General features: G+C 56.6%; 63 protein-coding genes, 1 tRNA gene and 1 riboswitch (1 of these 65 cut by a window edge). Of the genes, 26 read left to right on the top strand and 38 right to left on the bottom strand.

Going from position 1 to position 54,074, the window contains the following annotated elements:
* From CLV88_RS17550 to CLV88_RS17565, 4 genes are all read right to left on the bottom strand, one after another.
* Positions 1–94 carry the beginning of a class I SAM-dependent methyltransferase gene (locus tag CLV88_RS17550; RefSeq protein ID WP_106609713.1) on the bottom strand. The gene continues 506 nt to the left of window position 1, outside the view, so only the first 94 of its 600 coding nucleotides appear in the window; its start codon is at positions 92–94; its stop codon lies beyond the left edge, outside the window.
* Positions 95–110: 16 nt separating this feature from the next.
* On the bottom strand, positions 111–572 hold the full coding sequence (locus tag CLV88_RS17555) for a DUF3429 domain-containing protein (protein WP_106609714.1): 462 nt from the start codon (positions 570–572) through the stop codon (positions 111–113).
* Positions 569–1,522 (bottom strand): 4-hydroxy-3-methylbut-2-enyl diphosphate reductase, encoded by a 954-nt coding sequence (gene ispH / locus CLV88_RS17560; protein WP_106609715.1) that lies wholly within the window; start codon positions 1,520–1,522, stop codon positions 569–571. The genes CLV88_RS17555 and ispH overlap by 4 nt, the downstream gene beginning before the upstream one ends.
* A 107-nt stretch (positions 1,523–1,629) precedes the next feature.
* Positions 1,630–2,205 carry a LabA-like NYN domain-containing protein gene (locus CLV88_RS17565; RefSeq protein ID WP_106609716.1) on the bottom strand — a complete coding sequence of 192 codons (576 nt, stop codon included), beginning with the start codon at positions 2,203–2,205 and terminating at the stop codon, positions 1,630–1,632.
* Positions 2,206–2,361: 156 nt separating this feature from the next.
* On the opposite strand from CLV88_RS17565, the gene folK reads away from it, so the two are divergent.
* The 13 genes from folK to era all read left to right on the top strand — a co-directional run bounded on the left by folK (position 2,362) and on the right by era (position 12,448).
* Positions 2,362–2,922, top strand: a complete 561-nt coding sequence (gene folK / locus CLV88_RS17570; RefSeq protein WP_106609717.1) for a 2-amino-4-hydroxy-6-hydroxymethyldihydropteridine diphosphokinase — start codon at positions 2,362–2,364, stop codon at positions 2,920–2,922.
* 75 nt (positions 2,923–2,997) lie between these two features.
* Positions 2,998–3,351, top strand: a complete 354-nt coding sequence (gene rpoZ / locus CLV88_RS17575; protein ID WP_106609718.1) for a DNA-directed RNA polymerase subunit omega — start codon at positions 2,998–3,000, stop codon at positions 3,349–3,351.
* Between the two features lie 27 nt (positions 3,352–3,378).
* The gene (locus tag CLV88_RS17580; protein WP_106609719.1) at positions 3,379–5,514 is read left to right on the top strand and encodes a RelA/SpoT family protein; all 2,136 of its coding nucleotides are present in this window, start codon (positions 3,379–3,381) and stop codon (positions 5,512–5,514) included.
* Positions 5,515–5,535: 21 nt separating this feature from the next.
* A complete protein-coding gene (locus CLV88_RS17585; RefSeq protein WP_106609720.1) occupies positions 5,536–6,192 on the top strand; it encodes a DUF2062 domain-containing protein in 657 nt (218 codons plus the stop codon).
* A 76-nt stretch (positions 6,193–6,268) separates the two neighbouring features.
* Positions 6,269–7,015, top strand: coding sequence for a pyridoxine 5'-phosphate synthase (locus tag CLV88_RS17590; protein WP_106609721.1), 747 nt, complete (start codon positions 6,269–6,271; stop codon positions 7,013–7,015).
* A gap of 7 nt (positions 7,016–7,022) precedes the next feature.
* Complete coding sequence (locus CLV88_RS17595; protein WP_106609722.1) at positions 7,023–7,469, top strand: ABZJ_00895 family protein; 447 nt, start codon at positions 7,023–7,025, stop codon at positions 7,467–7,469.
* Positions 7,466–8,095 carry a LysE family translocator gene (locus CLV88_RS17600; RefSeq protein ID WP_423827743.1) on the top strand — a complete coding sequence of 210 codons (630 nt, stop codon included), beginning with the start codon at positions 7,466–7,468 and terminating at the stop codon, positions 8,093–8,095. Before CLV88_RS17595 ends, CLV88_RS17600 begins: the two co-directional genes overlap by 4 nt.
* A gap of 1 nt (position 8,096) precedes the next feature.
* The gene (locus tag CLV88_RS17605) at positions 8,097–8,558 is read left to right on the top strand and encodes a hypothetical protein (RefSeq protein ID WP_106609723.1); all 462 of its coding nucleotides are present in this window, start codon (positions 8,097–8,099) and stop codon (positions 8,556–8,558) included.
* Entirely contained in the window at positions 8,555–8,980 is a 426-nt protein-coding gene (gene acpS / locus CLV88_RS17610; RefSeq protein WP_106609724.1) for a holo-ACP synthase, read from the top strand. The genes CLV88_RS17605 and acpS overlap by 4 nt, the downstream gene beginning before the upstream one ends.
* A 55-nt stretch (positions 8,981–9,035) precedes the next feature.
* The gene (gene lepB, locus CLV88_RS17615; RefSeq protein WP_106609725.1) at positions 9,036–9,872 is read left to right on the top strand and encodes a signal peptidase I; all 837 of its coding nucleotides are present in this window, start codon (positions 9,036–9,038) and stop codon (positions 9,870–9,872) included.
* A complete protein-coding gene (gene rnc, locus CLV88_RS17620; protein ID WP_106609726.1) occupies positions 9,869–10,552 on the top strand; it encodes a ribonuclease III in 684 nt (227 codons plus the stop codon). Before lepB ends, rnc begins: the two co-directional genes overlap by 4 nt.
* 5 nt (positions 10,553–10,557) lie before the next feature.
* Positions 10,558–11,439 carry a DMT family transporter gene (locus CLV88_RS17625; protein ID WP_106609727.1) on the top strand — a complete coding sequence of 294 codons (882 nt, stop codon included), beginning with the start codon at positions 10,558–10,560 and terminating at the stop codon, positions 11,437–11,439.
* A gap of 100 nt (positions 11,440–11,539) precedes the next feature.
* Complete coding sequence (gene era, locus CLV88_RS17630) at positions 11,540–12,448, top strand: GTPase Era (RefSeq protein ID WP_106609728.1); 909 nt, start codon at positions 11,540–11,542, stop codon at positions 12,446–12,448.
* Here the strand turns inward: era and CLV88_RS17635 are convergent.
* On the bottom strand, positions 12,429–12,632 hold the full coding sequence (locus CLV88_RS17635) for a hypothetical protein (RefSeq protein WP_106609729.1): 204 nt from the start codon (positions 12,630–12,632) through the stop codon (positions 12,429–12,431). The genes era and CLV88_RS17635 overlap by 20 nt on opposite strands.
* Before the next feature lie 71 nt (positions 12,633–12,703).
* On the opposite strand from CLV88_RS17635, the gene CLV88_RS17640 reads away from it, so the two are divergent.
* Both CLV88_RS17640 and recO read left to right on the top strand, forming a co-directional pair.
* Positions 12,704–13,033, top strand: coding sequence for a DUF1491 family protein (locus CLV88_RS17640; RefSeq protein ID WP_106609730.1), 330 nt, complete (start codon positions 12,704–12,706; stop codon positions 13,031–13,033).
* A gap of 68 nt (positions 13,034–13,101) precedes the next feature.
* Positions 13,102–13,830 carry a DNA repair protein RecO gene (gene recO, locus CLV88_RS17645; protein ID WP_106609731.1) on the top strand — a complete coding sequence of 243 codons (729 nt, stop codon included), beginning with the start codon at positions 13,102–13,104 and terminating at the stop codon, positions 13,828–13,830.
* Here recO and CLV88_RS17650 read toward each other — a convergent pair.
* From CLV88_RS17650 to CLV88_RS17660, 3 genes are all read right to left on the bottom strand, one after another.
* A complete protein-coding gene (locus CLV88_RS17650) occupies positions 13,808–14,197 on the bottom strand; it encodes an META domain-containing protein (RefSeq protein ID WP_106609732.1) in 390 nt (129 codons plus the stop codon). The two genes, recO and CLV88_RS17650, sit on opposite strands and share 23 nt — an antisense overlap.
* 4 nt (positions 14,198–14,201) lie before the next feature.
* A complete protein-coding gene (locus CLV88_RS17655; protein WP_106609733.1) occupies positions 14,202–14,756 on the bottom strand; it encodes a TetR/AcrR family transcriptional regulator in 555 nt (184 codons plus the stop codon).
* A gap of 292 nt (positions 14,757–15,048) precedes the next feature.
* Positions 15,049–16,737 carry an acyl-CoA dehydrogenase family protein gene (locus CLV88_RS17660; RefSeq protein WP_106609734.1) on the bottom strand — a complete coding sequence of 563 codons (1,689 nt, stop codon included), beginning with the start codon at positions 16,735–16,737 and terminating at the stop codon, positions 15,049–15,051.
* Between the two features lie 156 nt (positions 16,738–16,893).
* On the opposite strand from CLV88_RS17660, the gene CLV88_RS17665 reads away from it, so the two are divergent.
* Both CLV88_RS17665 and CLV88_RS17670 read left to right on the top strand, forming a co-directional pair.
* Positions 16,894–17,661, top strand: a complete 768-nt coding sequence (locus CLV88_RS17665; RefSeq protein WP_106609735.1) for a sulfite exporter TauE/SafE family protein — start codon at positions 16,894–16,896, stop codon at positions 17,659–17,661.
* A gap of 45 nt (positions 17,662–17,706) precedes the next feature.
* Complete coding sequence (locus CLV88_RS17670; RefSeq protein ID WP_165798925.1) at positions 17,707–18,786, top strand: AI-2E family transporter; 1,080 nt, start codon at positions 17,707–17,709, stop codon at positions 18,784–18,786.
* Here CLV88_RS17670 and CLV88_RS17675 read toward each other — a convergent pair.
* The 9 genes from CLV88_RS17675 to CLV88_RS17715 form a co-directional block, all read right to left on the bottom strand.
* Complete coding sequence (locus CLV88_RS17675; RefSeq protein ID WP_106609737.1) at positions 18,783–19,292, bottom strand: DUF2478 domain-containing protein; 510 nt, start codon at positions 19,290–19,292, stop codon at positions 18,783–18,785. The two genes, CLV88_RS17670 and CLV88_RS17675, sit on opposite strands and share 4 nt — an antisense overlap.
* A gap of 31 nt (positions 19,293–19,323) precedes the next feature.
* Entirely contained in the window at positions 19,324–19,767 is a 444-nt protein-coding gene (locus CLV88_RS17680; RefSeq protein WP_106609738.1) for a potassium channel family protein, read from the bottom strand.
* 72 nt (positions 19,768–19,839) lie between these two features.
* Positions 19,840–21,072 carry a Tm-1-like ATP-binding domain-containing protein gene (locus CLV88_RS17685; RefSeq protein ID WP_106609739.1) on the bottom strand — a complete coding sequence of 411 codons (1,233 nt, stop codon included), beginning with the start codon at positions 21,070–21,072 and terminating at the stop codon, positions 19,840–19,842.
* A complete protein-coding gene (locus tag CLV88_RS17690) occupies positions 21,069–22,001 on the bottom strand; it encodes a phosphotransferase enzyme family protein (RefSeq protein ID WP_106609740.1) in 933 nt (310 codons plus the stop codon). Before CLV88_RS17690 ends, CLV88_RS17685 begins: the two co-directional genes overlap by 4 nt.
* Positions 22,001–23,284: an aspartate aminotransferase family protein gene (locus tag CLV88_RS17695; protein ID WP_106609741.1), complete on the bottom strand. Its 1,284-nt coding sequence runs from the start codon at positions 23,282–23,284 to the stop codon at positions 22,001–22,003. Before CLV88_RS17695 ends, CLV88_RS17690 begins: the two co-directional genes overlap by 1 nt.
* A complete protein-coding gene (locus tag CLV88_RS17700; RefSeq protein WP_133169990.1) occupies positions 23,284–24,750 on the bottom strand; it encodes an aldehyde dehydrogenase in 1,467 nt (488 codons plus the stop codon). The genes CLV88_RS17695 and CLV88_RS17700 overlap by 1 nt, the downstream gene beginning before the upstream one ends.
* Positions 24,633–26,252: a tripartite tricarboxylate transporter permease gene (locus CLV88_RS17705; RefSeq protein WP_106609742.1), complete on the bottom strand. Its 1,620-nt coding sequence runs from the start codon at positions 26,250–26,252 to the stop codon at positions 24,633–24,635. The genes CLV88_RS17700 and CLV88_RS17705 overlap by 118 nt, the downstream gene beginning before the upstream one ends.
* Positions 26,253–26,262: 10 nt before the next feature.
* A complete protein-coding gene (locus tag CLV88_RS17710; protein ID WP_106609743.1) occupies positions 26,263–26,793 on the bottom strand; it encodes a tripartite tricarboxylate transporter TctB family protein in 531 nt (176 codons plus the stop codon).
* A 67-nt stretch (positions 26,794–26,860) separates the two neighbouring features.
* Entirely contained in the window at positions 26,861–27,802 is a 942-nt protein-coding gene (locus tag CLV88_RS17715; RefSeq protein WP_106609744.1) for a tripartite tricarboxylate transporter substrate-binding protein, read from the bottom strand.
* 157 nt (positions 27,803–27,959) lie between these two features.
* On the opposite strand from CLV88_RS17715, the gene CLV88_RS17720 reads away from it, so the two are divergent.
* Both CLV88_RS17720 and CLV88_RS17725 read left to right on the top strand, forming a co-directional pair.
* Complete coding sequence (locus CLV88_RS17720; protein ID WP_106609745.1) at positions 27,960–28,748, top strand: IclR family transcriptional regulator; 789 nt, start codon at positions 27,960–27,962, stop codon at positions 28,746–28,748.
* Between the two features lie 30 nt (positions 28,749–28,778).
* Positions 28,779–30,134, top strand: a complete 1,356-nt coding sequence (locus CLV88_RS17725; protein WP_106609746.1) for an aspartate aminotransferase family protein — start codon at positions 28,779–28,781, stop codon at positions 30,132–30,134.
* 154 nt (positions 30,135–30,288) lie between these two features.
* On the opposite strand, the gene CLV88_RS17730 is transcribed toward CLV88_RS17725, so the two are convergent.
* The 4 genes from CLV88_RS17730 to CLV88_RS17745 form a co-directional block, all read right to left on the bottom strand.
* A complete protein-coding gene (locus CLV88_RS17730) occupies positions 30,289–31,125 on the bottom strand; it encodes a c-type cytochrome (protein ID WP_243403711.1) in 837 nt (278 codons plus the stop codon).
* Between the two features lie 146 nt (positions 31,126–31,271).
* Positions 31,272–31,586 carry a 2Fe-2S iron-sulfur cluster-binding protein gene (locus CLV88_RS17735; protein ID WP_106609747.1) on the bottom strand — a complete coding sequence of 105 codons (315 nt, stop codon included), beginning with the start codon at positions 31,584–31,586 and terminating at the stop codon, positions 31,272–31,274.
* A 77-nt stretch (positions 31,587–31,663) separates the two neighbouring features.
* A complete protein-coding gene (locus CLV88_RS17740) occupies positions 31,664–32,953 on the bottom strand; it encodes a type I glutamate--ammonia ligase (protein WP_106609748.1) in 1,290 nt (429 codons plus the stop codon).
* A 14-nt stretch (positions 32,954–32,967) separates the two neighbouring features.
* Complete coding sequence (locus CLV88_RS17745) at positions 32,968–34,230, bottom strand: cytochrome P450 (RefSeq protein WP_106609749.1); 1,263 nt, start codon at positions 34,228–34,230, stop codon at positions 32,968–32,970.
* Between the two features lie 93 nt (positions 34,231–34,323).
* On the opposite strand from CLV88_RS17745, the gene CLV88_RS17750 reads away from it, so the two are divergent.
* Positions 34,324–35,028 carry a type 1 glutamine amidotransferase gene (locus CLV88_RS17750; protein WP_106609750.1) on the top strand — a complete coding sequence of 235 codons (705 nt, stop codon included), beginning with the start codon at positions 34,324–34,326 and terminating at the stop codon, positions 35,026–35,028.
* A 109-nt stretch (positions 35,029–35,137) separates the two neighbouring features.
* Here CLV88_RS17750 and CLV88_RS17755 read toward each other — a convergent pair whose 3' ends face one another.
* The 7 genes from CLV88_RS17755 to CLV88_RS17785 form a co-directional block, all read right to left on the bottom strand.
* Complete coding sequence (locus CLV88_RS17755; RefSeq protein ID WP_106609751.1) at positions 35,138–35,788, bottom strand: GntR family transcriptional regulator; 651 nt, start codon at positions 35,786–35,788, stop codon at positions 35,138–35,140.
* Positions 35,789–35,820: 32 nt separating this feature from the next.
* Positions 35,821–36,600, bottom strand: coding sequence for an HpcH/HpaI aldolase family protein (locus CLV88_RS17760; RefSeq protein WP_106609752.1), 780 nt, complete (start codon positions 36,598–36,600; stop codon positions 35,821–35,823).
* 10 nt (positions 36,601–36,610) lie between these two features.
* Positions 36,611–37,408: a 2-oxo-hept-4-ene-1,7-dioate hydratase gene (gene hpaH / locus CLV88_RS17765; RefSeq protein ID WP_106609753.1), complete on the bottom strand. Its 798-nt coding sequence runs from the start codon at positions 37,406–37,408 to the stop codon at positions 36,611–36,613.
* Positions 37,405–38,256, bottom strand: coding sequence for a fumarylacetoacetate hydrolase family protein (locus CLV88_RS17770; RefSeq protein WP_106609777.1), 852 nt, complete (start codon positions 38,254–38,256; stop codon positions 37,405–37,407). Before CLV88_RS17770 ends, hpaH begins: the two co-directional genes overlap by 4 nt.
* Positions 38,257–38,301: 45 nt before the next feature.
* Positions 38,302–39,282 carry a 3,4-dihydroxyphenylacetate 2,3-dioxygenase gene (gene hpaD, locus CLV88_RS17775; protein ID WP_106609754.1) on the bottom strand — a complete coding sequence of 327 codons (981 nt, stop codon included), beginning with the start codon at positions 39,280–39,282 and terminating at the stop codon, positions 38,302–38,304.
* Positions 39,283–39,304: 22 nt separating this feature from the next.
* A complete protein-coding gene (locus CLV88_RS17780; RefSeq protein ID WP_106609778.1) occupies positions 39,305–39,682 on the bottom strand; it encodes a 5-carboxymethyl-2-hydroxymuconate Delta-isomerase in 378 nt (125 codons plus the stop codon).
* Positions 39,683–39,859: 177 nt separating this feature from the next.
* Positions 39,860–41,014: a lytic murein transglycosylase gene (locus tag CLV88_RS17785; RefSeq protein ID WP_106609779.1), complete on the bottom strand. Its 1,155-nt coding sequence runs from the start codon at positions 41,012–41,014 to the stop codon at positions 39,860–39,862.
* Between the two features lie 168 nt (positions 41,015–41,182).
* Between CLV88_RS17785 and CLV88_RS17790 the strand changes: the two genes are divergently transcribed.
* A complete protein-coding gene (locus tag CLV88_RS17790) occupies positions 41,183–41,527 on the top strand; it encodes a RidA family protein (RefSeq protein ID WP_106609755.1) in 345 nt (114 codons plus the stop codon).
* Between the two features lie 63 nt (positions 41,528–41,590).
* On the opposite strand, the gene CLV88_RS17795 is transcribed toward CLV88_RS17790, so the two are convergent.
* The 4 genes from CLV88_RS17795 to CLV88_RS17805 form a co-directional block, all read right to left on the bottom strand.
* Positions 41,591–43,540, bottom strand: a complete 1,950-nt coding sequence (locus CLV88_RS17795) for a Hint domain-containing protein (RefSeq protein WP_106609756.1) — start codon at positions 43,538–43,540, stop codon at positions 41,591–41,593.
* Between the two features lie 100 nt (positions 43,541–43,640).
* Positions 43,641–44,057, bottom strand: a complete 417-nt coding sequence (locus CLV88_RS22860; RefSeq protein WP_133169989.1) for a hypothetical protein — start codon at positions 44,055–44,057, stop codon at positions 43,641–43,643.
* A 135-nt stretch (positions 44,058–44,192) separates the two neighbouring features.
* Positions 44,193–44,798 (bottom strand): glutathione S-transferase, encoded by a 606-nt coding sequence (locus CLV88_RS17800; RefSeq protein WP_106609757.1) that lies wholly within the window; start codon positions 44,796–44,798, stop codon positions 44,193–44,195.
* A gap of 6 nt (positions 44,799–44,804) precedes the next feature.
* Positions 44,805–45,440 (bottom strand): FMN-binding negative transcriptional regulator, encoded by a 636-nt coding sequence (locus CLV88_RS17805; RefSeq protein WP_106609780.1) that lies wholly within the window; start codon positions 45,438–45,440, stop codon positions 44,805–44,807.
* Between the two features lie 62 nt (positions 45,441–45,502).
* A riboswitch (FMN riboswitch) is annotated at positions 45,503–45,653 on the top strand.
* Positions 45,654–45,734: 81 nt separating this feature from the next.
* On the opposite strand from CLV88_RS17805, the gene CLV88_RS17810 reads away from it, so the two are divergent.
* The gene (locus CLV88_RS17810; protein WP_106609758.1) at positions 45,735–46,187 is read left to right on the top strand and encodes a 6,7-dimethyl-8-ribityllumazine synthase; all 453 of its coding nucleotides are present in this window, start codon (positions 45,735–45,737) and stop codon (positions 46,185–46,187) included.
* A gap of 11 nt (positions 46,188–46,198) precedes the next feature.
* Here CLV88_RS17810 and CLV88_RS17815 read toward each other — a convergent pair whose 3' ends face one another.
* The 3 genes from CLV88_RS17815 to dapF form a co-directional block, all read right to left on the bottom strand.
* A complete protein-coding gene (locus CLV88_RS17815) occupies positions 46,199–46,873 on the bottom strand; it encodes a glutathione S-transferase (protein ID WP_106609759.1) in 675 nt (224 codons plus the stop codon).
* Between the two features lie 115 nt (positions 46,874–46,988).
* Positions 46,989–48,248, bottom strand: coding sequence for a tRNA (N(6)-L-threonylcarbamoyladenosine(37)-C(2))-methylthiotransferase MtaB (gene mtaB, locus CLV88_RS17820; protein ID WP_106609760.1), 1,260 nt, complete (start codon positions 48,246–48,248; stop codon positions 46,989–46,991).
* Positions 48,248–49,087, bottom strand: a complete 840-nt coding sequence (dapF, locus tag CLV88_RS17825; RefSeq protein ID WP_106609761.1) for a diaminopimelate epimerase — start codon at positions 49,085–49,087, stop codon at positions 48,248–48,250. Before dapF ends, mtaB begins: the two co-directional genes overlap by 1 nt.
* Before the next feature lie 98 nt (positions 49,088–49,185).
* Here dapF and CLV88_RS17830 point away from each other — a divergent pair.
* From CLV88_RS17830 to CLV88_RS23405, 4 genes are all read left to right on the top strand, one after another.
* Positions 49,186–49,261, top strand: a tRNA-Lys gene (locus CLV88_RS17830).
* Positions 49,262–49,395: 134 nt separating this feature from the next.
* Positions 49,396–50,175, top strand: coding sequence for a hypothetical protein (locus tag CLV88_RS17835; RefSeq protein WP_106609762.1), 780 nt, complete (start codon positions 49,396–49,398; stop codon positions 50,173–50,175).
* A 106-nt stretch (positions 50,176–50,281) separates the two neighbouring features.
* A complete protein-coding gene (locus tag CLV88_RS17840) occupies positions 50,282–51,640 on the top strand; it encodes a 7-cyano-7-deazaguanine synthase (RefSeq protein ID WP_243403712.1) in 1,359 nt (452 codons plus the stop codon).
* A gap of 26 nt (positions 51,641–51,666) precedes the next feature.
* On the top strand, positions 51,667–52,002 hold the full coding sequence (locus tag CLV88_RS23405; RefSeq protein WP_243403713.1) for a hypothetical protein: 336 nt from the start codon (positions 51,667–51,669) through the stop codon (positions 52,000–52,002).
* Here CLV88_RS23405 and CLV88_RS17845 read toward each other — a convergent pair whose 3' ends face one another.
* The 3 genes from CLV88_RS17845 to CLV88_RS17855 are packed head-to-tail and all read right to left on the bottom strand — an operon-like array spanning position 52,003 to position 53,751.
* Entirely contained in the window at positions 52,003–53,064 is a 1,062-nt protein-coding gene (locus CLV88_RS17845; RefSeq protein WP_106609763.1) for a tyrosine-type recombinase/integrase, read from the bottom strand. It lies immediately after the preceding gene.
* Positions 53,042–53,548 carry a helix-turn-helix domain-containing protein gene (locus CLV88_RS17850; RefSeq protein WP_106609764.1) on the bottom strand — a complete coding sequence of 169 codons (507 nt, stop codon included), beginning with the start codon at positions 53,546–53,548 and terminating at the stop codon, positions 53,042–53,044. Before CLV88_RS17850 ends, CLV88_RS17845 begins: the two co-directional genes overlap by 23 nt.
* Positions 53,548–53,751, bottom strand: a complete 204-nt coding sequence (locus CLV88_RS17855) for a helix-turn-helix transcriptional regulator (RefSeq protein ID WP_106609765.1) — start codon at positions 53,749–53,751, stop codon at positions 53,548–53,550. Before CLV88_RS17855 ends, CLV88_RS17850 begins: the two co-directional genes overlap by 1 nt.
* Positions 53,752–54,074 lie beyond the last annotated feature (323 nt).

The following is a 54,074-nucleotide window of genomic DNA, read 5'->3' on the forward strand; positions in this document are numbered from 1 at the left end:
CTGGGTCGTGAAACTTGTCCGCAGGCTTGGCAAACCCGTCCGCATATTGCCGTGCTGCCCCGGCATAAACATCCAGCGTCTCTTTGTCCGTCATGGCCTGTTCCTTTGGTCTAATACACGATGGTGATAGCTAGGCAGCTGACAACCACCGCTGTCAGGATCAGGCGCAGCCGCATCCACCAGCGCGGCGCCAATCCCCATTGTGAAAAAGCGTAATCCAACAGCAATAGCCCGGCGAAACCGAACATCAGGTTGGTTGCGGCGCTGACCGGGCCACCGCCGGTCATGAAAAAGGCCCAAAGGGCAGGGATCACCGACAGCGCGTACCCCATGGCGGCGCGTGTGCCTTTGGTCTTGGTGGCAAACCCCCAAAGCACACCAGACATAAACGATAGAATGACCGACCCGTAGAATAGCTGGATATATGGCCCCACAAAGCGTGGTCCTAAAGCACTCGCGCCCCAGTCGGCCAGGGCAGGATTCAATATGGTCACAGCGCCCCACACAAAGGGGACCAGCCCGGCCAGCCCCAAAACAAGCGGCGCGGTGGGGATGTGCCTTACGATGCTCATACCGGCACGTCCCTCAGGACGCGCGGCACTTTGAAATTAACCCGCTCCACGGCGGTTTCCACTACATCGACAGTCACATCGTACCGCGCGCGGAACGCGTCGATCACCTCATTCACCAGAACCTCAGGCGCGCTTGCGCCCGCTGTGATGCCGATGATGCGCACGCCGTCCAGCGCGCGCCAGTCAATGTCGCCGCTGCGTTGAACCAGCTGCGAATAGGCGCAGCCATTTTTGGCGCCCACTTCGACCAGACGACGTGAGTTTGACGAATTCGGCGCGCCGACAACCAGTATCGCGTCTACATCCGGCGCGATGGCCTTGACGGCCTCTTGCCGGTTGGTGGTGGCGTAACAGATGTCTTCTTTATGGGGGCCGACAATCTTGGGAAAGCGCGCGTTCAGCGCCGCGACAATGCCAATCGTGTCATCCACTGATAACGTTGTCTGTGTGACAAATGCCAGTTTTTCCGGATCGCGCACGTCGATGGTCGCCACGTCAGCCTCGGTTTCGACCAGCAAAACCTCTCCATCAGGCAGCTGACCCATAGTGCCCACGGTTTCCGGGTGGCCTTCGTGGCCGATCATAATGATCTGCAATCCGGCATCTGCGTGGCGTTCTGCTTCGATATGAACCTTGCTGACCAGCGGACAGGTGGCATCCACGTAAATCATCTCGCGTCGTTGGGCTTCGGCTGGCACAGCCTTGGGAACACCGTGTGCTGAGAAAATCACAGGTCGGTCTGTTGGACACTCGTCCAACTCTTCGACAAACACCGCGCCCTTTTCGCGCAGCCCGTCTACGACAAACTTATTGTGCACGATTTCGTGGCGGACATAAACGGGGGCGCCCCATTTTGCGAGTGCCATCTCAACGATCTTGATGGCGCGGTCGACGCCCGCGCAAAAACCGCGTGGCGCGGCAAGGTGGATTGTCAAAGGGGGCTTGGTCATGCGTGCCTCAAAATGGGTTTGAGGCATAGGTAAGCATTTGTGTGGTGCCGGTCCAGTGTTTGGCGCGTATCAACGAAAAACCGGGGCGCGAGGCCCCGGTATTCCTGTCATTCCTCAGAGTACTCGACCTCACGGTCGCGTTCTGGCATCGGGTCGCGCGGTGGGCGCCCGATCACTTCGCGCAAACCGTCGAGCTCGATAAAATTGTCCGCCTGACGGCGCAACTCGTCCGAGATCATCGGCGGCTGGCTACGTATAGTCGATACGACCGATACGCGAACACCTTGGCGCTGTAGGCTCTCAACGAGCGGCCGGAAATCCCCATCTCCGGAAAACAGCACAACATGGTCCACATGCGGCGCAAGCTCCATCGCGTCTACCGCCAGCTCAATATCCATGTTCCCCTTGACCTTGCGACGACCTTGGGAGTCTGTGTACTCCTTGGCCGGCTTGGTCACCATGGTAAAGCCGTTGTAGTGCAGCCAGTCCACCAAGGGGCGGATTGGCGAATACTCGTCATTCTCAAGCAAAGCAGTGTAATAAAACGCACGCAGCATCTTGCCACGGCGCATGAATTCTTGCCGAAGAAGTTTGTAATCGATATCGAAGCCCAACGATTTCGCTGCGGCGTACAGATTCGACCCGTCTATGAACAGCGCGAGCCGTTCGTCCTTATAAAACATCAATAATGTCCTTTCTGACTCTGCAGCGCCTTAGAGAAGTCCCGTGAGTAAATAAATTTGCAGGCGCGACAGACCGTATAGGGTAATGAAATTTGCCCTACCTTCAAGGCTACGATCCTGTGATCGCAGCAATACGTTACGAGAGGTTAACAAAAAGTGAACGAAACCTGCCTGTTAGCCCTTGGAGGCAACCTTACGTCACCGTTTGGTGAGCCGGTTGAAACAATATCCGAAGCGTTGAAACACCTGAACAAAGGCGCGATTAAGCTGCTCGCGGTGAGTCGTTTTTTTCAAACCCCGTGTTTCCCCGCCGGAGCCGGACCCGACTATGTAAACGCGGCTGTCGTGGTGCGCACAGCGCTGGATCCCCACGCGCTTTTGATGCGCCTGCACGAGATCGAGGCAGTGTTCGGGCGCGAGCGGGTTCAGCGATGGGGAATGCGCACCCTTGATATTGACCTGATCGCCTTTGGCCAACGCGTATTGCCGGATCAGGATACGCAAATTGCATGGCAGCAAATTGCCCCGGATGCACAAACAAGCGCGACGCCATCAGAGCTGATTCTCCCGCACCCTCGTTTGCAGGATCGGGCCTTTGTGTTGGGCCCGCTTTGTGACGTGTCGCCCACATGGGTTCACCCCCTGCTTGGGCGTACTCTGGCGGAAATCTATTCGCAATTGCCGCAATCTGAACGTGATGCGTTGGTTTCGCTGTGATTCAATGCTTGTCAAGGGGCGCAAACCTCCTTACATACACGACTTCTTATCCGATCCGTCAAAACTGGAGTGCCCATGGCCCGCGTTACCGTAGAAGATTGCGTCGACAAGGTTCAGAACCGTTTCGAGCTGGTCATGCTCGCCTCTCACCGTGCGCGTGAGATTTCGTCAGGTACACCGATCACGCTGGACCGCGACAACGACAAGAACCCCGTTGTTGCCTTGCGCGAGATTGCCGAAGAGACCCAGACCGCTGATGAACTGCGTGAGCGTCTGATCGAAAGCAATCAGACCCAGATCGAAGTTGACGAGCCTGAAGAGGACCGTATGGCCCTGTTGATGGGCGCCGAAAGCGACGCCCCGGCCGAGGACGATATGTCCGAAGAAAAACTTCTGCGCGCCCTTATGGAAGCGCAAGGCCAAGGCTGATCCAACTGCATTTCAGGTAGGCACTCAATGATTCCGGCAGACGATCTTGTCGACCTTGTAAGCGCCTATAACCCGAAATCTAACACTGCGCTTATACGCGCGGCCTATGAATATGGCCGCGCTATGCACGATGGTCAGACTCGCCGGTCTGGCGAACCGTATTTCTCGCATCCCATCGAAGTGGCAATGATCCTTGCCGGTCAGCATCTTGATGATGGTACCATCATCACGGCCTTGCTGCATGACACAATCGAAGACACCGACGCGTCTTATGACGAGGTGGCTGAAAAGTTTGGCAAAGATATTGCCGTAATGGTTGATGGTGTCACCAAGCTGACCAATCTTCAGCTCAGCTCGACCGAGACCAAACAGGCTGAAAATTTCCGCAAACTCTTCATGGCCATGTCCAAAGACCTGCGGGTCATTCTGGTCAAGCTTGCCGACCGTCTGCACAACATGCGCACGATCAGGGCGATGAAGTTTGAAAAGCAGCAACAAAAGGCGCGGGAGACGATGGATATCTATGCGCCTCTGGCAGGTCGCATGGGCATGCAGTGGATGCGCGACGAGCTCGAGGACCTTGCGTTCCGGGTATTGAACGCTGAAGGGCGCGCCTCGATCATCCGTCGTTTTATCACGTTGCAAAAAGAGACAGGTGACGTGGTTGAGCGTATCACCGCAGATATGAAGACCGAGCTGGCCAAACAGAACATCGACGCAATTGTCGTGGGGCGGGCCAAGAAACCCTATTCGATCTGGCGCAAAATGCAGACCAAGGAACAAGGGTTTTCCCGTCTCTCTGACATCTATGGGTTTCGGATCATCACGCAGAATGAAAACGACTGCTACGGGGCGCTTGGTGCAATTCACCAACGCTGGCGTGCAGTGCCCGGTCGTTTCAAAGATTACATCAGCCAGCCCAAATCCAACGGGTATCGTTCCATTCACACCACCGTCTCCGGTCGTGACGGACGCCGGGTCGAAGCGCAGATTCGCACACAACAGATGCATGACGTGGCCGAATCGGGTGTGGCGGCGCATTGGTCGTACAAGGATGGCGTGCGCGGCGAAAACCCGTTTGCCGTTGACCCTGTAAAGTGGATCAGTGGCCTGTCGGAACAATTCGGCGCAGAGGACGACCACGAGGATTTCCTCGAGGCCGTCAAGCTTGAAATGTACCCGGATCAGGTGTTCTGCTTTACGCCCAAAGGTGAGGTGGTCAAACTGCCCCGTGGCGGTACGCCGCTCGACTTCGCGTATGCAATCCATACACGGATTGGCCACGCTTGTGTCGGTGCGAAAATCGACCACGTGCGCGTTCCCCTATGGACGCGGGTCAAAAACGGCCAGTCGGTCGAAATCATCACCGCAGAAGGCCAGATGCCGCAGGCAACCTGGCTGGACATCGCGATCACCGGCAAGGCGCGCACCGCCATTCGCCGCGCCCTGCGCGAGATGGATCGCGAACGGTTTGTGCGTCTGGGCGCACAGCTCGCGCGGTCCGGCTTTGAAAACATGGGGAAAAAAGCCACTGACAAGGTTTTGGACCTCGCCGCCAAGAACCTGCGCCTGAAGGAAAAAGACGAGGTTCTCGCCCGCCTCGGTTCGGCTGAATTGTCGGTGCAGCAGGTGTTGCAATCTGTCTATCCCGACTTGGCGCCCACCCAAGCCGAAGAAGTGCCTTCGGATCGTGCTGTCATTGGTCTCACACCGGACCAAAGCTCGTTGCGCGCGCCGTGTTGCCAGCCCTTGCCAGGGGAACGCATCGTTGGGATCACCATGCGCGGCAAGGGTGTCGAGGTGCACGCGATTGATTGCGACACACTTGGCAGCTTCGAACACCAACCAGAACGTTGGCTCGACTTGCATTGGGACGCAGGAAAACACCAGCCGATCTATGCTGTTCAGTTGTGGCTGACGATTGGTAATGACTCTGGGGTACTGGGACGTATTTGCACATTGATTGGTGAGCAGGGGGCGAATATCTCAGACCTTGTATTCGTGGACCGCAAGCCGGATTTCTTTCGCCTGCTGATTAGCGTCGACCTGAGCGACGCATCGCATCTGCATCGCCTGATGCTGGCTTTGGAAGCAGAGACCGACGTGGCGGAAATCGAGCGTTACCGCAACCCAGATAAGGCCGGCCAATCGGTCGGGTCCTAAACCGCAAAGGAACCGCTGCCCGTGGTATTCAAGCGCCGCGATAAAAGGCCCTTTCTCCAGATCGTGGCAGAGATCTTTTATCCGCGCGGCGGCTGGAAGCGGGCGTTCTATTACGTCCGCCATCGCCTGCATCGGTTGCCCGGCAGTCCTGAGTTTATTGCACGTGGTATCTGGTGCGGTGTGTTCACCACGTTCACACCATTCTACGGGCTGCATTTCTTTATTGCGGCGTTCTTGGCACGCTTGCTTTCGGGTAACATCCTCGCTGCGTTGCTGGCGACGTTCTTTGGTAACCCGCTGACCTATCTGCCGATTGGTATCGCCTCTCTCAAAACCGGGCACTTCTTGCTTGGGACCGAATTTCACGAAGGCGCACATCAGTCGCTTGCCGCCAAATTCGCCAATGCCGCCGCAGATTTGTGGCACAATTTCTGGTCCCTCTTTGACGATCACGAACCGGATTGGCACGGGCTCAAGATTTTTTATGACGAGGTTTTTTATCCCTACATGATCGGTGGCATCCTACCCGGTATTCTTGCTGCAACTGTGATGTATTACCTGTCGGTTCCGGTGATCCGAGCCTATCAGAAGCGCCGCTCAGCGCGGGTTCAGAAAAAGATTGCTAAAGCTGTTGCAAAAGCCGCTCGTGCCGCCGCGCCAGAAAAAGGCAAACCCTGAGAGAATCCGGTTTTCTTGGCCCGGTGCCCGTCATAGTGTCACCCGTACGAGAAACGAATTGTCCAAAGGTGATCCAATGCTGCGTCTTGGTGTGAATATCGACCATGTTGCCACTGTCCGGAATGCGCGCGGTGGTTCCTATCCTGATCCTGTGCGCGCAGCCAAAATGGCTGAAGCTGCCGGGGCCGACGGCATTACGGCCCACCTGCGCGAGGATCGTCGCCATATTCTGGATGGCGACATCGATGCGCTGATGGAAAACCTCACTGTGCCGCTCAACTTCGAGATGGCCGCAACCGACGAGATGCAGGCCATCGCCCTGCGCCACAAACCCCATGCCGTCTGCATCGTGCCGGAAAAGCGCGAGGAGAAAACCACCGAAGGCGGGCTCGAAGTGGCGCGCGAGGAAAACAAACTGGCGCACTACATTGCGCCCCTGCGTGAAGTGGGCTGTCGTGTGTCGATCTTTATCGCGGCTGATCCGGCCCAGATCGAAGCCGCCAACCGCATTGGCGCGCAGGTCATAGAACTGCACACCGGCGCTTATTGTGATCTCCATGCCGAGGGACGGTTTGAAGAGCGTGACGCCGAACTCAAACGCCTGACCGAGATGGCCACTTTCGCCGACTCTCTCGGCCTCGAAGTGCACGCAGGTCACGGCCTGACCTTTGACACGGTTCAACCCGTTGCAGCATTGCCAGAAGTCATGGAACTCAACATCGGTCATTTCCTGATTTCCGAGGCGATTTTTACGGGCATTGAACCGGTGATCCACGAAATGCGCCGCCTGATGGATGTCGCGCGTGGCCCAACCGAGCAATAGGCCCGACATGACATTAAACCTGCGAAAATACGCCCAGCTTTATATTCTGCTTGCCGTGCTGGTGGTTGTGGCATCGTTTGGCCTGTCGCTGGTCAATATCGACATGCCAACCGGGCTGAGCACCATTTTGCCACCGATGGTGGCTGCCCAAATGCTTGGCGCGAAACACGGCGAGGCCACGGGGGCACCTTTGGCCAAGGGCGAAGCGTGGCGATTGGCGGTCCCAATGACGGTTTGTGCCGTTGTGGTTCAGATTGTGCTTGGCGTTGTGTGGGGGGGCGTCATGATGGCTTCGGGTGTTGATCTGATGGCGACCTTTGGGACCGTTGGCTTGCCCGGTCTGGCGATTGTATTTGGCCTGATGATTTTGATCATCTATCTGGTCAACCGCGCCTTCCTTGGACTGGGCGTTCGCAATGGCATGCGCGCGGCGCAGCGAAAGGCCGCCAAATGATGATCACACCCGAGTTCATGGCCATCTGGGTCGCTTGGTTGCTTGCGGGTGGCTCTCCGGGGCCGGCCACGATGGGTATTGCGGGCACGGCAATGTCTTCTGGACGCAAGCCTGCATTTGCTTTTGCGCTCGGCATCCTTGCCGGATCGGCCAGTTGGGGCATTGCCGCCGCGCTGGGTTTATCCGCGCTGATGCTGGCCAATGCATGGGTGTTCGAGCTACTCCGCTATTTGGGTGCTGCGTATCTCGGCTGGCTGGCGATCAAGGCACTGCGCCGCGCCGCTACGTCCGGCGGGGCCGCGCCTGGTACGCCGTTCTCGGGTGATTTCAGAACCCTTTTTGCTAAGGGCACCGCCATACACCTAACCAACCCTAAAGCGATCCTCAGCTGGGGCGCGATCTATGCGATTGTTGCCCCTGCGGATGCAACACCCGCGACGCTCTTTGCCTATTTCGCCATGCTCTACGCAGGTTCGATCATGATTTTTATCGGCTATGCGTTCCTGTTTTCCTCGGCCCGCGCAGTACGTGCTTATGCTCGCGCCAGCCGCTGGTTCGATCTGGCCTTTGCCGGGTTCTTCGGGCTGGCAAGCTTCAAAATTCTCACCGCTCGATTGGAGGCTTGAGATGAGATACGCGAGCTTTTTGGCGTGCGCTTTGGTGGCGATCGCAACGACAAAGCCCACTGAACTAGTCGCACAAGAGGCTTTTGACTGTGACTGGCCCGCGCGCGCCGAAGCGATTGTAGAACCATGGAGCGAGAACACGCGTACATTTGCGAATGGAGAAGTGCGCCTTGCGTTGCTCGATACAATAGAACCCGCGGCGGCGGCATTTCACATCCTCATTCTTTCTCCTCCCTATGATGAGGTTGGCGGTCGCCAATGCAAAACGCTGAGCCTCGCCGAAGGCATTGGCTTTGCCGGAGTGGATTTTGGCCAGCTTCAAGCGGGCTATGACCCTGCCGTTGGTTTGGTCTTTGACGTATCAGCCGGAGAATATGATACCGGGAGCGGAACAACAGGAATGCAGCATTTGCGCTTTACGTTAAATCAGGCCACGGGCGAAATACGAGCGTTCTGGCCATGATCCTCGGCATCGGCACAGACCTTGCGAATATTGACCGTGTTGCTGGAACGCTGGAACGGTTCGGAGATCGGTTTCGCAACCGTGTCTTTACCCAAACAGAGCTGGCCAAGGCTGCTCGCCGCCGGGACGAGGCAGGCACGCTTGCCAAACGCTGGGCTGCCAAGGAAGCCTGCTCCAAGGCGCTTGGTACGGGGCTTGCCATGGGGATCAGCTGGAAGGACATGGCCGTGTCCAACATGCGCACAGGCCAGCCGATCATGGCCGTCACCGGATGGGCGGAAAAACGCCTTGCCGAGATGACCCCACCGGACCACGAAGCGATCATTCACGTCACATTGACGGACGATCACCCATGGGCACAGGCCTTTGTCGTGATCGAGGCCCGCCCCATAACCGCGCCGTCGGGTTCTGCGCCGGGTTGACACCCCGCGCCTGTCCCCTCATGTAACCCGCAATCAGGCAACCGGAGAGAGCACAATGGCAGAAAAGGCCAAGAAAGACGGCGGCATCGTCGAGACGATCAAGACAGTCGTCTACGCATTGCTGATCGCAGGCGTATTCCGCACCTTGTTCTTTCAACCGTTCTGGATCCCCTCGGGGTCGATGAAGGACACGTTGCTGATTGGTGATTTCCTGTTCGTCAACAAGATGACCTACGGCTACTCCTATGCCTCATGTCCGTCGATCCGCATCCCGGCGTTGGGTGTGAATGTTGACGCCAAATCCATCTGTGGCTGGGCCGATGGCGACAACACACGTCTGTTCGGCGGCGAGCCAGAGCGTGGCGACGTTGTGGTGTTCCGCCACCCGGTGACCGGCTTTGATTTCATCAAACGTCTGATCGGTCTGCCCGGTGACAAGATTCAGGTGATCGGTGGCGTAGTGCAGATAAACGGCGAAGCGGTGAAACTCGAGGACGACGGCGTGTTCCAAGAAGTTTATGGCCCACAAGGGCCGCAGGGCAATCGCCCCCGCTGCGAAAACGGGCCGGTCGGAAATGGTGGTGCCTGTGTCAAGTCCCGCCAGATCGAGACCCTGCCCAACGGTGCCGCATATGGCATCCTCAACATTACCACGCAAGGGTCGGACAACACGGGTATCTACACGGTTCCAGAGGGCCACTACTTCTTCATGGGCGACAACCGCGACAACTCTACCGACAGCCGCGTGCCGCAGGCCGCACGTGGCGTAGGTTTCGTGCCATATGAAAACCTGATCGGCCGCGCGGATCGCATCATGTTCTCTTCAGCTGGTAAATCCATGTTCGCCTTCTGGACGTGGCGCAGCGATCGGTTTTTCAAAGGGGTCAATTGAAGCTCTCGGCAGAACTAAAGGCGCTAGAGGCGCGGTTGGGGCACAAATTCACCCGTCCCGAGCTGTTGCTGCGCGCGGTGACACACTCCTCCATGTCCTCAACCACGCGCGAAGATAATCAGCGATTGGAATTCCTTGGCGACCGGGTGCTTGGCCTTGTCATGTCCGAGGCGCTTTTGGCGCATGACCGGCACGCGTCCGAGGGTCAGCTGGCCCCGCGTTTCAACGCGCTGGTCCGCAAAGAGGCCTGCGCCGACGTGGCCCGCCAGATTGATCTGGGCGATGCTCTGAAATTGGGACGCTCAGAGATGATGTCAGGTGGGCGGCGCAAACAGGCGCTGCTGGGTGACGCGATGGAGGCGGTGATCGCCGCCGTTTACAAGGACGCCGGGTTTGAAGTCGCGCGCGACCTGATCCTGCGCCTCTGGGGCAGTCGGATCGACACGGTCGAGGCCGACGCCCGCGACCCCAAGACCAGCCTTCAGGAATGGGCACAGGGCAGAGGGCTCAACCCGCCAACTTATGAAATGGTGAAACGTTCCGGCCCGGATCACGCGCCCGTGTTCACCATCGCGGTACAGTTGGGCAACGGCGACAGCGCCGAGGCGACCGACAATTCCAAACGCAAAGCCGAACAGGCCGCTGCCAAAGCGCTTTTGGCACAGCTCGAGCGCTCGTAACCACTATGTCTGCGAACCTGCGGGGCAGTTTGGCGATGGTATTGGCCATGGCGACCTTTGCCATTGAGGACGCCCTGTTCAAATTCGCTTCGACTTCACTGCATGTCGGGCCCGCGCTCACCATTTTTGGCGTGTTGGGCATGGCCATCTTTGCCGGAATGTCGATGTTTGCCAAAGAACCAGTCTTTCATCCGGCGGTTTTGTCCCCGGCCATGATGCTGCGGTCCATTAGCGAACTTGCCGGGCGGCTCTTCTTCGCGCTGGCCCTCGCATTGACACCGCTTTCTACCACATCCGCCATTTTGCAATCAGCACCGTTGGTCGTAACACTTGGCGCGGTCCTATTCCTAGGTGCACGTGTCGGGCCGCGACGGTGGATTGCTATGGGTGTCGGTTTCCTTGGCGTCTTGCTGATCTTGCGCCCAACACCGTCCAGTTTTGAGGCGACATCGGTATTCGCTGTGCTGGCCACTCTGGGATTTGCCGGGCGCGATCTGGCCACTTCTGTCAGCCCAAAAACCATGTCAGGGCATCAGTTGGGCACGCTTGGCTTTCTGGTCCTGATTATTGCCGGGCTGATCCTGACCCCGCTTTATGGCTTGCCCGACCAGTTGCCAGACATGCCGGTGCTGGGGGCCATCGTGCTTGCGTCTTGTGTTGGCGTCATTGCCTATAACGCGCTGACGGTCGCCATGCGCACCGGTGACATCTCTGTGGTGACCCCGTTCCGCTATTCGCGTCTGCTGTTTGCGCTTGTCTTTGCGGTTCTGTGGTTTGGCGAACGCCCCGACTTGCTAACTTTGCTTGGTGCTGTGCTGATCGTGGCCAGCGGTCTTTATGCGCTGGTCCGCTCTGGTGGGCAGATCCCGTCCGCCTCAGGGCGCTAGCTTCATCAACCAGCCCACCAGAGATTGCCTGCTCACACCCACTAGCCCTTTGCCTTCAAATCCGCTAGAGACTGCGCTTCAACGTAGAAAGAGCCCATCCATGACCACACGCGCCGGATTCGTCGCCCTGATCGGAGAGCCCAACGCGGGCAAATCCACGCTCACCAACCAGATGGTGGGTGCCAAGGTGTCGATCGTCACTCACAAGGTCCAGACCACCCGCGCCCGCATTCGCGGCGTGGCACTTGAAGGCGACAGCCAGCTTGTCTTTGTCGACACGCCCGGTCTGTTCCGCCCGCGGCGCCGTTTGGATCGCGCAATGGTCGCTGCCGCGTGGGGTGGGGCGGCTGACGCCGATGTCATCGTCCTCATGGTCGAGGCGCATCGTGGCATCACAGAAGGGGTTGAGGTTATTCTCGATCGCCTGAAGGAGATTGGCGAGGGCCGCAAAATCGCGCTGGCCATCAACAAAATTGATCGGGTCAAATCCGAAGTCCTGCTGGCGCTGACCAAAAATCTCAATGACCGTTTCCCCTTCATGGACACGTTCATGATTTCCGCAGAAAAGGGCCACGGCTGTGACACGCTGCGCAAATGGCTGGCTCAGGAATTGCCCGAGGGGCCTTGGCTTTACCCCGAGGATCAGATTGCCGACCTGCCCATGCGTATGATCGCGGCTGAGATGACCCGCGAGAAACTGACACTGCGCCTGCATCAGGAGCTGCCTTACCAGCTGACCGTTGAAACCGAACATTGGGAAGAGCGCAAAGATGGCTCTGCCCGTGTGGACCAGATCATTTATGTCATGCGCGACGGCCACAAAGGCATCGTGCTGGGTAACAAGGGCGAGACGGTCAAGGCCGTGTCCAAGGCCGCGCGCGAGGAATTGACTGAATTCCTGGGCCGAAAAGTGCACCTGTTCCTTCAGGTCAAAGTGCGCCCCAACTGGCTCGAAGAATCCGAGCGTTACTCGGAAATGGGGCTGGATTTCAAAGACGGAAACGCATGAAGGCCAACAGGAACCATGTCACGGCGCCAATGCCGCACATTCCAATAGCCATGCGCAAAGGCAGGCGTGCCTCTGTCCCCATTAGGCCCCAGATGTCCACCGCGACAAAGGCCATCATGGACATGGCCAAAACGCGCGCGCCGCGTGGCATTTTGAATTCTTGGATCTGAATTTTCTTGTTCACTGCCGATACTCTTGTTCCGGCCGTGTGCGACCTTATGATTTGATCGCCATCATCGACGGGAAAGTATTACCATGAAGTTAACGGCTGAGTTCTGGGTGCAGGCTTACCTGACACGGCTGCGGCTTTATGCGATCCCTGCCTTTGTTGTCGCGCATGGCGACAACACCGCCGGGGCGGTGCTGATCAAGCTCAACACGTTGAACGGTCAGGCCAAGGTGTTCCAGCGTAGCTTTGATCTCATGACCGGCGAACGGCGCTGGATGGTTCTGGCCGAAGGCGCGGAGGTCGAGGTTGATGCCTCATTGGCTAAGCAACGCAGCTTTGACCCAGACGCTTGGGTGATTGAGGTCGAAGATCGCGAGGGTCGTCACCTGCTCGACGAACCCGGCCTCTCTGACTAAACTCCGGCCTCTAATTCCTCTGGTCTTTCTGCCCGTCCCACGCTTCACTGTGTTCAAAGGAGCCCTTTATGGACTGGCGCGACCAAGGCATCGTTCTCAGCACGCGAAAACACGGCGAAAACTCTGTGATCCTCAACGTGTTCACACCCGATCACGGCCGTCACGCGGGCATTGTGCGCGGTGGCACCTCGCGCAAGATGACGCCTATTCTGCAACCTGGCGGGCAAGTTGACCTCGCCTGGCGTGCCCGCTTAGAGGATCATATCGGCAGCTTCACGGTGGAACCGTTGCGCAGCCGCGCCGCCGTGCTTTCTGATCGCCTTGCCTTGGCCGGGCTAAATGCCGTCACCGCGCTCTTGTCGTTTTGCCTGCCCGAGCGTGAACCCCATCCGAAATTCTATGCCCGCACCGAGCCGCTTTTGGACCTGTTGGGGCAAAACGATCTCTGGCCGCTTGCTTACCTGCGTTGGGAAACTGCGCTGCTCGAAGAGATGGGCTTTGGCCTTGATCTCTCGGAATGTGCCGTGACTGGCACAACCGAAGGCCTCGTATACGTTTCTCCGAAATCCGGTCGTGCGGTGTCGGCCAAAGGCGCGGGGGAATGGGCGGATCGTCTCCTACCGCTTCCGCCCTGTCTGCGCGGCGAGGGCAATTCACCCGACGTGGAAATTGCGCAAGCTTTCCACACCACCGGCTTCTTTCTTGCTGAAAAACTGGCCCCTGAACTGGGGCACAAACCACTGCCCGAGGCGCGGGGCCGGTTTGTCGATCTGTTCACCCGTCGTCTGCCGCGCTGAACACCATCTCGCGCCCGTCGTCCGTGCTCAGGATCAATCGATCGCCGGACACTTCCACAAGGCTCATGGCCTGCAAATCCGCAAACACGGTTGCCTCATCTGGGGTGCACGCCATCTCGGTTGTACTGAACGCTTCCAGAACAAACCACGGATAAGGCGCAGTTTGTTGCGCAGCAAAGGCATTGCACGGTCCGGTTCCCTGAACGGTGCCGCCAGGTTGCAGTTGTAAGGTCAACCGTACGTTCGTCGGTACTCCGTCAACCTGTTGCAGCGTCCAGTCATAATCCGCTCCGCCGTACTGGGTTACGGTTTCATCGCGCAGGCACGCGGCCAGCGGTAAAAGTGCAATAAACAGGATCAGGCGCATGGCCTTAATCGTACAGAGCCAAAATCAGATCGACCAGTGTTCCTAACGCGGCGTCGTTCACTTCTCCGTCACGCCGTGACAGGTCCGCCATCCCAAGGTTGGCCGCATAAAGAATACGCGCCAGTTCCGGGTTTGACAGGCCGTTCTCGGATAACGTGGATTGCAGATGTGACAACCGCGCCTGATCGACACGTTCGACCGCTGCGGCCACGTCGGCGTTATCATGCGCCCATGCTCGAATGGAAGGCTCCAAAACTGCGCCGCTGACCGAATCGGTGACCTGCCCAGAGGTAATCTGGCTCAGGTGCCGCAGCTTCTGAGCTGGGGGTAGATCATGGGCCGAACCGGCTTCCAGATCGTTGATCGCGCGGTGCTCCCACTGGTCCATCATGGCGGCATGAAAGGCGTGCACGTCTTTGAAATGCCAGTAGAAAGACCCCTTGGTTGTCTTAAGCCGACGCGCCAATGGCTCGGCCTTAAGCGCGGTTGGACCCTGAGAGATCAGAGCTTCAAAACCGGCGGCAACCCAAAGGTCAGGGGAGAGGCGTGTACTGGACATGGCCTAAGTGGTAGGCTGTCGCTCTTCATTATGCAAGCGCAGCATTGTCGCGCCGCAGTGCGGCGTAAACCATCGCACCGTTGCGCATCCCTTGGCGTCAATAGCCCGCTGCGTTAATCCCACCGGTTTCTGATATCCACACCGACACAATACCGACGTAATACCGACGTGTTGCCGATGTACCAATTTTGGCGAAACACGGCCCATTTACCCTTGGGTCAAAGGGAAAAGAAAACCCCGCCTGCGTCACTTTGGAAACGAGCGGGGCCAGCATTTAGGAACTGTTAGTATCTTACCCCAACAGGCGCCGTGCAATCACCTGCGCCTGAATTTCGGCAGCACCTTCAAAGATGTTCAGGATACGCGCGTCACACAGGATGCGGCTGATCTGGTACTCTAGGGCAAAGCCATTGCCGCCATGGATCTGCAACGCATTATCTGCGCTGGCCCATGCCACACGCGCGCCCAATAGCTTGGCCATGCCTGCTTCAAGATCACACCGATGCCCGTGATCCTTCTCCCAAGCGCTGAAATAGGTGAGCTGACGAGCGACAATAATCTCCACCGCCATCATTGCCAGTTTGCCGGCCACGCGCGGGAATTCGATCAGCGATTTGCCAAACTGTTTGCGGTCTTCGCCATACTGCAACCCAACTTCCAGCGCATTCTGTGCCACACCAATTGCACGCGCAGCGGTCTGGATGCGGGCCGCCTCGAATGTCTTCATCAGCTGCTTAAAGCCTTGCCCCTCTTCGCCGCCCAACAGGTTTTCACCCTTGACCTTGAAGCCGTCAAAGCCCAGCTCGTATTCTTTCATGCCGCGATAGCCCAGCACCTCGATTTCGCCACCGGTCATACCGTCGGTTGGAAAGGGATCTTCGTCGGTACCCGGTGTCTTTTCCGCAAGGAACATCGACAGACCGCGATGATCCGTGCTGTTTGGATCGGTGCGCGCCAGCAATGTCATCACATGGGTGCGGGCGGCATGTGTGATCCATGTCTTGTTGCCGGTAACTTCCCAGTCACCCTCATCCGTCTTGACCGCGCGTGTGCGCAGGCTGCCAAGGTCGGAACCGGTGTTTGGCTCGGTAAACACAGCCGTTGGCAGGATTTCAGCCGATGCAAGTTTTGGAAGCCACTTCTGCTTCTGTTCTTCGGTGCCGCCAGCCTCGATTAGCTCTGCAGCGATCTCTGGCCTTGTACCCAAGGATCCAACCCCAATATAACCGCGCGACAGCTCTTCGGTTACAACCACCATTGATGCTTTGGACAGGCCCATGCCGCCGTATTCTTCTGGGACAGTTAGGCCAAACACCCCCATTTCGCCCAGTTCCTCAATGATCTCCATCGGGATCAGCTGGTCATTAAGGTGCCATTCATGAGCATTTGGCGCGATCCTTTCGTCAGCATATCGACGGAACTGTTCACGGATCATCTCCAGTTCTTCGTCCAGACCACTGGCGCCGAATGTGGCGTGCCCGGAATTGTTGCGCATCAACTCAACCAGCCGCATACGCGCGGCTTGCGTGTTGCCCTTGTCGCATAGCGTCATGACCTCGGGAGCCATCAGCGTGCGCATGTCGTCCTGACCCAAACCCATATCCTGCAGGCGTACGATTTCATTCTGGCTCATCGAGATGCCGCCATAGACCTGCCAGAGGTATTCACCAAAAGCGATCTGATGCAGTAGCTGTTCCATTTCGCCAAATGCGCCGTCTGCCTGCAACCGTTCTGCCCATGCCTGCATCTGACGTAATGACTGTGCATAAGTGGCCAACCAAGCCAGGCCATGCGCGGCAGTCTGATGAAATTCGATTAGTTTTGCAGAAACTTTACCATTTTCGGTTACCAATTCACGGACCCGCGCGGTGGCTGTGTCCAGAACGGTGTCGACCGGGGCCAAAGCCGCGCCGGTCAGTGTCAGAAGATCGGGGAGAATCACTGATTCTGTCATTGTCAGGTCCTGTCCATCATGGGCCATTACACTATGTCCTCAATTGCTGCACTGCATTGCTGCACCGTGACATAATTCTTTTGCACATGCAGCGCAACAAAAATACGAATGCTGCGCTGTTTTTAACTTTTTATTGCGCACCGATTTTTTTGTAGGTTTCCGCGTTCCAGCCTATAGAAAGGTATGAACGAAATGATTGCAAATTTTGGACCGCTTTTGTTGCTGGCCTCGGTAGGCATTGGCATTTTTGCTGGTGTTATCAAAGGTATCGTTGGTTTCGGCATGCCAATGCTTCTGATCTCTGGGTTGAGCATGTTTCTCTCGCCTGAATGGGCGCTTGCTGGGCTAATTTTCCCGACTTTGGCCACCAATGGTATGCAAGCCCTTCGTCAGGGGCATCGTGCTGCGGTGCAATCCGTGATCCGTTTTCGTGTTTTCCTTTTGGTTGGCGGGGTTGCTTTGGTGATTAGTGCGCAATTCGTGCGTTTTCTGGAGCCGGATACGTTTCTATTGCTGGTTGGCATCCCGATCACTGCGTTTGCAGGTATGCAACTCTTTGGAGTCACATTTCACCTGTCCAAACCCTCGCAAAGGATCGAAGCGCTGGTGGGGGCCACAGCCGGAACCATTGGTGGTATCTCTGGCGTCTGGGGGCCTCCTACGGTGGCGTACCTGACGGCATTAGGGACAGAAAAGGCGGAGCAGGTCAGAGTACAAGGTGTGATCTATGGTCTCGGCGCAGCGTTGCTATGTTTCGCACATATTGGGTCGGGCGTCCTTAGATGGGAAACATTGCCTTTCTCCATTTTCCTTATCTTACCCGCTATGGCGGGTACGTGGTTGGGTGCCCGTATTCACGACCGTATTGACCAAGCGACGTTTCGCAAAGCGACACTATTCGTATTGACCATTGTGGGCCTCAATCTGATCAGACGCGGCTTGATGGGATGACGCACCGCGCCTAGGGTGATGCTGCAACGCAGGAAAGGACCAAGCATGGAGACGCCGCTACGGATATCCGCCGTCAGCCTTGCGGTCATTGCGACCATTGCTGTTGGCTGGTTCTTAAATGTGGCACAGCCCATTCTAATTCCGATTGTCCTAGGCGCGCTGGTCGCCTTTCTGATGCACGGAATTTCGCGCGAGCTGGAACGTATACCGTTTTATTCACGCATTATTCCCGGCTGGTTGCGCATGACCATGACCACCGTTGTGATGTTCGTTATCCTCATGGTTGGCGTCGGCTTTTTTGCGCGAAATCTGGAGCCCGTCGTGCGCGCTGTTCCGGAATATGCAGACTCCCTTTCGCTGATCGTCTCTACCCAGGCGGCGCGGTTTGACTACGAACTCGAATTGACGTGGCAATCGTTGGACCGTGTTGTGTTCGACAATATAAACCTGCAATCAGTGATCCGTTATGCACTGAATTCTGTCAGTTATTCAGCAGGTTACATGGCCCTTGTCTTTCTGTACGCCATCCTGTTTCTGATTGAGCGGGAGAGCATTTCTGGAAAAATTGCTGCGATTGTTCCAGACGAAAACGCTCGCAAAACAGTTTGGCACACGATCGACCTGATCACCGAACAAATTGGAACCTACTTCACGACCAAAACACTGATCAATGCTGTTTTGGGGGCGGTGTGTTGGGTGATCTTCCTCGTGTTCGGGATCGAATTTGCCGCCTTTTTTGCGGTGCTTACGGCGGTGTTCAACTACATTCCCTATGTCGGCAGCTGGATCGCGATGGCGCTGCCGATGTTGTTTGCTATCGGAAAATTCGGCCTAGGGGTCGAGGCGGTGTTACTCTTTGCCGCGCTATGCGTTGCACAGTTTGGCGTTGGTTACTTTTGGGAGCCGCGTCTGATGGGGCGCTCGATGAATCTCAGCCCGGTCATTGTCATGGTATCGCTGGCGGCGTGGGCGGCGATCTGGGGGCCAATTGGCGCCATCTTGTCGGTGATCCTGACGTCAGGGATCATGACGATCCTGTCCTTTTTCGCCACGACCCGCCCCATCGCAATATTGCTCGCAAACACTGGCGAGGTTCCCAGTATTGCATCTAGGAACGCGGATTAAGCCGCGTTCACGGCGTCATACCAACTTATCAACGCATCAATATCGGCGTCTACACACGCCGCTTCGCCGTCTGCGAATTCTTCAAACATCTTCGCATTTAGTGGATTGGTGCCCGCTATCACAGTTGCGCCAGAGGCAGCAGCTTCGGCCAGTAAGTCGCGAAACCCGCGCCCTTCGGCTTCTTGTTTGCCAAATTTGTTGAGCAGAAACACGTCAAACGGATTGGCAAGGCTGCGTTCGACCTCGGCCACTGCCGTTGCCATTGCATCCGGGTCCAGCCGACATCCGCGCGCCTCTTTCCCGAGAAACTGTGAAATGCGGATCATCGGCCCGTCAGGCAAAACCTGAACATCCATGTCGCATTTTTGGTCGGTCTCGCAGCCCGAATTGATCTGAACGATCCCCCGCGTCTTCAATCCGCGCGCTTGCAGTCGTTGGGCCAGCTCTGCCAAAAGCAAATCCAGCTCGCCGCGGCCATGGGCCATTGTGTAGGCAATTTTTAACATGAGAAGACCTTAGCGTGCTGGGACATCTGGTTCAATCACGTGGGCCCATCAAAGACCGAGGCAACAGGCGGCCGATGAGAGAGACCAGAAAGGCGGTGCTGATCCCAAAGCACAGTATCCCGGTCACCCCGCCAAAGGCCCCAAAAACGCGGAATTCGATGGGTAGCACGATATCGCCATATCCAACGGTCGTGTAAGTCACTAGCGCGAAATAAAGTGAATCGAACCAGAAAACAAAGGCGTCCATGTAAATCATGATGCCAGCCCAGAACCAAACCTGAATGGTGTGCGACAATACGATCATGGCAAAGGCCACCAACACCATCACAGCCACCTGAACCGAACGGCGGTGCAGGTGCAATGGTTGCGCAATCCGCTCTAACAACCCAATCGCAACTGTCAGCATGCCCACATGGATAACTGCGCAAACACCCAGCACGATGGAGCCCCAGAAAAGCTGGTCGATCTGTCCCAATGTCTGCTCCTGCTTCTTACCGCCTCAGGTTATCGCCCACGCACATGGGGCCGCAAGACGTGAACAGCAATGCTAGGCTTTTACGACGCCATTCTCCAGCCACCCATCAAAGATCGACAAGACGGTTTCGCAAAACTGGGCGTCGTTGATGTGACAGTCAAGTGGGACATAGTCCACATTATCCGGCATTGCGTCTTCTATCGCGCTAACAAAGGCGGCAAGCCCCGCGGCATCATGCAAATCGGCGCCGGGTCGGTCCCATTCGTTGCAGCCACCTTTGGGCATGATGAACGTGGTCGGACCCTTTGCGCCAGACAGCTTTTCGGCGTGGGCCAAGGCCACGTCCCGCCGTTCGGATGCGCTCAGAACGACAGCCTTTAACAGCCGGTTGTGATCATGTGCTGGTTTATCTCCCATTTGCTCCGGGACAGGTTTCCACCCGACCAGATCAACCAGATCATAGCACGCCGGGGCAACGATCTGTGGTGTCGCCGTGGCCCCGGCGTTGGTCAACCGGTCTGCGCCCGCTGACAGGCCGCCAAAAATGTGATTGCCCACCTCTTGGGTTGCAAAATCCATTGCACAGGCAAAAGACCCCTCTGCGGCGAGCGATTCAAACGCCCGCCCGCCCATTCCGGTGGCATGGAATACGGCCACTTCAAACCCGCGCTCTTCTAGCGCTGGTTTCAGTGTGATCATGTAGCGTAGGATCGTTTTTCCAAACGACGTCATTCCGATCAACGGCCTGTCACCTTTTGGTTTTTCCACAGCTCGCGCCGCGCCCAGAACCGCGCCTGCCGCTTGCGACAGAGACGACTTGCAGACCGAGTTCAATCCATAAAGCCCACCGGCCCACAGAATCATCTGAATATCTGCAGCAAGCCGCTCTGGCGGCAACAGCTGCGAGAAACTGACCGTGGAAACCACGTATTTCGGTACACCCAGTGGCAGCGCCTGACATACGTCCAGCGCCAAATCCGTGCCCATCGTGCCACCAAGCACAACGACGCCGTCAATTTTGCCCTCACGGTACAGGCGCAACGCCAGCATTGACGCACCGTGCGCCATAATCTGCATCGCGGTGTTTTCGTCGCCGCTGTCGATGGCTGCCTCTATCGAACTGCCGCCTTCCTCTGCCACGACGTGCTTGGAATAGTCCGTCGGCGCGGTCGGATCGCCCAGCACACTGACATCCATAGACAAAACCTGCCCGCCTTGGCCGCGAATACAGTTTGACATATAGTTCAGTTCATCATCCTTGGTGTCGTAAGTACCAACCACGAGTATCGTCTTATCTTGGCTCATGAGGGGCTCCGCTTGAGATAGGAATTGGCTTGGCGCAAGGCGCGCGAAATCATGCGTTTTGACCTGGCTTCACCACCGGGTTCGCTGCGACGGGGGATGATCCATCCGACATAAGTGAGCGCGCGCAGCAAAAGGGCAAGGTCCAGCTCATCCGTGCTCACGACACGACGGTCTGCGTATCCGGTGATCAATGCGGAACGAAGGGCGTCAAAATCCGGTCGTTCGACATAGCGGATCAAGAAGGTTGCAAGCTCAAAAGCGCGATAGCCGATGGCGCTGTCGTCGAAATCCAAAAGGCCAATGCGGGTGCCGTTGACCAGCAGGTTTTCACTCACGAGATCCGCGTGGATCAATCCCGTGTCTCCGACAAAAAGCGTAGCGTTATCCCGTGCTTTTCTGGTGGCATCATCAAATAGAGATCTGTTAACCGAGGTCAATTCAGGATGATCCCAATATGGCCCCCAAAGTGGAGTGTCACCGATCAATGCTTCTAACGTCCAGTCTGGGCGTATGAACTCATCGGGCGGTTGCCAGCTATCCGTAACAGTATGCAACCGCGCCATTTCACGCCCAACGCGTTTGGCCATCGCCAAGGGGTCGCCTTCTATGGTGGTTTCCTGACCAATTGGCGCACCGTTCAGCCATTGCAAAACGCTGACATGCGTGTCGGCAAGGGGATTGAGTAAACACCCATTCCTGTCGGCAATCGGCCTGGGCACGTGCAGCCCTTGATCCGCCAGATGAGCGCACCAGTTTAGCTCTGATATGAGTTCATCGGCAGTGCGATAGCCCGGGCGATGCAGGCGGAGTGCATAAACCTGGCCGCAATATTCAACGCGGTAGACATGGTTTTCACGCTGGGCAACCAACTGCGCATGCGCGCTTTCCATGCCCCACATTGCCAAAGCCAAATGAACATTCTGCTCCATTATGGCTCCAGTGGTGTTTCAGTAAGCGCCTCGTCCAGCCGTTCCAGCATCATGTCCGCGTTTTCGCGCGAAAACGGCATAGGCGGGCGGATTTTCAGCGCGTTGTAATTGATGCCGAGAAAATTGAGCAGCACACCTTTTTGGCGCATCACGTTGGCGACGCGTTTGGTAAACGCGGTTGCGGGCGCCTTGGTATCTTTGTCCAAGACCATTTCCGCTCCAAAAAACAGGCCAGACCCACGGACGTCACCAATACAGTCATGACGCCTGGCAAGCTGGCGCAGGCCATCTCGGGCATAATCGCCAACCACGCGTGCGTTTTCCATCAAACCTTCGTCCTGCACGACATTCAGTGTTGTCAGCGCAGCCGCAGCAGAAACGGGGTTGCCGCCAAAGGTGTTGAAATAGCGAAAATTCGTGCGAAACGCCGTCATGATATCAAGACTTGTGACAACACCGCCTACCGGGTGGCCGTTTGCCATGGGTTTGCCCAAAGTGACAACATCGGGAACAAATCCGGCCTTTTGATGCCCCCAAAAGTCGGTACCAAGGCGCCCGAAACCGGGCTGTACCTCATCCGCAATGATAAGGCCGCCTGCCTTGCGAACTGCATCGATTGCGGGCTTCAGGAACCCAGTCTCAAGTGCGGGAAACCCTTCGTTGGCGAAATAGGGACAAATGATAAGCGCGGACAGCCCATGCCCCCGCTCGGCAAGGTCCGCGATAGATTTCTCAACCTCTGCTGCAAAGGCCAAAGCATGGGTCTCTCCTTCCGGCCGTCGATAGCTGTCCGGGGCGGGCACAAAGGCAACATTGTCCCATCGATTGGGGGGAGGGTTGGTACAGCTGAGCTGTGATACAGCCATGGTATTCCCGTGATAGGTGTGATCCGTGGCGATCACTCCGGTTTTGCCCGTGACCGCCTGGGCCATGCGCAGCGCAATATCATTGGCCTCAGACCCTGTGCAGGTCATGATCGCGGTGTTGAGCGGCTCAGCAAAAGTTGCCGTCAAAGCCTCGACATAGTGCAGGATACCTTCATGCAGATAGCGTGTGTGCGTATTGAGCGCTGCCGCTTGGCGTGAGATGGCCTCAACAACCTTGGGGTGGCAGTGACCCACATGCGGCACGTTGTTATAGCAGTCGAGGTATTGCCGCCCGTCCGCATCCCAAACCCAGACGCCATCGCCCCGGACCATATGTACCGGGTCTTCGTAGAACGTGCTGACGTTCGGGCCCAATAGCTGGGCCCGGCGCGCAATGAGGTTCTGCGTATCTGGCATCACAACTTTATCCAAGCGGTTTTGAGGTCGACGTATTTTTCAAAAGCATGCATGGACTTGTCGTGCCCGCTACCCGATTGTTTGACGCCGCCCAGTGGTACAGTGTTGTCCGCCCCGCCATAGGTGTTCACATGCACAACACCCGACCGAATGCCAGCCACCATGCGATGCGCGCGGCCCAGATTTTTGGTCCAAACGCCTGCGGCCAGCCCATAGTCGGTGCCATTGGCAATCGCCAGGGCCTCGGCCTCGGTTGAAAATCGTGTAACCCCTACAACTGGCCCGAACACTTCTTGCTGGGCGAGGCGATCTGTTGGTTTCACATCGGTGACAACAGTAGGCGCCATGTAGTAACCGCCAGTTTCTTCAAGGATGCGATTTCCCCCGGTAGTGATGGTGTTCCCCTCGGCGATCGCACTCTCGATAAACCCAAGATTTCCCTCCAACTGCCGCAAGGAATTCACCGCACCAATCTGGGTAGCGAGGTCCAATGGATCACCGACCTGCATCTGGCTGGCATAGTGGGCAACACGTGCTACAAATTCGTCATGAATGCTGTCTTCGACCAACAATCGAGAGCCCGCGACGCAAACCTGCCCCGAGTTTCGGAATATCCCGGCGGCAGAGACTTTGGCAGCTTCCTCTAAATCAGGCGCGTCGGCAAAAACGATGTTGGGGGATTTGCCACCCAGTTCCAAATACACCCGCTTCAGGTTCGAGCGAGCCGAATATTCGAGCAACCGTCGTCCAACATCCCCTGACCCCGTAAAGACCAAAACGTCGACATCCATCGACATAGCAAGCGCCTCGCCCGTGATCGCGCCTGCGCCCGTGACCACATTCAGTACACCGTCAGGTAATCCCGCTTCGGCGGCAAGCTCAGCCAGTTTCAACAGGCTGAGCGACGCGGTTTCTGCCGGTTTCAAGACAACCGAATTCCCTGCTGCCAAGGCAGGCGCCAGTTTCCATGCGCCGATCATCAACGGGAAATTCCACGGAACAATTGCGCCAACAACGCCGACAGGTTCCTTGTGGATCAGGCCCAGAATCCCTGGATCGGTAGGGGCAATCTCACCATAGACCTTGTCCAGCGCTTCGGCATAATACCGGAACGTGCCCGCCGCAGAGCCAGGCTCGGCCTTGAGCGCCATATTAAACTCGGTCCCGTTGTCGCGCACGCCGAGAACCGCCAGTTCAAATGCATTGGCTTCGATCAGGTCTGCCAGTTTTTGCAGAACTTTTTTGCGCATTGCGGGCGCTGCTCGGGACCAGCGACCATCATCAAATGCTGCCCGTGCGGCTGAAACAGCGCGGTCCACGTCGTTGCTTGTCGCATTCGCAATCGTGGTCAGCGTTTGTCCGTTGATCGGGGATTGTACTTCAAGTGGGTCTCCCGAACCTTCCTGCCACGTTCCCGCGACAAAAAGCGTTTGCGGCGGAACATGTGCATTCCGAAGTTCGTCGATGCGTGCTTGGTCGACCATTTGGCCTCCTTAAGGTCTTGGCGGTCCTTGAGGACACGAAAGAAATGAATAACGAGAACGCCCACGATCATAAGGAACAGGACCATGGCGATGGGGCGGTCAATGAAATCAAACGGGGTTTTTACCCGCGCCATCCCGGCGCGCAGTTTCACCTCCATGATGCCACCCAGAACCATTCCCAGAATGATCGGCACGGCGGGAATAGAAAGGCGTTTGAGCACAAAGCCAAAAATGCCAAACCCGGCGGCGATCATGCAGTCTGTGACGGAGTTGCGCAGTGAATAAACGCCGACAAAGCTTAGCACGAGAATGCAGGCCCCTAGGAAACGGTTTGGGATTTTTACAACCTTGATCAGATGGTTGGTGGCAAACAGCAAGAAGATGAGAACCATCACATTCAGGATCAGCAGCGCGATATAAAGCGCGACGACAAAGTCCATTTGGTTCTGGAACAGCTGCGGTCCGGGGACGACGTTATGCACATAAAACACTGATAACATCATCGCTGTGAGGGCTTCACCCGGTATCCCAAGTGCCAAAAGCGGGACCATTGCGGCGGCCGGTACGGCGTTGTTGGCGGTTTCGGCTGCGATCAGCCCTTCGGATGAGCCATGGCCAAAGTCTTGCGGGCGTTTGGATGTCTTCTGCGCATAGGTGTAGCTCAGGAACTGAGCGGTGAACTCGCCCACGCCAGGGATCATGCCCATTAATACACCAAAAGTGCCTGAGACACCCGCCACCCGCGGATGGCGCGCCAGCTCGCGCAGGCCCTGAAACAGCCCACCACGCAATTTGGTCATGCGGATTTTTTCGTCATCGCCCTGCAACAGAAAGAACGCCTGACTAAGAGCAAAAAGGCCCAATACAACAACGATCAGATTAACGCCCGACGATAGGAAGGACTGATCAAATGTGTAGCGTTTCGAGTATTTTACAGCCTCAAGGCCTACTGTGTTCAGGAAAATGCCGAAACATGCCATCGCCGCTGCAATCAGAGACTGACCCCTATGCGCGATCACCACGAGGATGATGCCAAGCAAAGCGGCAAGGAATATCTCGCGGCTGCCGAACAGCGGCGCGACCTTGGCCAACAAAGGCGCGAACAGGATCAGACAGATGACCGAAAATACGCCACCAAAGAACGACGCTGAGTAAGCCAAGGACAATGCGCGCCTCGCCTCGCCGCGCGCCGTCATGGGATAGCCATCATACGTCGTGAGCGCGTTGACCGCAGTGCCCGGCGTGTTGATCAAGATCGCCGGGATGGAGCCGCCATACATTGAGCTTCCATAAATACCGAGCAGTACGGTCAAACCGACAATTGGATCCATGGAAAAGGTTGCAGGCAACAGGATCGCAATCGCAACAGCCGGGCCGACACCGGGAATGGCCCCGATCAAAACGCCACCAACCGATCCGGCCAGCAACGCCAGCAAGACGTCCCATCGGGCCAGAATGTCGACCGAGGAAAGGATGAGTTCCATTTTCCGCCCTTTAGAAGTTCAGGATAAAGAAAGTGCGCAAGGACCCCGGTAGATACTCATAGAGCAATGCACCGGGTATTTTCACTTCGAGGAACGACTTGAACAGCAGCACCACGCCAAGGCCAAACATACTTGAGATCAGGACCATACGTTTGTCGCGATACCCCAATCGCCAGATCAGGATCGGCATGAAAATCATGGTGACAGGCAAATAGCCAATCACGGGTACCAGCAGCACGTAGAGCAGGAACCAGCCAACCCATTCGATCGCGACCAGCCAGATACGCCACTCAACATAATCCGCGCGTTCGAATTTGCGTCTGGGTAATTTCCAAAGATGTAATCCGCCGAAAACAACCATGCCTACTAACCCTACAGCGGGCCAAAACCGGGGTTGGGCAAAAAACTTGGTTTTCTTAACCCACTTGGTTTGCTCTCCGATTTGCGACAGCAACAAAAGAGCAACCACAAAGAAGACAATCGCAAAAACAAGCTGGCCGCGCATTGGGCCGGGAAAGCGTTTTTCTTCTGGTGAACTCATTGCCGAGACCCTTTGAATGCATTTGGGGCCGGGTGTACATTACATCCCGGCCCCGTTTTCGAGGGGGTTATTCGAGCAGAGTGCCGATATGCGCCACGGTTGCTTTGTCCTTAGCGATGATATCAGCTGACGCATCTGCGTCTGCCCAATACACCAGCGCACCCGTTTCTTTGGCGACGGCTTGAGCGCGATCGCTCATGACGGTTTTCTTGGCCACCTCTGCGATCTTGTCGCGTACGTCTTGCGGAGTGTCCTTGTGAACGAACAGCCCGTTCCACAAAGCGATGTCCAGCGATCCATCCAGCTCTCCGATGGTGGGCGCATCAGGCACAAGCGAGATGCGCTCGCCGGTGATCGATGTCAGAACCTTGACGTCGCTCAGGCATGGCAGGATCAACTGCAATGTGGTGTTGATCACATCCGCATCACCAGACGCCAACGTGTTGCAGTCCAGCGCATCAAAGGCGGCATCTGAACCCCATTCAAAACCAGCGTTTACAGCAAAAGCCTTGGTCACTTGGGTTGGTGTCAAAACGTCGCCGAAATGGCCCAAGGCCACGTCGTTAGACTTGGCATATTCCGCCAGCTCCGCCATCGACGAATAGGGCGCGTCTCCGCTGGTGGCGATGACAAATGGATAGGTCAGAAAGATGCCGACCGGTGCAAACACCTCATCGGCCAGTTCGTCGATCCCTATCTCGTGTCCGATAACTGGTACAGCAGGCACAAACGAACCAACCGTGTATCCATCCGCCGGTGCCGTGGCGACACCGATGGCACCGGGGAAGGGGCCGCCGCCACCGCCGGGTTTGTTGACAACAGCCGCAGGCACGCCGTACGCGGCCTGAAAGTCTTCTGCGATCATGCGGGTCAAGACATCTTCGAGGTCTCCCGGAGGCCATGGCACTACAAAGCTCACAGGTTTCTCTGGGTATTCTGCCAGCGCTGCGCCGCCGAGCGTTGCCATCGTCATTGCGAGGGCGCCGCCAAGAAGTTTCGAAGGTTTCATGTTGTTCTCCCAATCCAACAGTGGTTCATTATTCAAACCGAAGGTTCGAAAATAGATTGACAGGTTAAGTATTATTCTGTCAACACTTTTGAAAAGGGACGCGCATTGTTTTTGCGTGTTTGACGAAACCAGAGCCGGGGAGGATTAGTAGAACGTTATGGGGACTGTGACCAAGGCATTGTCTTTACTGAGCTTTTTCTCTCGTGAGCGTCAGGAGATCGGTTTGACCGAAATGACCCGGCTGACGGGTATGAACAAGGCGACAGTGTTTCGAATGCTCAGCGAATTGGCAGAAAATGGATTCGTTGAGCAGGTTGGATCTGTTCGCGCCTATCGATTGGGACCCGTTTTTTTACGTTTGGCGAGTCTGCGCGAGGCGGCTGTTCCCACACGCGAAGTGGCGCAAAACGTTCTGAACCGGTTGAGCGAGGCGACTGGCGAAACAGCGCATATGTCGACCCTTCAAGGTGATCAGCTGTGCACATTGACCTACAGCTACAGTGTGCATCACGGTACGCGCGTCACGATGGAAGATGCCGAAGTTATCAATTTCCATTCCACCAGTTCAGGGTTGGCCGTGTTGGCCTATAGCGATCCCAAGTTTACTGACCAGATCCTTTCAAAACCTTTGGAGCAGCGTACACCGATGTCCGAAACGGACCCTCGGGTAATTCGGGAACAACTGACCCAGGTACGGCAGACCGGGATTGCCGAGAACGTCAGCGGGTTTGAAAAAGACGTGCATTCACACGCTTGTCCAATCTTTGACGCCCAGCAAAATTGTTATGGGGCGATCGCTGTTGCGGCTCCTGTTGCGCGCATGGACAAGGTGTTGCGCGATCTGATCAGACAGGAAGTTCCCCGCGCCGCGCTGGAAATGACGCGGCTGCTCGGGGGCTTTGTTCCGGCTGAAATCAAACGAAAATTCGAGAAAACGCCAAGGTAAGTGCCTGCGGCCTGAGATTGAGGTGATCCGATGAAAGATAGTAACTTTCTAAAAGAAAAGAACGCACGTTCCGTATGGCATCCCATGGCCCATCCGGCGGATTGCTTAGCGAACCCACCGACCATTGTCACAGGGGCTCATGGTGTACGAATTCGGGACGTGGATGGGCACGAGGTCGTCGATGGCGTCGGCGGGCTGTGGAATGTGAATCTGGGCTTCTCCTGTCAGCCGGTGAAGCAGGCCATCGCAGACCAGTTGGAGCGCTTGCCTTATTACTCGATCTTTCGCGGCACCACCAACGACGCTGTGATCGAGCTTAGTGAATTGTTGCGAGAATTCTTTGAACCGGACGGGCTGAGCCGGGCGTTTTATACCTCTGGTGGCTCCGATTCAGTTGAGACAGCGCTGCGGCTGGCCCGGCAGTATCACAAGGTGCGTGGAGAGGGGACGCGGACCAAGTTTTTATCGCTCAAGAAAGGGTATCACGGCACTCACATGGGCGGTGCTTCGGTCAATGGCAACGCCAATTTCCGCACGCAATACGAACCGCTGCTGCCCGGTTGCCACCATATCCCGGCCCCCCTCACTTATCGCAACCCGTTCAATGAGACTGACCCAGAAAAGCTGGCCCAGCTGTGCTTGCAGGCGTTGGAAGATGAGATTGCGTTCCAGGGGGCCGGCACAATTGCGGCCTTTATCATGGAGCCGATTTTGGGTGCTGGCGGCGTGATTGTACCGCATGAAACCTTTATGCCGGGCGTGCGCGAGATCTGTACCCGAAACGGAATTTTGCTGATTGCGGACGAGGTGATAACGGCCTTTGGACGGTCCGGCTCGTGGAGTGGCTCGCGTCATTGGGGCGTGCAGCCGGACATGATGTCAACGGCCAAGGCAATTACCAACGGGTATTTTCCATTTGGCGCCGTGATGATCGCGGAACATGTGGCCGAAACATTTGAGAAGGACACAACCGGTAAAGCTAACATCGGTCACGGGTATACATATTCCGGGCATCCGGTTGGGGCGGCGGCGGCCATTGCCTGTCTCGAAGAGACCAAGCGTTTGAAAGTCAACGAGAATGCAGCGGCGCGAGGCGCGGAGCTGTTTGCTGGTTTGCAGACCCTGCAAGAGAAATACGATGCAATTGGCGACGTACGCGGCGGGCATGGGCTGATGTGTGCATTGGAGTTGGTCAGTGATCGGGGCACTAAGGCGGCCATCGACAAAGCCCGTATCAATCGGCTTCAGGAGGTGGCGTATCAAAGTGGCGCGATGGTGCGGGTGTCTGGTAACAACGTAATCCTGTCGCCGCCTTTGGTGCTGACGGCAAGCGATGTGGAGACGATCCTGTCCTCGATTGAGGCTGGATTTCAGGCGATCACTTGAGGGAGCGCGTTAACCAAGGTTAACCGCCCAAAAGGGGCAAAACCAACGTCAGTATCACGTCGGTATTCTGTCGGTATTGCATCGGTGCGGGTTTTGGCCCCCAAAATTCATTAACGCGGGGTGTTGCGCCCCGCGTTTCCATTTTGTTAGCAGATCACTCTGCATCCGGTAGTGGCGGGATGGTACGCAGATACGCGACAATGGCGGCAATATCGTCGGGTGTGGTGGACGCGTAGTGGGCATACCCCATCGGCGGCAACATACGCGAACCATCTGGGCGTGTGCCGGTTGTAATCATCTGGGTTAGATCGGCGTCTGAGTATTGCGCTAGACCGTCGGCGTGGGTGGTGATGTTGGGTGCAACAGAGACACCCCAAGGTCCGTGAAACTCGAACCCTCCCGCGCCAAGATGTGAGTCAAACATTGGACCCATAGGGCCAAAAGTGGTGTGGCATTCGGTGCAATGGGCCACCGGCCCGGCGAGGTAGGCGCCGTATTCGACGGTGACGCCGCGTGGTGGCGGAGTAACACTCTCGACCGGCGGACCATAGGCCGGTGGAAGCGGGATGTTGTATGTGGAGAACGGGGTGGCGTTATCGCTGGCCGGGACAGTGCGCAGGAACGCAACGATGGACATCAGATCATCATCCCCAATGCCGCGATACAAACCAATTGGCATAGGGGGCCCAATTACGGTGCCGTCCGGGCGGATCCCTTCGCGAATGGCGCGGGCAAGTTCAGCATCGGACCAGTCGGCTACGCGGCTGCCGGGGGTAATGTTGACGGCCCATGCTTCGAAATTTGGATTTTTCTCGACCATGAATCCGCCAAGTTCATTGGTCATGTCTGGCCCGTCAGGCCCCTGAGGCGTGTGGCAGTTCCCGCAGGCAGCTGGCCCTCTGACCAGGTACTCGCCGCGTTCGACAGAGACTTCTGCGGATGTGGTGGTGGCTGCGGCTGCGAGGGCAGCCGTGGCTAAAATGCGTTTCATAATCACTCCCTTCAAATGACGCTTGGTTGAGCGCCTTGAAGTAAGTGTAGCATAATTGCTGGGATTTACGGAGAGCCTCGGCGCGAGAGTAGGATGAGGGTCGCGCCAAGGCCGGATACTGGCGCAGAGGTCATGCCCCCGTTTCGTTAGGGCTGTGGTACGATCAGATGCAGCCCATCGAGCGCATCTGTCGCCTCGATCTGGCAGGACAGGCGAGAGGTGTCGCGCCTTTCGGCTTCGGCGACGTCGAGCATCGCGTCTTCAAAGTCGTCAACGGCGCCGGTTTTTTTGACCCACGCGTCTTCGACATAGATATGACAGGTCGCGCAAGACAAGCAGCCGCCACATTCGCCGATCACACCCGGTACGTTATTGTCGACAGCGGCCTGCATCAAGTTGGTTCCGTTGGCCACCTCGGCGGTGATTTGAGTGGTGTCGGGAAGGGTCCAGGTGACTTTCATATCGTGTCCTTTCTGGGGCCGAGGCGTTTGGGGGAACGTCGGATTCTGAGTATTTTGAGGGCAATGAAAGAGCTTGGTCAGACGAAATACACGTAGAAGTCGCGCAGAGCTTCACCTTCGAGGTCTTTAGTCTTTTTGACCTCTTTCTCTTTCATGAAAATATGATTGTCGACGAGCAGTCGCCCGATTGCGTCGCCAAGTGCCTGATCCGCCTTAAGGTCGGCCACTGCTCCTTTGAGGTCCATTGCGCAGCTTTCCTTGGCGTCGTTTTTTTCAAACCCATCGCCGGTTTCGATGGGCTGTAACGGGTAGTTGTTTTCAATGCCGAGGAGCGAGGCGTTCAGAACGGCGGCGACCGCGGTGTAGGGGTTGGCTGTGGCGTCGGCCATGCGGTGTTCCAGCCGGGACTTCGGCCCGCCTTCTGCGCTGATCCGGGTGGTAACATTGCGATGGTCCCCACCCCAGTTTTTCCAAAACCCCGAGAGAGAGCCAGGTTGCAGGCGCTGGTAGCTGTTGGCGGTGGGTGCAATCAGTCCGGCAAGACCCTTGTGGTGGTGCAGCAATCCGGCAAGGCATTGTTTAGAGAGGTCGTTGATCGTATCGGGCAGATTGCGCGGGCCGGACGAGAGCACATTGCCGCCAGAGACGTCGGTGAACGAGAAGTTGATATGCATACCCGAGCCGCCCGCGCCAGCAATGGGTTTGGGCATAAAGGTCAGGATGATACCGTGTTCCAGCGCGATTTCGCGCGCCATGAGACGAAACAGGACAATGTCGTCGACCGCCTGCACGGCGTTGTCGAAGGTCAGGGTGTATTCGAATTGAGGCGCATCAAATTCGGCGGTGATCATATCGAGGCGAAAGCCCAGCTCATCCGCCTTGGACCAGATCGCATCGTTAAAACGCAGTGGGTCGGTCAGAGGACCGGTGCCATAGACCACCGCGCCCGGCGTGTCGTATGGGCGCAGGTTGCCGTGTTCGTCAGCCTGAAGGGCAAAGGCTTCGAGTTCGATGCCAACCTTGGGCGTCAGGCCGCGCGCCTCCCATTTGGCGACGGCGCGTTTTAGGGTGCCTCGCGGGCATAGACCAAGCGGTTCGCCCGCGTCATCATACAGATCGCCCAGCACAATCTTGGTGTGCGGGTCCCAACTGTCGCGGATATCGTCGTGACGCCAGCGCAGTTCCATATCTGGCAGGCCCTCGTAGGTCATCGAACCGGGAGAGTTCAGCAGATCTTTGTCATAGTGGGTTCCGAAGACAGAGCGGCAAAAGCGGGTGTCGCTGTCGGCCAGTTTCGAGGCAGGCAGGTACTTGCCCCGCATGATCGAGAGGTGGTCGCAAAAAAGGGCGCGGAGGCGGTCTTGCATGGGGCTGGCCTTTCCTATTTCAGGGTCACACGGACGGGCAATTCCTTGATGCCGCCGACAAAGTTAGAGCGTAGGAACTTGTGATCCCCGTTAGGTTCTATGGTTTTGAGGCGTTTGCATAGTTCTTGAAACAACACGCGCACTTCGAGGCGCGCAAGCCACATGCCGAGGCAGACATGCGGGCCGGATTGGCCAAAGGACATGTGTTTGTTGGGACTGCGCATCAGGTTGACGCGGAATGGGTCATCAAACACCGCGTCGTCGCGATTGGCCGAGGACCACCAGAACAGAACCTTGTCGCCCTCTTTCATCTGTTTGCCGTGGGCCTCGAAATCCTGTGTCAGGGTGCGGCGAAAATAGAGGGCGGGGGTTGCCCATCGAATGATTTCGTCTGGTGCCAGTTCCCACAAGTCGCTGCCGCCCTGTTGCATTTGAGTGAGCAATTCCGGCTGGTGGCTCATGGCCTGAATGCCTGCGGCGATGGAATAACGGGTGGTATCATTGCCCGCGGCCACCAGAAGGCAAAAGAAATTGCGGAACTCCTCTTCGGTGATGGTGTTCCCATCCTTGTCCGGTTGCAGGATCAGGTGCAGCACACCATCTGTGTCACCCGTGGCGTTTTTGTGGGCCATGAGCTCTTTGGCATATTGATAGAGTTCCGCGCCTGCCGGTGAATTGAAAGGCATCATGCGGAACTCATCAGTGTTCATCTTGTCGAGCACATGGTCAGTGAAATCGGGATCTGTGTTGGCGATAAGGGCGTCGCCCTTTTCTACCAGCCAAGGCAAATCCGCATCCGGTGTGCCGAGGATACGACCGAGCATGAGCATAGGCAGTTGGCGGGCAATGGTCTTGGTGGCGTCAAATTCGGTCTGGCTCAGCGCCTGATCCAGAATGGTGTTGGAAAGGTCACGCAGATCGTTTTCGAAATTGGCGACAACCGGCTTGGAGAAAGCTTTGGCAACCTTGATTCGTGTCTTCATGTGATCAGGGGGATCGGTTTCCTGAAAAGTGCGACGGGCAAGGTATTCCTCGTAGGTCTGGTCTTCCATCCGAATACCGCGTGCCGATGAAAAGACTCCAAAATTGCGGTTCATTTCGGTGATGTCTTGATGGCGAGTAATCGACCAAAAGCCCTGACAATCGGCGTAGTCTGTCCAGCTGACGGGATCGTCGCGGCGCAGGCGGGCAAAGGTGTTATGCGGGGCGCCAGCGGCAAATGCATCGTGGCTGGTCAGATCGGCAAAGCCGTCATCTGTTGGGTTCCAAACGGTCATGCTTCCCTCCCCGGTGGCGCGATGCTTGTCTTGTTATGTATATATATGGATGTTATAAATACGCAAAGAAATTCTTGGGTGGAGCCATGTGAAATGCATCTTGCAATCCTGATGACCAACACGGACGAAAGCGAATTTGCGCAGGTGCGTCCCAAAGATGGTGAAAAATTCACTAGGTTGATCAACGAGGTAAGGCCCACATGGTCATGCACAACCTTTTCCGTAAAGGACGGTGTGTTCCCAAAAGATATTGCTCAGTTTGATGGCGTCCTGATTACCGGAAGCCCTGCTTCGGTGGGCGAAGGCGCCGAATGGATCGCGCGTTTGCTGGAGCTGATTCGGGAGATCGACGCACGGAAAATGCCGATGTTTGGGGCCTGCTTCGGGCATCAGGCGATTGCCGTTGCGCTGGGCGGCGCGATGGAACGCAATATGGACGGTTGGGTGCATGGTCACGTGTTTGTCGAGCAAGCCCCGTTGCCATGGGGCGATAACCACCCGCGGGTCGGGCTTTATGCCAGCCACATCGAACAGGTTACGGCGTTGCCGGACGGGGCGACTGCGGTTGCCAGCGGGCCCGGATGCCAAATCGCTGGGTATGTGAAAGGGCAGCACATCTATTCTACGCAGTACCACCCGGAAATGAGCGACGCGTTCATTGCAGATCTGGTGGAGCATACGGCGGATTACGTCGGTGCCGAAGTGACGCAGGTGGCGCAGGCCTCACTGGCGAACACAGCCGACCGGGCCATATTTGCCGAGCAGATTGTTCAGTTTTTCGAATGGGCGTCAGAATAGGGGGCCAGCCACCGTCGCCGATGGCGAACTCCCCCGGGGTATTGGGGAAAAATTGAGAAAAGAGGGTGTTGATTTCTTTGATCTTGAGGGTCGTGAAAACTTCAGTTGATTAGCTGAGCGCGGCGAGCAGATCCATTGCGGTGACTTGATCAAATTGCACGTGGCGCGCCATGGCGGTTTCCGCCGCCGCAGCATCACGGGCGATGATCAGGGTGGTGATCTCACGGTGTTCGCTGGCAGAGGCGGCAATGGCGCCGACATAATTGTATCGCGCGCGATAATAGGCCATCAGCTTGCGCGCATTAGTTTTGATCATCTCCAGCAAAAAGGGATTGCCAGCGGCCTCGGCTACGGTTTTGTGGAATGTGAGATTGAGCTGGTAATACCCATCCGGATGGCCGTCCCCCTTGGTTGCTGCATGGGCTTCGCAGGCGGCGGTGATTTTCTCGAGGCGGCTTTGCCCCTCGGTTGAGAGGCGGCGTGCGGCGAGGGCAGCGGCCTGACCTTCGAGCTTGGCGTGCACTTCGAGAATCGCGAGGAATTCTTCGAGTGTCGGTTTGAACAGCGTCACCCCTTTGCGGGGTTGACGTATCAGAAGGCCAGAGGCTTCGAGATGGATCAAGGCCTCGCGCACCGGAGTGCGCGACACGCCAAGGCGCTGGGCGAGCGTTTGCTCGTCGAGCCCGTCGCCGGGATTGAGTTCGCCAAGATCGATGTCGCCCAGAATGGCTTGCACAATATTTTGGGTCTGTCCTGCCATGGTGACTTGATCACCGAAAGGCGTGTGTTTGTCTAGGGTTTGATCATTGCCTTGGTTTTTGCTGAGACCGCGCGTGCTGTGTTTGCGAGCATCAGAGTGTCGACGCCTACCGCGACAAAGGTCACGTTCATGTCGATATAGGTTTGCGCGCCCTGCTCCGAGAGTGTCAGGATACCGGAGGCCTTGTCCGATGCGTTTATGCGGGTAATGGCATCCGCGATTGCGGCGACAACTTCGGGTGCATCAGCCTTGCCGGGAAAACCCATATCGGCAGAGAGATCCGCAGGGCCGATGAAAACGCCATCCACGCCCTCGACCGCAAGAATGTCATCCAGATTATCCAGGGCGGCGCGGCTTTCGGCCTGCACGAGCAGGCAGATTTCGTCATTGGCGTTTTGAACGTAACCGTCATACGAGCCAAACCCTGTTACGCGCGCGCCGGTGCCGCCCATGCCGCGAATGCCATGCGGCGCATAGCGGCACGCCCGCACCAGTTCGCGCGCCTGTTCGGCGGTATCCACCATCGGAACCAGAACGGTTTGCGCGCCAAGGTCGAGCGCCTGTTTGACGAGGCGTGTTTCACCAATGGGAAGCCGCACGATAGGGTGGCTGTCGCTGCCCGCAATGGCGACCAATTGGTCTCGGATCGAGCGCATGTCATTGGGGCCATGTTCGCCGTCGATCAAAAGCCAGTCGAAACCAGTCGTCGCCATCAATTCGGCGCCAGCACTTTCACCGAGGGCAAGCCAGCATCCGATTTGCTGGCGCTTGGCGGCGATGGCGGCTTTGAACGTATTCTTTGGAGCAGGCATGGCGTTTCCTTCAGAATTGGCAGGTGACAGACCCAAACGCACCGAAATCCGCATGGATCAGGGCGCCGGTCGGGCATTCAATGGGGCTGATGAAAGACCCGGACAGGATGACTTGTCCAGCCTCGATGTGTTGCCCGTAGGTGTGCATGCGGCGTGCGAGCCAGACAATACCTTCAACCGGATCGTTGAGTACGCCCGCGCCGAGGCCGGTCTCCTCAACCTCGCCATTGCGCGACACGATGGCGCCAACCCAGCGCAGATCGGTTGTTTTGGGGTCGTGACGTGCCATACCCAGCACGATGCCCGCATTGGCGGCGTTGTCGGACACGGTGTCGGTGATGATACGTGTCTGACCCGTCGCGGGATCGCTGCGCAAAATGCGTGTGTCGAGGATTTCGAGGCTGGGCGCGACGTAATCGGTGGCGGCGAGCACGTCTTGGCGCGTGGCGTCTTTGCCACCCAACGACGATTTCATCACAAAGGCAATCTCTGCCTCAATACGGGGTTGAATGAAGCGCCCGGTGGGGATGGTAGCACCATTCGCAAATGCCATATCATCAAACAGCACACCACTGTCGGGGATGTCGATCCCAAGCGCGCGCTGCATGGTTTTTGAGGTCAGTCCGATCTTCCAGCCCATCACGCGCCGGCCTTTAGACAGTTTTGCCGCCATGAGTTCAGACTGAATGGCATAGGCATCGTCCAACGTCATGTCGGGGTATTGCAGGGACAAAAGCCCCATTTGTTCACGCGCTTCCTCGGCACGGAGCAGGGCGTGTGCGGCTGTAGCGTGTTGGTCAGGCGTCATGCCTCGTCCTCGATGCCGTTGCGCAAGGTGCCAATGCCGTTCACCTCAACCTCAACCACATCGCCGGGTTGGAGATATTTGGGTGGGTCAAATCGCGCGCCCGCCCCGGTAGGGGTGCCGGTCACGATTATATCGCCGGGGCGCAGTGTCATGAATGTTGAAATATAGGCGATCTCTTCGCGGATCGGGAACATCATACGGCTGAGAGTGTCATCCTGACGAACCTCGCCATTCACGCGGGTAATGATGCGCGCGTCGTCTAGCTGTGAGGCATCGTGAAAGGGGACAAGCCAAGGTCCCATCGCGCCGGAATTGTCCCAGTTTTTGCCTTGGGTCACATTGAATTTGGCATGCCGCACCCAATCGCGAATGGTGCCTTCGTTACACAGCGTCAGCGCAGCGATGTGGTCATAGGCGTCTTCGGGTTTGATCCTGCGTCCGGCCTTGCCAATCACCACAACCACCTCGCCTTCGTAATCTAGCGTGTGGTTTTCCGGCGGGCGCACAAGGTTCCGTTCATGGCCAACAAAGCCCGAGATAAACCGGGGAAACAGCGACATGTGCTTAGGTTGCGCTGTGCCGTCCTTGTACTCGGCGTTACGATCGGGGAAATTGACGCCAACACATAGAATGCGGGCAGCATCCGGAAGCGGAGGTTGATAGGTGAAGTCAGTATGTGTGATCGCGCGCCCGGCGGCGGCCACGACCACCTGATCCAGCGCGCCCGCCTCTATCACGGCGCGCAAACACGGCAAGTCAGGGAAGTCACGTGACAGCGCCACAAACCCCTCGTCGACGATCGCGCCATAAAGCGCCTCTCCGTTTGCTACAACGCTTGCCAGTTTCATGTTGTCCCCTGTCTTCATCTCGCCAAAAATACTTGGAATTCGCCCCTACGGCGCAATGATCGGCTGCGCCTTTAGCGCGGACTCTTCAACACTTGCCCCTTCAAACGTTGAGCCATGTTCAAACCAGGACCGTGGCGCTGGCGCGCCCCAAAGAGTTTGACGCTGAGGATCCTTAAGATCCCATTTGATCGGCTCCAGGTCAGGGTCAACTGTTTGATAATCCGAACAATAAATTTCGATCCGATTCCCATCCGGATCAAAGATATAGAGAAAAAAAGCGTTTGAGATGCCGTGCCGTCCAGGGCCGCGCTCGATGCTATCGACCCAGCCGGTCGTTGCCATCAGGTCAAGCAAATCAATAATTGCCATCGGTGTCGGCACCCAAAAGGCCGTATGATGCAAGCGGGGTCCGGTGCCATTGGTGAAGGCAACGTCATGCACGCCACCTTTGCGGTGCATCCATGCCGCCCAAACCTTGCCGCTGTCTGCATCCTCGGTAAACTCGGTCGTGCGAAAACCCATTTCGCTATAGAACGCCACTGCGCCGTCCACATCCGCGCTGAACATGTTGAAGTGGTCGATGCGTAGCGGGCGCACACCACGATAAAGTTTATACTCCTGATGGATCGGCGCGAGACGGTCCATTTTGACGTAAAACTCCAGCGGAATACCCCACGGGTCACGGGTGCGCAGAGTTTTGCCCATAAACGGGCGGTCCACCCATTCGACCGGCAGTCCCTTGGACGCAAACCACTCGGCGGCTTTCTCCAGATCCGGTTCGTCATACAGCTTAAAGCCAAGCACACTTACGCTAGAACTGTCCGATTGCACGAGCACGATACAGTGGTGCCCACGTTCCTCCAATGCGCGAAGGTAGATATGGCTGTCGTCTTCATGCGTGACCTCAAGTCCAAGTGTATCGACGTAAAAGGCGCGGGATTTGATCAGATCGCGTACATGATACTCTACGTGGCTGAGGCGCACGATGTTAAAAGGCGGATAGAGGACCGGTGCAGGGACGGGCATTGTGTGGCTCCTTTTTCGCGGTTCACATATGATCGCGGATTGTACCCGTTTTGGGCGACAGGGCGGGGTCGATATCGCGCATTTCAAGCGAGAGAGCGATGGGATGGGTTGCCATGACGGGGGCGATAAATGCGCGCGTGACCTCAAAGAGGCGCTGGGTTGCATCCTGTTTCACGTCATCAGGGCGCCCGGCACGCAGACGGATAGAGATGTCGATAAAGCCATGTTTGGGATTGCCATCGGCAATTGCATAATGGTCGGCGCGAAAGGCGCGGACCCGTATTCCAGGCGTGGGAAAGGCGTCGATTTCTGAGGCCGTTGCGCGAATGGTGTCGCACAACGCTTGTATATCAAGCAGCTCGTCCAGATTGGCCGAGTATTCGACACTGAAATGAGGCACGGCTTCCTCTCCCACATAGTTGTTCACATGTTAAGTAAGTTTGCGCCGCGGAGTCAAGGTGAGAATTGTGATCCGAAAATGGAGCGATGGAGGGGCATACCAAAGATGCGCCGGATAACCTCGGGCGCACCGCTGAATTGGGTCATTGAAACATCACTGGCTGGCGCGATGTTGGGATCAACTCAGCCGTTGCAAGAGCGCCAGTGATGGATCGCCTGTCGGTGTCAGCCCAATACTGCTTTGATACGCGCTGATCGATTCGCGCGTTTTAGGCCCGATCACACCATCTGCGCCGCCGGTGTCAAATCCACGACCGGTTAAGCGTTTTTGAAGGGCGATGCGATCGTCCTTGGTCAACCCGTATGCGTCTGGCGGGAAACTGCCGCGCAAGGGGCCTGCGCCGCCGATACGATCGGCAAGGTGGCCAACGCCAATCGCATAGGAATCGGAGTTGTTGTAACGTTTGATGGCATCAAAGTTGCGCGTGACCGAAAACACCGGGCCACCGGCTTGGGGTTGCAAATCACGCCCTGACGGCGCGCCATATCCCTTTTCCCCGCCCCATTTTTGGCCCGCGACCCAACCGCTGCGCTTGAGATACGCGGCGGTCGAGGCCAGCGCATCAGAGGGGTCTTCGGACCAGATGTCGCGTCGCCCGTCACCGGTGAAATCAACGGCAAAAGCCTGAAACGAGGTGGGAATGAACTGCGTATGCCCCATGGCGCCCGCCCAGCTGCCGGTCATCCGATCGGCTGTAATGTCGCCATTCTGCAGGATCTCAAGCGCAGCAATGAGTTGTTTCTCAAAGAATGCGCCGCGTCGCCCATCAAAGGCCAGTGTCGAGGTGGCCGAGATGACCGGAACGTTACCGCGCCGATCTCCGTAAAAGCTCTCAAGGCCCCAGATTGCACAGATAATTTCGGCATCGACGCCGTATGTGCGTTCAAGAGACTGCAAGGTGCTACGATGTTTGGAAAACGCCGCGCGCCCCTGTTCGACGCGTTTGTCCGACGCGGCGATGGCGAGGTAGTCTTCAAGGCTGCGTTTGAACTCAACCTGATTTCGATCCCGTTCGATGACACCGGGAAGATAGCCGGTGCCGCGAAACGCCGCCGATAGGGTCGTCTGCGAGATACCTTGTGCCGCAGCGCGGGTGCGAAAATCGCGAACCCACGCGTCATAGGCCGGATTGGGTGTCGGGCGCAGGTCGGCTGAAAGGCCCTCTGCGACAGAAATTGTGCTGCGTTCCGGGGTGCGCAGAGCCTGATTGGTACAGGCTGACAGGCCAAGTGCACCCAGCCCTAGGGTAAAGTGACGTCTGTTGATGCTCATCTCTCTGATCCGCTGATTTGTTTGAAGTGCGGTATTTATTGCCATCACAGTGACAGGTTTGCCGCGACGGGCCAAGGTACAGATTTCGCCTTGGCACAGGATTGCCTGTCAGCGTAGTTGGAAGAGGGGCCAGTTGTGTGGCGCCGTTATTAATCAAGGAAAGACAGTATGATTGAGCGAAAGCACACGGGCCAGCGGATGAGCAAGATCGTCAAACATAACGGCACGGTCTACCTGTGCGGACAGGTTGGTGTCGCCGGCGAGAGTGTTGCGGAACAGACTGCCGAATGTCTGCGCCGCGTTGATGCATTGCTGGTGGAGGCGGGATCGTCGCGCGAGCAAATTTTGCAGGCAATTATCTGGGTGGCTGACATGGCCGATTTTGCGGAAATGAATGCAGTTTGGGATGCCTGGGTGCCCGAAGGCCATGCACCGGCGCGGGCCTGTGGCGAGGCCAAGTTAGCACGCCCTGAGCTGATGGTTGAAGTGATTGTTACGGCTGCCTGTGACTAAGTTTTGACAAAAAAAGGGACAGCTCGAAAGCTGCCCCTCCCCCTAGCGAAACTGTTTCGGCAGTTACCCGATCAGCTGGGCCTCGTGACGCTTAAGCGTCAGACGGGCCGCGGTGTAGTTCTCAAGGCCTTCGCTTTCGCGAAGTTCTGGGAACAGCGAGTAGATTTCCTCGCGCTGGTCGTTGTCGATGCCGTTGATCGAGTACTCACCGGGCTGGAAGCTTTCGCTCCATGCGCCATCGGCCAGAACAACTTCGTGGCTTTCACACATGATGTGGATGTAGTCCACACCAACCGTGTCGATCTGCTGAACACCGTCCAAGTGGGTCAGGTGCTTGGCGGCCACCAGAACTTCGCGCTCATCAAAGAGCAACTCTGCCTGCTGGGACACCAGCAGCATACGGTGGCTTGGTGAAACCATCATGTCGCGCTCGGGCTGGTTCGGTCCCAGTGCGCCCTGTTTGATCAGGATCGGACGCAGCTGAGGGCGCGCCATCAGTTCTTTGCCTGAAAGACGCTTGGAGCCTGTCCAACGCAGTTCCTGCAAGCCGTTATCGCGGGTTACAACCTTATCGCCCGGCTGGAGCTGTTCCACGGGAACTTCGCCCATTGGGGTCAGAATACGTGTACCCGGTGTGAAGCACACAATAGTAGGCCCGTCGGGTTCCTGCGCGATATTTTCGATGTTGAGAAAACGGGTAACGCCGGTGTCGTTGCCATCGGCATCGACAAAAGTGATTGTGCCGTTTTCAGGGTTGTCAGCATCAAATTCGACACGAGTGGTGCCACCCGGGTTCACACGCTCGGCTACGTCGAGCAGATAGATCGAGTCAAAGTCGACACCACCCTCGTTACCGTCGATCGTATCGCCGGGGCCGAAGTAAACAAAGGTGTCCTGATCGTCGCCGCCGAACATCTGGTCGACACCTGTCAGACCGATGATGGTGTCGTTACCTTCCTGACCATAGATCATGTCATCGCCTGCACCACCGATCAGAAGATCGTCAGCATCGACCGCCGGTGGCGGTGTATTGGGCGAGGTGAAGAACACGTCGGTGACGGTTACGTCAGAGGGTTCGTCATCCAAATTCAGGTGCACGATTTCAATGCGTGCTGCCGGGCCAGGAATTTCGACCAACACCGAGTTATCGGGGTTGTCAGCGGCACCTGAACTTCCACCCGCCAGAGCAGCTTCGTCACCTGGAAACCCGTCAATATTCTCAAGACGAAGATTTGTTGTCGGTGTCGTCGTCAAGACGACTTCGATCTGATTGCCCTCTGCATCCCAAGCGCGGATTTTTACAGCTGAATCATTGTCGATGTCGTTGACCCGAAACTGTACGTCTTCCACTGGATCAGAGAAATCGAGGAAGTACTCGCTGCGTTCCTGGAAATCCACGGTGGATTGCATCGAGCTATTTGGGTTCGTAGTTTCCGAACCACCGTCGATTCCGCCAAGAAGTTGAGGATCGTTTTCAAAGTTGGTGTCAACGCGGAAATTGGTCCCTTGCGTGAAGGTCACATCGACTGAGCCCGTGTCCTGCACGAGAGGGCCATCGCCAATGGGATCACCATCCGCAGGTGAACCCAGATCGCTCCAGTTGAAGCTTTCACGCGAACCGCCGCCAGGTGTTGGGGTGGGCTCCGTTCCGGGAATGTAGTCCCCATAGATCGTGTCATCACCTGCAGAAGCAAAAACCGTATCGTTGCCGCCTTCGCCTGCAACCAAATCGTCGCCGGGAGCTTCGGTGCCATCGTAAGGGCCGAGTGTGTCAGAAACGATCAGATCATCATCGTCGCCACCAAGAACCGTATCGTTACCCATACCACCGAATATCGTGTCGTCGCCTTCACCGGCTTGAATTGAGTCGTCGCCGTCTCCGGACGAAATAACGTCATCACCGTTGGTTACGGAATCGCCTTCAGAGTCGGTAAAACCAACATCAATATTGTCGTCGTTTTCTGTTCCGTCCACGATGCCGGGACCAGTAGGATCAGCCATAATAAACCTCATTTACTTTTCCACGCCGCCGAACCGGTCGCCCAGGTATTACACGCGCTTAAAACACTCTCAGCGCCGCCCACACAGCGGATCAAGACATCGCGAAGATGCTTCAGTTGTCGATTGGCCGCCCCAAGCCAGAACTCCCGCCCCCCAGTTGGACGTGTCCCAAATATGGGCCATCCAGACCGCCGTTCAAACAAAAACCTGCCCAATTTGGCAAAAAAACATGCAATTTGTCTTTTTTTGGACCGAGATGCTTTGCCCTTTTTTCAAGGGTTTGGCGGGTGATTGTTTCCCGAATGCGGCGAAAATCGGGCGTGAAAAACCGACAGGGATGTCCAATTCGCGCCACAATTCCGCCTTTTTTTACTGGGCTGCCTGAAAATATGGGATTTTGCGACAATTGGCGTTTCCAGTACGGAACCAATAGGCTTTGGGCAAAACCGTAAATCGAGGGTTTTGCAGTCCATTTGAGTGCAAGAGTGATTGGGTTCGTTGAGGAAACAAAGACTGTAAAAAACTGCACATTGATAACCGAACTGCGACACCATCGATTCGAACCAACCAATTTCGAAGGTGCGAGGCCTTTCCCGAGCTTGAAAATACTAACAAAGTATTACTCGGGATGAAGCGTTGAGCCTGTCCCGTTTAGTTCACTTGTTCATGCAGTGGGAATCGTCGTCTGCATCGAGCCACGTTCTGCAAATGTGCCGTACCAGGCCGCCAGCCCATCGCGTCCTTTGCGCCAGTCGCGATCAGCATGGCGAAAATCCAGATACCCAAGCGCACAACCGACCGCGATGTGGCCAATGGTGTCTGGACCGTAAAGATGGCTCATCCAGCGTGCATTAAGAGCGTCCAGTGCGCCTGATACCTTTGACCATTGCGCATCAAGCCATGGTTCATAAACCATATCGGCGGGGCGCAGCCGATGTTCGTACACCATTAGTACAGCCGCATCGAGCAACCCATCTGCTGTTGCTTCAAGCGTCAGGACATCCCAGATCGCGTCTTCGGGATATAGGTTGGCCCCAGCACGCGCCGAAAGAAACCGACAAATGACGCGGCTGTCATGCAGGGCCGGCCCATCAGGGCGCACGAGCGCCGGTATCTTGCCCAGCGGGTTGGCCGCCGCCGCTTCGGATGCAGTCTTTAACGGCGTTGTCGCAACATCGACCAATTCCACGGCATCCTGCTGGTCGGTTTCAATCAATGTCACGCGGACTTTGCGCACGAAGGGCGATGGCGGTGAATGGATCAGCTGCATGTTTGGTTATCCTTGGTCAGAGTCAGCAAAGGAGGATTGCATGAGCGCAGCAAGCGCGCGGGTGTCTTGGCCAAGGGCTTGTCCGTATACTTCCTGTGCAGCGGCAAGACGTGCCTCGGCCTGTTTGTTCTGATTGAGTTTCCAAGTTCCGTCGATGTCAGTCACCGAAAGGCGAAACGGCTGGATCATGCGCGTCATCCGATCGAACACCTCGGCTGTCATCTTGTCACGTGTCCATGGTGCCTTTGGCAAAAGCTGTGCTTCAAAATGCGCGCTTAGGCGATCAAGCAGAGCTGGCAATACATCCTGTGGCAACGGCTCAAGTGTACCAGACAAATGTACGGCAACATAATTCCATGTTGGCACCTGATCTGGAAGGTCATACCAATCTGGCGAAATATAAGCGTCAGGCCCGGAAACTGCGATCTTTGCTTGGACCACACCGGAAATTGCACGCGCCATGGGGTTTGAGCGCACAAGATGCAGTTCGGCCTGCGTTCCATCCTCGGACAGAAGGAAAGGCACATGAGACATCAACGGCATTTTGGAGTTCGACATTGCAAGCAGGCCAAACCCCCGCTCGCGGGCGAATGCCACGTTATCTTGGCGCGTGGTGGTGCGGAATGTGGGATTTGGATGCATCGCTTCTTTCGGACTTAGTGTCGGTTGGATGTTGCAGCGCTTAAAGAACATTGGCAAGGTGCGCGTGTTCTCAGGGCGGGGTGCAATTCCCCACCGGCGGTAAGCGGGGGGATCCCGTAAGCCCGCGAGCGGCGCTAGGGTATCCCGGCGTGTCTAGCAGATCTGGTGCAATTCCAGAGCCGACGGTGATAGTCCGGATGGAAGAGAACGTACAACGGGTGTGCCCTGATCGGGGCGGGCTTGGTTGTTCGTGATCGCCTTGGGTGACGTGTCTATGTTCACGGAGGTTATGAAATGACACACACCCGATTTGCTTTCATCAAAGCACAATGGCATGCGGAAATCGTGGATCAGGCGCTAGCCGGGTTTTGCGAGCTTATCCCATCTGAACAGGTTGATGTGTTTGACGTGCCCGGCGCGTTTGAGATGCCACTCCTTGCACGCGACCTCGCCACAACAGGGCGCTATGGCGCAGTGGCTTGCGCCGCTTTTGTCGTCGACGGTGGGATCTACCGCCATGAATTTGTCGCGCAGGCGGTGGTAGACGGGCTGATGCGCGCAGGTTTGGATAGTGGCGTGCCGGTTCTTTCGGTTTCGCTGACGCCGCACCAGTACCAAGAGACCGAGCATCACACGGCGATCTATCGGTCGCATTTTGTCGAAAAGGGGCGCGAGGCGGCCCAAGCCGCGCTCAGTGTCCTGAAAGCGCGCAGAGCTATTGGCAACGTGATCGAGCGGAGCGCCTGACGGCGCACAGGTTACTGAGGGGCAGGCTGGGCCTGCCCCGACGGCCAGACGATCTGATGATCAAGAAGTGTCACGGGGTCACCTTCCTGCCAGATTGGCAATTTGGGCATAATGTCGGAGAAAAGTCCGGACGCGAGAAACGTTTCTAGCCAACGGCGCGTACTCGCGCCGGCGTCAACGTCAAAGCGCGGCTTATCAATAAAAGCGAACTGTCGCACAAAAGGAAGAATGGCCATATCAGCGATGCTTGGCTTGTCTCCAAACAACCAGCTTTGGCAGTCAATCTGCGCATCAAGACGCACAAGAAAGTCCATCGCCTTTTTGCGGGACATGTCCGGGCTCAAATCCGGATATCGGGTGTGATACTTGGTGCTATCCAGCGCTTGCTTAAACGGGCCATCGGCCTCTTTGATCAACTCAAAACCTACATTGGGCATGTCGAGCCAGCCGTTGGGGTCATTCTGACCCAATGCCCACATCATGATATCGAAACTTTCGTCCATCACGACGGACCCGACTTTCAGGCAGGGCACCGTTGCGCTTGGAGACGTCTCGAGAAACAACGCCGCCTTGTCCCGCAAGAGCACTTCGCGCAGTTCCACCCGGACACCTGCAATCGCGACCGCCAATCGCGCTCGGATCGCATAAGGACATCGCCGAAAGCTGTAGAGAATAGGTAAACTCATACGCCCCCCCCAATTTCATCTCGCTGTAAATACTTTGGGGTCCGGGGCAAAGCCCCGGCCATGCCCAACCAGCGGAGCGGCCAAAGGCCGTGACAATGGGCGGGAGCGCTCCGCATCACGCAGTCAGCTGGCCAGAAGCTGTGCCGGTAATCACCGCGCTTACAATGGCGCCTTCTGTTTGCGGAATGGCAAAAGACACTTCGGCAAATTGTTCAGTCCGGCCCATATTCGGGTTTTCCATCAGCACCTGATGTACCCGCCCTTTTTGCGTGGCGAGATGTTGGGTCACTTGCCGCTGACCTACCTCGCGCAGACGGGCTGCGCGTTCTTTGATAACATTGCCATTCACTTGATTGGGTATCTTGGCCGCCGGGGTGCCTTCGCGTTTGGAATACGGAAAGACATGCAACCACGTCAGGTCGCAATCCGTCACCAGCTTTAGCGAATTGTCAAAATGCGCTTCAGTTTCGGTTGGGAAACCGGCGATGATGTCGGCGCCAAAGGTCATGTCGGGGCGCAACCTGCGGGCTTCCTCGCAAAACGCAATTGCGTCGTCGCGCAGGTGGCGCCGCGCCATGCGTTTCAGGATCAGATCATCACCATGTTGCAACGACAAGTGCAGATGCGGCATCAGGCGCGGTTCCGTGGCAATCGCTTGCATCAGCGCGTCATCGGCTTCGATTGAATCAATCGAACTGATCCGCAAACGCGGCAAGTCCGGCACCAGCTTAAGGATACGCAACACCAGATCGCCCAATCGGGGCTGTAATGGCAGATCCGTCCCCCAACTGGTCATATCGACCCCGGTCAGCACCACCTCGTTAAATCCCTTTTCCACGAGCCGCTTGATCTGATCCACCACAACTCCCGCAGGGACAGAACGCGAATTGCCACGGCCATAAGGGATGATGCAGAACGTACACCGGTGATCACAGCCGTTCTGAACTTGCACATAAGCGCGGCTGCGGGTGCCAAATCCATCGATCAGGTGGCTGGCTGTTTCGGTGACGGACATTATGTCATCGACGACAACTTTCTCGGTCTCGCCAATGAAATCCGCGGCCATACCCAGCCATGTTTCCGGGCGCATTTTTTCGGAGTTGCCAATGACCTTGTCGACCTCGCCCATGGCTGCAAACGTTTCCGGTTCGGTCTGTGCTGCGCAGCCCGTCACAATAATACGCGCCTGAGGGTTGTCCCGGCGCAAGCGTCGGATTTCCTGGCGCGCCTTGCGCACGGCCTCGGCGGTCACAGCGCAGGTGTTTACCACAACGGCATTGTCCAGACCGGCCTCTTCGGACATGGCCTTCATCGCTTCGGTTTCATAGGCATTCAGCCGACATCCGAGCGTGGTGAACTTGGGCGGCGCGCCCATCAGGCGCTCTCCAGAAAATCGGCAGTGAAGACACCGGAAAAAACATGCATCGTAGGGCCGGTCATCCAGACGCCATCTTCAGCCCAGTCAATCCAGAGCGTGCCACCATCCAGGTCGATCCGCACTTTGCGCCCGGTCAGTCCGCGCCGCGCCGCCGCGACTGCGGTTGCGCAGCTGGAAGAGCCAGAGGCCAATGTGATACCCACGCCCCGTTCCCAAACGCGCATACGGATATGATCCGGTCCAATAATCTGAGCCACCTGCACATTGGTGCGTTCCGGATAGAGCGGATGATGCTCAAGCGCCGCACCAAATGCCGCCAGATCCACCGCCTCGGCATCTTCGACAAAGAACGTGCAATGTGGGTTGCCCATGCCGGTCGCTGTCGGCGCGCCGTCCATCGGCAATTCCAGCGTATCCATCTCATATGCAAGCGGAATCTCGTGCCAGCTAAACTGTGCTTTACCCATATTGACAGAGGTTAGTCCATTGCCGGCGTCCCGCGCCAAAAGCGTTCCACGATCAGTTGTAAGCACAAGCTCATCCGCGCCGGTCTCGTCCATGATATGGCGCGCAATACACCGGGTCGCATTCCCACATGCCGCCGAGGTGGAACCATCCGCGTTATAAAATGTCAAATGCGCGTCATGTGCACCGTCGCTGATTAACGCGAGCTGATCAAATCCAACACCACAGTGGCGATGGGCAATTGCCGTGACCTGCTTTGACGTCAATTCAACTAACTGCGCGCGCGCGTCGACAACGACAAAATCGTTGCCCAGCCCATGCATTTTCATGAAGGGCAAACTGGTTTGGCCTTGGGTGCTCATGGCGGGCATATACGCCTGTTGAACGGCACTTTCCAGACCATGCAATTTTTTATTCAGAATCAGCTTGACCCCCCCCGGATCCCGGCATAGTAACCGCGCCACAGAGTGGGCCGTTAGCTCAGTTGGTAGAGCAACTGACTTTTAATCAGTGGGTCGCAGGTTCGAATCCTGCACGGCTCACCACTGTTTTCAAAGACTTACGAGACGATCTCGCGCCTGGCACTCAATTTGGGTAAGCGTAGGGTAAGCGAGTGCGCCCATTTTTTCCTTTACATTCGCCCGAGGGTTGCATGACTCTGCAGGCAAGGGAGGAACTGATGGGACACATCAGGCTTGGCACTTTGCCTCGGTCCAGGAAGTGGCGCGAGGTCGTTGATCTGATCGCAACCGATGCGTCGGTGGAAGAGATCGCCGAGGCGGCGGCTGATGCATCCGACAAAGATCTCTCGCGCGCGAGTCGTGACCCTAGGTTTCAGTTTGTAAGCGATTTGCTGGTGAGGTTGCCTTTGCTTGCGAGGGCTCCTGGCTTCGAAGACGCTCTGGCTGATCTTGGTGTCGACGGATCGGAGCTTGCCTCTGTGACAGGGCTGCTCGCGGGGTTGGATCGTGCCATTGATCGCAACAGCTTCGATCTCCGAAGTTCCTCAGATGCAGGAGAATTGGCGAAGGTCGCGCTCTTGGAAAGCCTTTCCGTTCAGCTGCACGACCGGTTGCCATCCCTGTTTGAACCGACACCGCAAGAAATTCGCCAAGCACTCGCGAGCTTCGCCTCGGGCGATGCATTTGCGAGACTCTCGCGGGATTTCTTTGCCCGGCTGACATACCGCTCGCTAGACTACTATCTGAGCCGGGAACTCGCCAATCACACTGGCGAGGATCGACGCTTTTTCACCGATGCACAGCGAGTGAAATTTCAACAAGCCCTCGCCCAGCACACATTTGAAGTGTCTAGAATTGTCGAAGAATATGCGGGCGGCTGGTATGGCAAAACCGTCTGGCAGAAGCAGGCGCTTGATCGCGATGCAATAGACAAGTTCACAGCTTACGCGTTCAAAAAGATGCGCTCGGAGTTTGGGCGCCGTCGCGCCGTTGTCTAAAGTTGAAGTCAGATGGTTGCCGCCCCTGACAAAAAGCGGCGGTGATGAAGTCCTGCGTCTCGACATTGCTGGCCGCGAAGTAGCAATGACGCTGCGGATTGGACAATTGAACCGTCAATTAGTCGAGGGCCTGCAGGATCGTGCACTCGATTTGCTGGAGATTGCCGCGCTTGTCTATTGCGCGGACGCGGCAGTCAGCCGTGGTGGCCCGGCGGATCAGAAGATGGGTGAGAAGTGGCACAGACGGTTCGTAGCCACCATGCCGGTACGCGATCTGAAGTTCTGGCAACGTGAGAGCGTAATACAGGCTCTGGAAGAAACGTTGATGTTTCTATCCGGCGACCGCTTTGAATTTTCTTTTTCGACCAAAGACGAACAGGATGCAGAGCGATCGCGCTTCTTCAAATTTGGCCGAAATAGTTCATGGAAGCCCCACCGCGTCCTGATGTTTTCCGGCGGGCTCGATTCCTTTGCGGGCGCTGTGGAAGAAATCGTAGAACAGAAGCATCGGGTTGCTTTGGTCAGTCATGCCTCGTCCACGAAAATAGCGCCGGTCCAGAAACGGCTGATCTCAGTGTTGAGCGAACGGTACGGACCGGAAACGTGCCGTCACATTCCCATGACCGCCCAGTTGAAGAGCCGATCGACCGCGGAAAGAACGCATCGCACACGCTCATTCTTGTTTGCGGTACTTGGGTCGATCACTGCAACGGCCTTCGGACTGGACCGCGTGTCGTTCCATGAAAACGGGGTCGTGAGCCTCAACCTACCGCCGGTTGGCAACGTCGTTGGAACACGAGCGACGCGAACCACGCATCCAAAGACACTGAAGCTGTTCACCGATTTTCTGCGGCTTGTTTTTGAAAATGACATGCGGGTCGACAATCCATTCTTTGCTCGGACAAAAGCAGACGTTGTGGAACGTATCTCCCATCTTGGCATGGCAGACCAGATCGTTGAGACGCGCAGTTGCGCTGATGTGCATAATCAAACCCATCAATACTTCCATTGTGGGCGCTGTTCGCAGTGTATCGATCGGCGGTTCGCGATGCTTTCAAAGGGGTTGGAGCGATTTGACCCGGAAGATGCCTATCGCGTGGACCTTATGTCGGACGCTCGACCGAACGGGACCGACCGGGAGATGGCGTTGTCCTACCTACGCAATGCAGTGTTCTTCGAGAACGCCACACCAGATGCGCTGACCCGGAGTTTCCCGGTTGTTCTGGACGCGGTCAATCATCTCGACAGTCCACCAGACACAGCAATGTCGATGATCGCAGATTTGCTTAACCGCCACGGCAAGGCGGTCACATCTGTCATGCGCAGAACTCTCGAAAGCAAGTCACCCGGCGAGTTCCCAGAACAGAGTTTGCCAAGACTATATGGCGAGATGCAGAGCGCCTTGCCCTTGCCTTTCGTACCAGCTGCCTCAGTTGATAAAACGAGAATGAGAAACTACCGCTGACCATAGAAATCGACAAAACCTCACGTTTGGTTTTGATCGGCGAACATATTGAGCTTAAGAAAAACGCCTCAGCGGATCTGTTGATCGTTTTGGCTGAAGAGTGGCTCCGTGCGGCAGGCAAAGGTCTCGAACCTTTGGAGTTTCCCTGCTTGAAGTCTGGCGACCTCGTCGAAAAATTAGGCGTTGAATCCGACGAAGTCGTTAGGCGGAGAATACTGACCGCGCGAAGAACGATTGCAAAGAGATTCGAGTCCGCTGGTCTGTCAGTTGATAAGCCCGAAGAGTTGATCGAAAATCTCTCTTGGAACGGATACCGGCTTGCTCCTGAACGCGTGGTCGTTCGGGTGCGTCACCGGAGCTGATCATTCATCAATAACCGCGTCCTCGTCTGGCAACGGTCCACGGCGGCGATACCGCCCCATCAGTTCGACCTGACGACCAGGTGAAACGGAACCATAGGAGCTGAACGTCGTCATCACGTCGTTGTGTCCCATGTTCTGCGACCAGGCTTTGTAATCCTCTGGTGTCCTGCAGTGAAGTTTTGCCAGCTCTGCGATCGTATCTCGCACGCGGTGCGGCGAAAACGGTGGCAACCCGGCGTCGACGAAAGCCTGCTTGAAGATCCTGGCTGCAGACGACGGGCCTGCCCACGGCTCGCGCGCGATGCCCACCGCCTGGAAGCGCCTCGACGGGCCAACAGCGACGCGCGTCTTTGGGAACAGAGGATCCGTGTCCGAGAAAAGATGGTCCTGACGAAGCTCCGTGATCCAGTCTCGCAGAATCCTTTCGACATCATCACCGAAGGGAAAGAAGCTGGTCGTGAAGGACTTTCCAAACTTTGTATCCACGGAACGGCCGTCAAACTGCACGCATTTATGGGCTAGATCGACATGACGCAGCCGTACGGTGATGGCGGCACCTTCACGTGATCCGGTCAAGAAAAGGAAGGCGATCAGGGCGCGGTCACGGCGCTGGACCACTGTTTCTGAAGGCATGATGGACAACAGGTGGTTTACTTGTTCAGGGGACGGATGCGGCTTCCACATGGTGCTGCGACGGGCCTGTTCCGATTTGCGATCCGGCGTGAGATAGGCAATGTCTGCGCGCGAGATCCTGGACTTATACCCCGGTTGGTCCGCCATCCAGTCAAAAAGCTTCATGACGTCGCGCAACACAGCGTTGATCGTAGCTGCTGACAGTGGCGCGCCCGTACGTTCATTGCGCAGACCTTGCAGATGGCGTTTGAACGCGCGCGCCCTTTCTGAATGGAACGCCCTGTAGTCCTTACCTTTGAGCCATCTGTCATAGATGGCAATCGACGCTGCAGCTTTGTCGATCGAAGATTGCGACAGCCCCTTTGCGTCCTTCAGCCAGACGAGGTTTTTGCGCTTGATACGCAGGTTATTCGAGGTGTGTTTTGACATGGGTCTCGGGCTCCTCTTTCAAGGTGACTTTTGAATGGGGTTCAGTACAGGACACTAATCTTGGGGAGGCTTTTTGAAGTGTGACCTCCACTTTGGCCTGAATGGCTTCCAAATCTGAACGGCGAATGATCTTGTTCATGACCGCACCACACGTCGGACAGAGGGCTGTTAGGCGGCCGCTGGAAGCCGTTTCCTGAACGTAATCCGCAATCTTGCCGTCAGGTTCACGCGGACCTCTGCAACTGAGGCAGTAGCAGTGATGCAATGTCAGCTTGCACCGCGCCTTGCGTTGTCTTTGTCCGAGGAACTCCTTGAGCACATGTCCTTCGATCAACCACGGTTTGCTGCTGGTATCGGCCGCAAGTCCGTTGTTCCCAATCCAGCGAATGACGGTTTGGCGATGGCATCCTAAAACGTCCGCCACCTCCCAGACCGTGTAGACAAGGTGCGATTTTACTTTATGAGCGGGGAAAGACTTTGCCATTACACACCCTCCCCGGAAATCGGTCCGCATGTGTTCTGGCAGATCTGGGCCTCTTCATAGGCTTCGATCACGCTTTCATCGTACAAAACGCGCGCGCCGATCTTCAAAAACTTGGGACCCTTTCCGAGCCACCGCCACTGCTCCAGCGTCCGCGGCGACATGTGCCACCGCTCCGCCAGCTGATCTTGTGTCAACTTGGGCATATATCAACCTCAATTACTCACTGCGGCACGAGGAAGTTCGGTCCGCTTCTGCGATTAATTCTGGAGGCTGTTTGGCAAGGAGTATGTGGCAGTTGCTGACCAAGGCGTGACCGTCACACCGGTTAAGTAATTGATATATAATGCTCCGCATTCGGAAGATGTGACGCATCCGCAAAATGCGTGACGTCACCATCCAAACCGAATGGGAATCAACTTCTGCAAATGGACTGCGGTTTCAACGGGTCGACGCAACACTTTAATCTTTTTGGAAAGATGGAGTGTTGATCATGAAGTACCGGACGCGGACGTTTTATACGGACAAA

The sequence above is a fragment of the Shimia abyssi genome (genome assembly GCF_003014475.1).
GTDB classification, from domain to species: Bacteria; Pseudomonadota; Alphaproteobacteria; order Rhodobacterales; family Rhodobacteraceae; genus Shimia; species Shimia abyssi.

Coding starts and splice junctions, on each gene's coding strand:
- CLV88_RS17850 (WP_106609764.1), bottom strand. CDS start 53,548: ATGGCAAAGTCTTTCCCCGCTCATAAAGTAAAATCGCACCTTGTCTAC.
- CLV88_RS17590 (WP_106609721.1), top strand. CDS start 6,269: ATGCTGCGTCTTGGTGTGAATATCGACCATGTTGCCACTGTCCGGAAT.
- CLV88_RS17790 (WP_106609755.1), top strand. CDS start 41,183: ATGATTGAGCGAAAGCACACGGGCCAGCGGATGAGCAAGATCGTCAAA.
- CLV88_RS17845 (WP_106609763.1), bottom strand. CDS start 53,064: ATGTCAAAACACACCTCGAATAACCTGCGTATCAAGCGCAAAAACCTC.
- dapF (WP_106609761.1), bottom strand. CDS start 49,087: ATGCCCGCCATGAGCACCCAAGGCCAAACCAGTTTGCCCTTCATGAAA.
- CLV88_RS17695 (WP_106609741.1), bottom strand. CDS start 23,284: ATGCCAGATACGCAGAACCTCATTGCGCGCCGGGCCCAGCTATTGGGC.
- hpaH (WP_106609753.1), bottom strand. CDS start 37,408: ATGACGCCTGACCAACACGCTACAGCCGCACACGCCCTGCTCCGTGCC.
- CLV88_RS17755 (WP_106609751.1), bottom strand. CDS start 35,788: ATGGCAGGACAGACCCAAAATATTGTGCAAGCCATTCTGGGCGACATC.
- rpoZ (WP_106609718.1), top strand. CDS start 2,998: ATGGCCCGCGTTACCGTAGAAGATTGCGTCGACAAGGTTCAGAACCGT.
- hpaD (WP_106609754.1), bottom strand. CDS start 39,282: ATGCCCGTCCCTGCACCGGTCCTCTATCCGCCTTTTAACATCGTGCGC.
- CLV88_RS17565 (WP_106609716.1), bottom strand. CDS start 2,205: ATGTTTTATAAGGACGAACGGCTCGCGCTGTTCATAGACGGGTCGAAT.
- ispH (WP_106609715.1), bottom strand. CDS start 1,522: ATGACCAAGCCCCCTTTGACAATCCACCTTGCCGCGCCACGCGGTTTT.
- lepB (WP_106609725.1), top strand. CDS start 9,036: ATGGCAGAAAAGGCCAAGAAAGACGGCGGCATCGTCGAGACGATCAAG.
- CLV88_RS17770 (WP_106609777.1), bottom strand. CDS start 38,256: ATGAAACTGGCAAGCGTTGTAGCAAACGGAGAGGCGCTTTATGGCGCG.
- recO (WP_106609731.1), top strand. CDS start 13,102: ATGGACTGGCGCGACCAAGGCATCGTTCTCAGCACGCGAAAACACGGC.
- CLV88_RS17555 (WP_106609714.1), bottom strand. CDS start 572: ATGAGCATCGTAAGGCACATCCCCACCGCGCCGCTTGTTTTGGGGCTG.
- CLV88_RS17795 (WP_106609756.1), bottom strand. CDS start 43,540: ATGAGGTTTATTATGGCTGATCCTACTGGTCCCGGCATCGTGGACGGA.
- CLV88_RS17705 (WP_106609742.1), bottom strand. CDS start 26,252: ATGGAACTCATCCTTTCCTCGGTCGACATTCTGGCCCGATGGGACGTC.
- CLV88_RS17750 (WP_106609750.1), top strand. CDS start 34,324: ATGCATCTTGCAATCCTGATGACCAACACGGACGAAAGCGAATTTGCG.
- CLV88_RS17810 (WP_106609758.1), top strand. CDS start 45,735: ATGACACACACCCGATTTGCTTTCATCAAAGCACAATGGCATGCGGAA.
- acpS (WP_106609724.1), top strand. CDS start 8,555: ATGATCCTCGGCATCGGCACAGACCTTGCGAATATTGACCGTGTTGCT.
- CLV88_RS17665 (WP_106609735.1), top strand. CDS start 16,894: ATGAACGAAATGATTGCAAATTTTGGACCGCTTTTGTTGCTGGCCTCG.
- CLV88_RS17640 (WP_106609730.1), top strand. CDS start 12,704: ATGAAGTTAACGGCTGAGTTCTGGGTGCAGGCTTACCTGACACGGCTG.
- CLV88_RS17815 (WP_106609759.1), bottom strand. CDS start 46,873: ATGAGTTTACCTATTCTCTACAGCTTTCGGCGATGTCCTTATGCGATC.
- CLV88_RS17605 (WP_106609723.1), top strand. CDS start 8,097: ATGAGATACGCGAGCTTTTTGGCGTGCGCTTTGGTGGCGATCGCAACG.
- CLV88_RS17650 (WP_106609732.1), bottom strand. CDS start 14,197: ATGCGCCTGATCCTGTTTATTGCACTTTTACCGCTGGCCGCGTGCCTG.
- CLV88_RS17580 (WP_106609719.1), top strand. CDS start 3,379: ATGATTCCGGCAGACGATCTTGTCGACCTTGTAAGCGCCTATAACCCG.
- CLV88_RS17725 (WP_106609746.1), top strand. CDS start 28,779: ATGAAAGATAGTAACTTTCTAAAAGAAAAGAACGCACGTTCCGTATGG.
- mtaB (WP_106609760.1), bottom strand. CDS start 48,248: ATGGGCGCGCCGCCCAAGTTCACCACGCTCGGATGTCGGCTGAATGCC.
- CLV88_RS17740 (WP_106609748.1), bottom strand. CDS start 32,953: ATGCAAGACCGCCTCCGCGCCCTTTTTTGCGACCACCTCTCGATCATG.
- CLV88_RS17835 (WP_106609762.1), top strand. CDS start 49,396: ATGGGACACATCAGGCTTGGCACTTTGCCTCGGTCCAGGAAGTGGCGC.
- era (WP_106609728.1), top strand. CDS start 11,540: ATGACCACACGCGCCGGATTCGTCGCCCTGATCGGAGAGCCCAACGCG.
- CLV88_RS17690 (WP_106609740.1), bottom strand. CDS start 22,001: ATGGAGCAGAATGTTCATTTGGCTTTGGCAATGTGGGGCATGGAAAGC.
- CLV88_RS17855 (WP_106609765.1), bottom strand. CDS start 53,751: ATGCCCAAGTTGACACAAGATCAGCTGGCGGAGCGGTGGCACATGTCG.
- CLV88_RS17675 (WP_106609737.1), bottom strand. CDS start 19,292: ATGTTAAAAATTGCCTACACAATGGCCCATGGCCGCGGCGAGCTGGAT.
- CLV88_RS17760 (WP_106609752.1), bottom strand. CDS start 36,600: ATGCCTGCTCCAAAGAATACGTTCAAAGCCGCCATCGCCGCCAAGCGC.
- CLV88_RS17735 (WP_106609747.1), bottom strand. CDS start 31,586: ATGAAAGTCACCTGGACCCTTCCCGACACCACTCAAATCACCGCCGAG.
- CLV88_RS17595 (WP_106609722.1), top strand. CDS start 7,023: ATGACATTAAACCTGCGAAAATACGCCCAGCTTTATATTCTGCTTGCC.
- CLV88_RS17685 (WP_106609739.1), bottom strand. CDS start 21,072: ATGAGCCAAGATAAGACGATACTCGTGGTTGGTACTTACGACACCAAG.
- CLV88_RS17805 (WP_106609780.1), bottom strand. CDS start 45,440: ATGCATCCAAATCCCACATTCCGCACCACCACGCGCCAAGATAACGTG.
- CLV88_RS17660 (WP_106609734.1), bottom strand. CDS start 16,737: ATGGCCCATGATGGACAGGACCTGACAATGACAGAATCAGTGATTCTC.
- CLV88_RS17785 (WP_106609779.1), bottom strand. CDS start 41,014: ATGAGCATCAACAGACGTCACTTTACCCTAGGGCTGGGTGCACTTGGC.
- CLV88_RS17625 (WP_106609727.1), top strand. CDS start 10,558: ATGTCTGCGAACCTGCGGGGCAGTTTGGCGATGGTATTGGCCATGGCG.
- CLV88_RS17720 (WP_106609745.1), top strand. CDS start 27,960: ATGGGGACTGTGACCAAGGCATTGTCTTTACTGAGCTTTTTCTCTCGT.
- CLV88_RS17745 (WP_106609749.1), bottom strand. CDS start 34,230: ATGACCGTTTGGAACCCAACAGATGACGGCTTTGCCGATCTGACCAGC.
- CLV88_RS17730 (WP_243403711.1), bottom strand. CDS start 31,125: ATGAAACGCATTTTAGCCACGGCTGCCCTCGCAGCCGCAGCCACCACC.
- CLV88_RS17670 (WP_165798925.1), top strand. CDS start 17,707: ATGGAGACGCCGCTACGGATATCCGCCGTCAGCCTTGCGGTCATTGCG.
- CLV88_RS17600 (WP_423827743.1), top strand. CDS start 7,466: ATGATGATCACACCCGAGTTCATGGCCATCTGGGTCGCTTGGTTGCTT.
- CLV88_RS17800 (WP_106609757.1), bottom strand. CDS start 44,798: ATGCAGCTGATCCATTCACCGCCATCGCCCTTCGTGCGCAAAGTCCGC.
- CLV88_RS17715 (WP_106609744.1), bottom strand. CDS start 27,802: ATGAAACCTTCGAAACTTCTTGGCGGCGCCCTCGCAATGACGATGGCA.
- CLV88_RS17655 (WP_106609733.1), bottom strand. CDS start 14,756: ATGTCCAGTACACGCCTCTCCCCTGACCTTTGGGTTGCCGCCGGTTTT.
- CLV88_RS17710 (WP_106609743.1), bottom strand. CDS start 26,793: ATGAGTTCACCAGAAGAAAAACGCTTTCCCGGCCCAATGCGCGGCCAG.